At 73.1% G+C, this 56,554-nt stretch carries 53 protein-coding genes and 1 riboswitch (2 of these 54 only partly in view); of the genes, 20 read left to right on the forward strand and 33 right to left on the reverse strand.

Going from position 1 to position 56,554, the window contains the following annotated elements:
* From mraY to rsmH, 6 genes are all read right to left on the reverse strand, one after another.
* On the reverse strand, positions 1–682 hold the 5' portion of the coding sequence (gene mraY / locus ACZ6A9_RS05935) for a phospho-N-acetylmuramoyl-pentapeptide-transferase (protein ID WP_190095678.1). Its footprint begins 392 nt before the window's first position; only the first 682 of its 1,074 coding nucleotides appear in the window; its start codon is at positions 680–682; the stop codon falls past the left edge of the window.
* Positions 679–2,094, reverse strand: coding sequence for a UDP-N-acetylmuramoyl-tripeptide--D-alanyl-D-alanine ligase (locus ACZ6A9_RS05940; RefSeq protein ID WP_228968294.1), 1,416 nt, complete (start codon positions 2,092–2,094; stop codon positions 679–681). The genes mraY and ACZ6A9_RS05940 overlap by 4 nt, the downstream gene beginning before the upstream one ends.
* A 4-nt stretch (positions 2,095–2,098) precedes the next feature.
* The gene (locus tag ACZ6A9_RS05945; RefSeq protein ID WP_468980649.1) at positions 2,099–3,619 is read right to left on the reverse strand and encodes a UDP-N-acetylmuramoyl-L-alanyl-D-glutamate--2,6-diaminopimelate ligase; all 1,521 of its coding nucleotides are present in this window, start codon (positions 3,617–3,619) and stop codon (positions 2,099–2,101) included.
* A 170-nt stretch (positions 3,620–3,789) separates the two neighbouring features.
* The gene (locus tag ACZ6A9_RS05950) at positions 3,790–5,751 is read right to left on the reverse strand and encodes a penicillin-binding transpeptidase domain-containing protein (protein ID WP_468979127.1); all 1,962 of its coding nucleotides are present in this window, start codon (positions 5,749–5,751) and stop codon (positions 3,790–3,792) included.
* A gap of 5 nt (positions 5,752–5,756) precedes the next feature.
* Positions 5,757–6,272, reverse strand: a complete 516-nt coding sequence (gene ftsL, locus ACZ6A9_RS05955) for a cell division protein FtsL (protein WP_468979130.1) — start codon at positions 6,270–6,272, stop codon at positions 5,757–5,759.
* A 71-nt stretch (positions 6,273–6,343) separates the two neighbouring features.
* On the reverse strand, positions 6,344–7,300 hold the full coding sequence (gene rsmH / locus ACZ6A9_RS05960) for a 16S rRNA (cytosine(1402)-N(4))-methyltransferase RsmH (RefSeq protein ID WP_468979132.1): 957 nt from the start codon (positions 7,298–7,300) through the stop codon (positions 6,344–6,346).
* Between the two features lie 422 nt (positions 7,301–7,722).
* Between rsmH and ACZ6A9_RS05965 the strand changes: the two genes are divergently transcribed.
* The 4 genes from ACZ6A9_RS05965 (at position 7,723) to ACZ6A9_RS05980 (ending at position 13,311) form a co-directional block, all read left to right on the forward strand.
* Entirely contained in the window at positions 7,723–8,265 is a 543-nt protein-coding gene (locus ACZ6A9_RS05965; protein WP_468979135.1) for a beta-class carbonic anhydrase, read from the forward strand.
* 260 nt (positions 8,266–8,525) lie between these two features.
* Positions 8,526–9,563 carry an AAA family ATPase gene (locus ACZ6A9_RS05970; RefSeq protein WP_468979138.1) on the forward strand — a complete coding sequence of 346 codons (1,038 nt, stop codon included), beginning with the start codon at positions 8,526–8,528 and terminating at the stop codon, positions 9,561–9,563.
* Positions 9,563–10,924 carry a DUF58 domain-containing protein gene (locus ACZ6A9_RS05975; RefSeq protein WP_468979141.1) on the forward strand — a complete coding sequence of 454 codons (1,362 nt, stop codon included), beginning with the start codon at positions 9,563–9,565 and terminating at the stop codon, positions 10,922–10,924. Before ACZ6A9_RS05970 ends, ACZ6A9_RS05975 begins: the two co-directional genes overlap by 1 nt.
* 47 nt (positions 10,925–10,971) lie before the next feature.
* Entirely contained in the window at positions 10,972–13,311 is a 2,340-nt protein-coding gene (locus ACZ6A9_RS05980; protein ID WP_468980654.1) for a transglutaminase TgpA family protein, read from the forward strand.
* 280 nt (positions 13,312–13,591) lie between these two features.
* Here ACZ6A9_RS05980 and ACZ6A9_RS05985 read toward each other — a convergent pair whose 3' ends face one another.
* The 3 genes from ACZ6A9_RS05985 to ACZ6A9_RS05995 all read right to left on the reverse strand — a co-directional run bounded on the left by ACZ6A9_RS05985 (position 13,592) and on the right by ACZ6A9_RS05995 (position 15,840).
* Positions 13,592–13,993 (reverse strand): DUF3040 domain-containing protein, encoded by a 402-nt coding sequence (locus tag ACZ6A9_RS05985; protein ID WP_468979145.1) that lies wholly within the window; start codon positions 13,991–13,993, stop codon positions 13,592–13,594.
* Positions 13,994–14,281: 288 nt separating this feature from the next.
* Entirely contained in the window at positions 14,282–15,052 is a 771-nt protein-coding gene (locus ACZ6A9_RS05990) for a methyltransferase (RefSeq protein ID WP_468979151.1), read from the reverse strand.
* 194 nt (positions 15,053–15,246) lie between these two features.
* The gene (locus ACZ6A9_RS05995; RefSeq protein WP_468979159.1) at positions 15,247–15,840 is read right to left on the reverse strand and encodes an SAV_6107 family HEPN domain-containing protein; all 594 of its coding nucleotides are present in this window, start codon (positions 15,838–15,840) and stop codon (positions 15,247–15,249) included.
* Between the two features lie 182 nt (positions 15,841–16,022).
* On the opposite strand from ACZ6A9_RS05995, the gene ACZ6A9_RS06000 reads away from it, so the two are divergent.
* From ACZ6A9_RS06000 to ACZ6A9_RS06015, 4 genes are all read left to right on the forward strand, one after another.
* Complete coding sequence (locus tag ACZ6A9_RS06000) at positions 16,023–16,775, forward strand: ATP-binding cassette domain-containing protein (protein WP_468979165.1); 753 nt, start codon at positions 16,023–16,025, stop codon at positions 16,773–16,775.
* Positions 16,747–18,831 (forward strand): YhgE/Pip family protein, encoded by a 2,085-nt coding sequence (locus tag ACZ6A9_RS06005; protein WP_468979170.1) that lies wholly within the window; start codon positions 16,747–16,749, stop codon positions 18,829–18,831. The genes ACZ6A9_RS06000 and ACZ6A9_RS06005 overlap by 29 nt, the downstream gene beginning before the upstream one ends.
* Before the next feature lie 35 nt (positions 18,832–18,866).
* The gene (locus tag ACZ6A9_RS06010) at positions 18,867–19,496 is read left to right on the forward strand and encodes a TetR/AcrR family transcriptional regulator (protein ID WP_468979175.1); all 630 of its coding nucleotides are present in this window, start codon (positions 18,867–18,869) and stop codon (positions 19,494–19,496) included.
* Between the two features lie 424 nt (positions 19,497–19,920).
* Complete coding sequence (locus tag ACZ6A9_RS06015; RefSeq protein ID WP_468979178.1) at positions 19,921–21,435, forward strand: phytoene desaturase family protein; 1,515 nt, start codon at positions 19,921–19,923, stop codon at positions 21,433–21,435.
* A gap of 7 nt (positions 21,436–21,442) precedes the next feature.
* On the opposite strand, the gene ACZ6A9_RS06020 is transcribed toward ACZ6A9_RS06015, so the two are convergent.
* From ACZ6A9_RS06020 to ACZ6A9_RS06045, 6 genes are all read right to left on the reverse strand, one after another.
* On the reverse strand, positions 21,443–22,384 hold the full coding sequence (locus ACZ6A9_RS06020; protein ID WP_468979184.1) for an SCO2102 family sporulation regulator: 942 nt from the start codon (positions 22,382–22,384) through the stop codon (positions 21,443–21,445).
* A 56-nt stretch (positions 22,385–22,440) separates the two neighbouring features.
* Positions 22,441–23,364: a methylenetetrahydrofolate reductase [NAD(P)H] gene (gene metF, locus ACZ6A9_RS06025; protein WP_468979189.1), complete on the reverse strand. Its 924-nt coding sequence runs from the start codon at positions 23,362–23,364 to the stop codon at positions 22,441–22,443.
* A 107-nt stretch (positions 23,365–23,471) separates the two neighbouring features.
* The gene (gene thiE, locus ACZ6A9_RS06030) at positions 23,472–24,134 is read right to left on the reverse strand and encodes a thiamine phosphate synthase (protein WP_468979192.1); all 663 of its coding nucleotides are present in this window, start codon (positions 24,132–24,134) and stop codon (positions 23,472–23,474) included.
* Between the two features lie 224 nt (positions 24,135–24,358).
* Positions 24,359–24,724, reverse strand: coding sequence for an Rv2175c family DNA-binding protein (locus tag ACZ6A9_RS06035; protein ID WP_468979197.1), 366 nt, complete (start codon positions 24,722–24,724; stop codon positions 24,359–24,361).
* Positions 24,725–24,814: 90 nt separating this feature from the next.
* Positions 24,815–26,056: an NAD(P)/FAD-dependent oxidoreductase gene (locus tag ACZ6A9_RS06040; RefSeq protein WP_468979202.1), complete on the reverse strand. Its 1,242-nt coding sequence runs from the start codon at positions 26,054–26,056 to the stop codon at positions 24,815–24,817.
* 9 nt (positions 26,057–26,065) lie between these two features.
* Positions 26,066–26,428, reverse strand: coding sequence for an avidin-fold protein (locus ACZ6A9_RS06045; RefSeq protein ID WP_468979207.1), 363 nt, complete (start codon positions 26,426–26,428; stop codon positions 26,066–26,068).
* A 50-nt stretch (positions 26,429–26,478) separates the two neighbouring features.
* Positions 26,479–26,590, forward strand: a riboswitch (TPP riboswitch).
* Between ACZ6A9_RS06045 and thiO the strand changes: the two genes are divergently transcribed.
* From thiO to ACZ6A9_RS06070, 5 genes are all read left to right on the forward strand, one after another.
* Complete coding sequence (gene thiO / locus ACZ6A9_RS06050; RefSeq protein WP_468979211.1) at positions 26,588–27,754, forward strand: glycine oxidase ThiO; 1,167 nt, start codon at positions 26,588–26,590, stop codon at positions 27,752–27,754. (Overlaps the previous riboswitch by 3 nt.)
* Positions 27,751–27,951, forward strand: coding sequence for a sulfur carrier protein ThiS (gene thiS / locus ACZ6A9_RS06055; RefSeq protein WP_468979215.1), 201 nt, complete (start codon positions 27,751–27,753; stop codon positions 27,949–27,951). Before thiO ends, thiS begins: the two co-directional genes overlap by 4 nt.
* Before the next feature lie 2 nt (positions 27,952–27,953).
* A complete protein-coding gene (locus tag ACZ6A9_RS06060) occupies positions 27,954–28,748 on the forward strand; it encodes a thiazole synthase (protein WP_468979218.1) in 795 nt (264 codons plus the stop codon).
* Between the two features lie 154 nt (positions 28,749–28,902).
* Complete coding sequence (gene pknB, locus ACZ6A9_RS06065) at positions 28,903–30,822, forward strand: Stk1 family PASTA domain-containing Ser/Thr kinase (protein ID WP_468979221.1); 1,920 nt, start codon at positions 28,903–28,905, stop codon at positions 30,820–30,822.
* Positions 30,823–30,869: 47 nt separating this feature from the next.
* Positions 30,870–31,748 carry a deoxyribonuclease IV gene (locus ACZ6A9_RS06070; RefSeq protein WP_468979225.1) on the forward strand — a complete coding sequence of 293 codons (879 nt, stop codon included), beginning with the start codon at positions 30,870–30,872 and terminating at the stop codon, positions 31,746–31,748.
* Positions 31,749–31,761: 13 nt separating this feature from the next.
* Here the strand turns inward: ACZ6A9_RS06070 and ACZ6A9_RS06075 are convergent, their stop codons facing one another.
* A complete protein-coding gene (locus tag ACZ6A9_RS06075) occupies positions 31,762–32,409 on the reverse strand; it encodes a sulfite oxidase-like oxidoreductase (protein ID WP_468979229.1) in 648 nt (215 codons plus the stop codon).
* 182 nt (positions 32,410–32,591) lie between these two features.
* Between ACZ6A9_RS06075 and bfr the strand changes: the two genes are divergently transcribed.
* Positions 32,592–33,110: a bacterioferritin gene (bfr, locus tag ACZ6A9_RS06080; protein WP_468979231.1), complete on the forward strand. Its 519-nt coding sequence runs from the start codon at positions 32,592–32,594 to the stop codon at positions 33,108–33,110.
* A 23-nt stretch (positions 33,111–33,133) separates the two neighbouring features.
* On the opposite strand, the gene ACZ6A9_RS06085 is transcribed toward bfr, so the two are convergent.
* Positions 33,134–33,361, reverse strand: a complete 228-nt coding sequence (locus ACZ6A9_RS06085) for a (2Fe-2S)-binding protein (RefSeq protein ID WP_468979234.1) — start codon at positions 33,359–33,361, stop codon at positions 33,134–33,136.
* A gap of 163 nt (positions 33,362–33,524) precedes the next feature.
* Complete coding sequence (locus ACZ6A9_RS06090) at positions 33,525–34,877, reverse strand: class II 3-deoxy-7-phosphoheptulonate synthase (RefSeq protein ID WP_468979236.1); 1,353 nt, start codon at positions 34,875–34,877, stop codon at positions 33,525–33,527.
* A gap of 96 nt (positions 34,878–34,973) precedes the next feature.
* Between ACZ6A9_RS06090 and ACZ6A9_RS06095 the strand changes: the two genes are divergently transcribed.
* Entirely contained in the window at positions 34,974–35,030 is a 57-nt protein-coding gene (locus tag ACZ6A9_RS06095) for a trp operon leader peptide (RefSeq protein WP_125510426.1), read from the forward strand.
* 123 nt (positions 35,031–35,153) lie between these two features.
* The gene (locus ACZ6A9_RS06100) at positions 35,154–37,058 is read left to right on the forward strand and encodes an anthranilate synthase family protein (protein WP_468980662.1); all 1,905 of its coding nucleotides are present in this window, start codon (positions 35,154–35,156) and stop codon (positions 37,056–37,058) included.
* On the opposite strand, the gene ACZ6A9_RS06105 is transcribed toward ACZ6A9_RS06100, so the two are convergent.
* The 4 genes from ACZ6A9_RS06105 to ACZ6A9_RS06120 all read right to left on the reverse strand — a co-directional run bounded on the left by ACZ6A9_RS06105 (position 37,010) and on the right by ACZ6A9_RS06120 (position 40,878).
* Positions 37,010–38,005: a 2-hydroxyacid dehydrogenase gene (locus tag ACZ6A9_RS06105; RefSeq protein WP_468980665.1), complete on the reverse strand. Its 996-nt coding sequence runs from the start codon at positions 38,003–38,005 to the stop codon at positions 37,010–37,012. The genes ACZ6A9_RS06100 and ACZ6A9_RS06105 overlap by 49 nt on opposite strands.
* Positions 38,006–38,114: 109 nt before the next feature.
* Positions 38,115–38,807: a response regulator gene (locus ACZ6A9_RS06110; RefSeq protein ID WP_468979238.1), complete on the reverse strand. Its 693-nt coding sequence runs from the start codon at positions 38,805–38,807 to the stop codon at positions 38,115–38,117.
* Positions 38,804–40,048, reverse strand: coding sequence for a MacS family sensor histidine kinase (gene macS, locus ACZ6A9_RS06115; RefSeq protein ID WP_468979241.1), 1,245 nt, complete (start codon positions 40,046–40,048; stop codon positions 38,804–38,806). Before macS ends, ACZ6A9_RS06110 begins: the two co-directional genes overlap by 4 nt.
* Before the next feature lie 26 nt (positions 40,049–40,074).
* A complete protein-coding gene (locus ACZ6A9_RS06120) occupies positions 40,075–40,878 on the reverse strand; it encodes a lysophospholipid acyltransferase family protein (RefSeq protein ID WP_468980670.1) in 804 nt (267 codons plus the stop codon).
* A gap of 229 nt (positions 40,879–41,107) precedes the next feature.
* Between ACZ6A9_RS06120 and ACZ6A9_RS06125 the strand changes: the two genes are divergently transcribed.
* Together ACZ6A9_RS06125 and ACZ6A9_RS06130 are read left to right on the forward strand one after the other, a co-directional pair.
* On the forward strand, positions 41,108–41,905 hold the full coding sequence (locus tag ACZ6A9_RS06125; protein WP_468979244.1) for an alpha/beta hydrolase: 798 nt from the start codon (positions 41,108–41,110) through the stop codon (positions 41,903–41,905).
* On the forward strand, positions 41,898–42,491 hold the full coding sequence (locus tag ACZ6A9_RS06130) for a hypothetical protein (protein WP_468979247.1): 594 nt from the start codon (positions 41,898–41,900) through the stop codon (positions 42,489–42,491). Before ACZ6A9_RS06125 ends, ACZ6A9_RS06130 begins: the two co-directional genes overlap by 8 nt.
* A 13-nt stretch (positions 42,492–42,504) precedes the next feature.
* On the opposite strand, the gene ACZ6A9_RS06135 is transcribed toward ACZ6A9_RS06130, so the two are convergent.
* From ACZ6A9_RS06135 to ACZ6A9_RS06165, 7 genes are all read right to left on the reverse strand, one after another.
* Positions 42,505–43,260 (reverse strand): endonuclease/exonuclease/phosphatase family protein, encoded by a 756-nt coding sequence (locus ACZ6A9_RS06135; protein ID WP_468979251.1) that lies wholly within the window; start codon positions 43,258–43,260, stop codon positions 42,505–42,507.
* A 531-nt stretch (positions 43,261–43,791) separates the two neighbouring features.
* A complete protein-coding gene (locus ACZ6A9_RS06140; RefSeq protein ID WP_468979255.1) occupies positions 43,792–44,202 on the reverse strand; it encodes a plasmid mobilization protein in 411 nt (136 codons plus the stop codon).
* A 109-nt stretch (positions 44,203–44,311) separates the two neighbouring features.
* Positions 44,312–45,265, reverse strand: a complete 954-nt coding sequence (locus tag ACZ6A9_RS06145) for an ROK family glucokinase (RefSeq protein WP_468979259.1) — start codon at positions 45,263–45,265, stop codon at positions 44,312–44,314.
* Positions 45,266–45,391: 126 nt separating this feature from the next.
* The gene (locus tag ACZ6A9_RS06150) at positions 45,392–45,916 is read right to left on the reverse strand and encodes a DUF5304 domain-containing protein (protein ID WP_468979262.1); all 525 of its coding nucleotides are present in this window, start codon (positions 45,914–45,916) and stop codon (positions 45,392–45,394) included.
* A gap of 58 nt (positions 45,917–45,974) precedes the next feature.
* Positions 45,975–47,147, reverse strand: coding sequence for an ArsA family ATPase (locus tag ACZ6A9_RS06155; protein ID WP_468979269.1), 1,173 nt, complete (start codon positions 47,145–47,147; stop codon positions 45,975–45,977).
* A gap of 119 nt (positions 47,148–47,266) precedes the next feature.
* Complete coding sequence (locus ACZ6A9_RS06160; RefSeq protein ID WP_468979274.1) at positions 47,267–47,710, reverse strand: SRPBCC family protein; 444 nt, start codon at positions 47,708–47,710, stop codon at positions 47,267–47,269.
* A gap of 139 nt (positions 47,711–47,849) precedes the next feature.
* Positions 47,850–48,647 carry a metallophosphoesterase family protein gene (locus ACZ6A9_RS06165; protein WP_468979279.1) on the reverse strand — a complete coding sequence of 266 codons (798 nt, stop codon included), beginning with the start codon at positions 48,645–48,647 and terminating at the stop codon, positions 47,850–47,852.
* A gap of 296 nt (positions 48,648–48,943) precedes the next feature.
* Between ACZ6A9_RS06165 and ACZ6A9_RS06170 the strand changes: the two genes are divergently transcribed.
* Entirely contained in the window at positions 48,944–50,740 is a 1,797-nt protein-coding gene (locus tag ACZ6A9_RS06170) for an AMP-dependent synthetase/ligase (protein ID WP_468979286.1), read from the forward strand.
* A 123-nt stretch (positions 50,741–50,863) separates the two neighbouring features.
* On the opposite strand, the gene ACZ6A9_RS06175 is transcribed toward ACZ6A9_RS06170, so the two are convergent.
* Positions 50,864–52,006: a glycosyltransferase family 4 protein gene (locus ACZ6A9_RS06175; protein ID WP_468979291.1), complete on the reverse strand. Its 1,143-nt coding sequence runs from the start codon at positions 52,004–52,006 to the stop codon at positions 50,864–50,866.
* A 121-nt stretch (positions 52,007–52,127) separates the two neighbouring features.
* Between ACZ6A9_RS06175 and ACZ6A9_RS06180 the strand changes: the two genes are divergently transcribed.
* On the forward strand, positions 52,128–53,363 hold the full coding sequence (locus ACZ6A9_RS06180; protein WP_468979297.1) for a glycosyltransferase 87 family protein: 1,236 nt from the start codon (positions 52,128–52,130) through the stop codon (positions 53,361–53,363).
* 251 nt (positions 53,364–53,614) lie between these two features.
* Here the strand turns inward: ACZ6A9_RS06180 and ACZ6A9_RS06185 are convergent, their stop codons facing one another.
* From ACZ6A9_RS06185 to ACZ6A9_RS06195, 3 genes are all read right to left on the reverse strand, one after another.
* A complete protein-coding gene (locus tag ACZ6A9_RS06185) occupies positions 53,615–54,805 on the reverse strand; it encodes a hypothetical protein (RefSeq protein WP_468979301.1) in 1,191 nt (396 codons plus the stop codon).
* Positions 54,806–54,838: 33 nt separating this feature from the next.
* Entirely contained in the window at positions 54,839–55,855 is a 1,017-nt protein-coding gene (locus ACZ6A9_RS06190) for a C40 family peptidase (RefSeq protein ID WP_468979307.1), read from the reverse strand.
* Positions 55,856–56,052: 197 nt separating this feature from the next.
* A protein-coding gene (locus ACZ6A9_RS06195; protein ID WP_468979312.1) for a C40 family peptidase crosses the window boundary here: on the reverse strand, positions 56,053–56,554 show its 3' end. It continues 539 nt past the right edge of the window; only the last 502 of its 1,041 coding nucleotides appear in the window; its start codon lies beyond the right edge, outside the window; the stop codon is at positions 56,053–56,055.

Genomic DNA, 56,554 nt, shown 5'->3' on the forward strand with positions numbered 1-56,554 from the left:
GATCGCGCACCTCGTAGCAGGCACCCGGGTTGGTCAGCGTGTCGCCGTTGGCGCAGGACTCCTGGAACTGCCAGACGCCGATGAAGGTGTAGGCGCCGAAGACCAGGACGGAGGCGCCGGTCGCCAGGCCGTCCAGACCGTCGGTCAGGTTCACGCCGTTGGACATGGCGAGGATCATGAACAGCGCCCAGACGACGAACAGCACCGGGCCGATGGTCCAGCCGAAGTCGGTGATGAACGACAGCTTGGTGGACGCCGGCGTCTGGCCGCGGGAGTCCGCGAACTGCAGGGAGAGCACCGCGAAGGCGATGCCGACGATCAGCTGGCCGGCCATCTTCGCCTTGGCCCGCAGACCCAGCGAACGCCGCTTGACGATCTTGATGTAGTCGTCCAGGAAGCCGACCATGCCCATGCCGACCATGAGGCCGAGCACCAGCAGTCCCGAGAAGGTCGGGGGTTTGCCGGTGATCACCTTGGACAGGAAGTAGGCGGCGAGCGTCGCCAGGATGAAGGCGATGCCGCCCATCGTCGGCGTACCGCGCTTGCTGGCGTGCTCGCGCGGGCCGTCGTCGCGGATGTACTGCCCGTACCCCTTGCGGGCGAGCAGCTTGATCAGCAGCGGGGTGCCGATCAGGGTGAGGAAGAGACCAATGACTCCCGCGAACAGGATCTGATTCATCATCGGGCCGCGACCTCACCCTCGGCACCGGTCTCGAGCAGCGCCTGCGCCACCCTCTCGAGCCCGACCGAACGGGACGCCTTCACGAGTACGACATCCCCCGGGCGCAATTGGCTGCGCAACAGGTCGACCGCCGCCTGTGCGTCGGACACGTGCACCGACTCCTCACCCCACGAACCCTCGTTATATGCGCCCAGTTGCAGCCAGGCGGCTTCCCTGCCCCCGACCGCGACGAGCTTGCTGACGTTGAGCCGGACGGCGAGCCGTCCGACCGCGTCGTGCTCGGCGAGCGCCTCGTCCCCGAGCTCGGCCATCTTGCCGAGCACCGCCCACGTCCTGCGTCCCTTGCCCATGGCCGCCAGCGCGCGCAGCGCTGCCTTCATGGACTCGGGGTTCGCGTTGTAGGCGTCGTTGACGACCGTCACGCCGTCCGGGCGCTCGGTGACCTCCATCCGCCAGCGGGAGAGGGAGCCCGCCTCGGAGAGCGCACGGGCGATCTCGTCAGCGGACATGCCCAACTCGTGGGCGACGGCGGCCGCGGCGAGCGCGTTCGACACGTGATGCTCACCGTACAGGCGCATGGTCACATCGGATGCACCGGAGGGTGTGTGAAGCCTGAAGGAGGGCTGTCCGCTGTCCGTGAGTCGCACGTTCTCAGCCCGAACGTCCGCTTCGCCGGACTCCCCGAAGAGGATCACCTTTGCCTTCGTGCGGGAGGCCATGGCCCGGACGAAGGGGTCGTCCGCGTTGAGGATCGCGGCGCCCCCCTCCTCGGCCGGGGGCAGGGACTCCACCAACTCGCCCTTGGCCTGGGCGATCTGCTCCCGGCCGCCGAACTCGCCGATGTGGGCGGAGCCGACGTTCAGGACCAGGCCGACCTTCGGCGGGGTCAGACCGGTGAGGTAGCGGATGTGGCCGATTCCCCGCGCTCCCATCTCCAGCACGAGGAACTTCGTCTCCTCGGTGGCGGTGAGCGCGGTCAGCGGCAGCCCGATCTCGTTGTTCAGGGAGCCGGGGGTGAAGACGGTCGGCGCGCTGCTGCCCAGCACCTGCGCGATGAGGTCCTTGGTACTGGTCTTGCCGGCCGAGCCGGTGAGCGCGACGAGGGTGGCGCCGAGCCGGCCGACGACGTGCCGGGCGAGGGCGCCGAGCGCCGCCTGGACGTCCTCGACGACGATCGCGGGCACACCGACGGGCCGGGAGGCCAGCACCGCGGCCGCGCCCGCCTCGACGACCGCGGCCGCGTAGTCGTGTCCGTCCACGCGCTCGCCGACGAAGGCGACGAACAGGCTGCCGGGACCCGCCTCCCGCGAGTCCCGGACCACCGGCCCGGTGACCTGGACGGACGGGTCCGGTATGTCGTGCGTCTGCCCGCCGACGACTTCTGCGATCTCGGCGAGGGAGAGGGCGATCACAAGTTCATCCCTGGGTCTTCTTGATGGCTTCGCGCAGCACCTGGCGGTCGTCGAAGGGACGCACCACCCCGGCGATGTCCTGGCCCTGCTCGTGGCCCTTGCCCGCGACCAGCACGGTGTCGCCGGGCCGCGCCCGGGCCACGGCGGCGGCGATCGCGGCGGCCCGGTCCTCGAAGACCGCCACCTCACCGCGCTCGTGGGCGGGCACCGAGGCGGCGCCCTGGAGCATGGAGGCGAGGATCGCGAGGGGGTCCTCGGAGCGGGGGTTGTCGGAGGTCAGTACGGCGGTGTCGGCGAGCCGGGCGGCGGCCGCGCCCATCGGCTCCCGTTTGGTGACGTCGCGGTCGCCGCCGCAGCCGAGCACGATGTGCACCCGGCCCTCGGTGACCTTGCGCAGGGCGCGCAGCACCGATTCCACGGCGTCGGTCTTGTGGGCGTAGTCGACCACCGCGAGGTAGGGCTGTCCGGCGTCCACGCGCTCCAGCCGGCCCGGCACCCCCGGTACGGCGGCGACGCCGTCGGCGGCGGCCTGCGGGTCGAGTCCGGCGGCGGCGAGGGCGGCGATCGCGGCCAGGGTGTTGGCCACGTTGAAGGGACCCGGCAGCGGGGAGCGGGCGGTGATCCGCTCGCCCTCCGGGCCGACCACGGTGAACGTCGAGTCCAGCGGGCCGACCTCGACGTCCTCGGCGCGCCAGTCCGCGTCGGGGTGGCCCTCGGCGGAGTAGGTGACGACCGGGACACCGGCCTCCTTGACGAGGCGGCGGCCGTACTCGTCGTCCACGTTGACCACGCCGAGGCGGCTGCGGGCGGGCGTGAACAGCTGCGCCTTGGCCTGGAAGTAGTCCTCCATCCCGGAGTGGAACTCCATGTGCTCCGGGCTGAGGTTGGTGAAGACGGCGATGTCGAAGACGCAGCCGTCGACGCGGCCGAGGACCAGGGCGTGGCTGGAGACCTCCATGGCGACCGCGTCGGTGCCGCGTTCGCGCATGACGGCGAACAGTGCCTGGAGGTCGGTGGCCTCCGGGGTGGTGCGCTCGGACTTGATGCGCTCGTCGCCGATGCGCATCTCCACGGTGCCGATGAGTCCCGTGCTGCGGACGGTCCTCAGGCCTCCCTCGACCAGGTAGGCGGTGGTGGTCTTGCCGGAGGTGCCGGTGATGCCCAGCTGGAGCAGGTCGCGCCCCGGGTGCCCGTAGATGGTGGCGGCCAGTTCGCCCATCCGGGCCCGCGGGTCGTCGACCACCAGGGCCGGCAGTCCCGCGGCGGCGACGCGCTCGGCACCGGCCGGGTCGGTCAGCACGGCGACCGCGCCGAGGCCGGCGGCCTGGGTGACGAAGTCGGCGCCGTGGGCGCGGGCGCCCGGGAGGGCGGCGTACAGGTCGCCGGGGCGGACGGCGCGCGAGTCATGGGTGATGCCCGTGACCTCGGCTGCCCGCTCCGGGGCGGCGGCGCCCAGCTGACCGGCGAGTTCCGCGAGGGGTGTGGCGGAGACCCGGTCCGGGCGGGGCGGCCCCGGATATGTCACGGGGTGACCCTTCTGGGCGATGTGGGACTGATCAGCGTGTGGCACGGCGGTGAGCGTACCGGGCGCGGCCGCGGAGGGGCCAAGCGAGGTGGGAGGGGTGTGCTGGTTCCCCGGCTCGGGGGTGATCGTTGTCACGAGGTGGTTCCTGGTGGCTCGGTGCTCGGTACGGGTCAGGGTTTGAAGGTGACCGGGAGGGCGGCGGGGGCCGCGCCGGTGGGGGGCACCTGGAGGGTCTTCAGGGCGAACTCCATGACCTTCTTGTACACGGGTCCGCAGATCTGGCCGCCGAAGTAGCTGCCCTCGGTGGCGTTCTGGATGACGCAGTAGACGGTGATCCTGGGCTTGTCGGCGGGCGCGAATCCGGCGAAGGACGAGGTGTAGCCGCGGTACTTTCCGGTGGCCGGATCCACGCGGTTCGCCGTACCCGTCTTCCCCGCCACCCGGTAGCCCGGGATGCGTGCCTTGGTGCCGGTGCCCTCCTCGTCGTCCACGACCGACTCCAGCATCCGGGCGAGCGTCTTCGCCGTCTTCTCGCTGACGACCCGGGTCTCCTTGGGCTTCGGGGCGGGGGTGAAGCGTCCGTCGGCTCCCTTGGAGCCGCGTACGAGCGTGGGTTCGATCCGGACGCCGCCGTTGGCGATGGTCGAGTAGATGGAGGCGGCCTGCATGGCGTTGATGGACACGCCCTGGCCGAAAGGAATCGTGTACTGCTGCGAGGTGGACCAGGTGTCCGGCGGGGCGAGGATGCCCTTGGTCTCGCCGGGGAAGCCGAGCCCGCTGTGGCTGCCGAGGCCGAACCTGCGCAGGTAGTCGTAGAGGACCTTGTTGGCCTCAGCCTGGGTCTTGCCGAGCTGGCCGGTGGCGAGGATGGTGCCGATGTTGCTGGACTTGGCGAGCACGCCGTTGAGCGTGAGGTACCAGGTCGGGTGGTCGATGTCGTCCTTGAAGAGCCGGTCGCCGCGGTGCAGCCGGTTGGGCACGACGACGTGGGTGCCGGGGGTGGCGGCGTTCTCCTCGAGGACGGCGGCCATGGAGAGGACCTTGGCCGTGGAGCCGGGCTCGAAGGCGTCCTGCACGGCCGCGTTACCGAGTGCCTCCGGTACGGCCTCGGAGAGGTCGTTGGGGTCAAAGCCGGGCGCGTTGGCCATGGCCAGGACCTCGCCGGTGCGGGTGTCCTGGACGATGACGTAGCCGCGGTCGGCCGCGGACTCCTCCACCTGCTCGCTGATGGCGTTCTGCGCGGCCCACTGGATGTCGCGGTGGATCGTCAGCTCGATGTCGCTGCCCGGCACGGCCGGGGTTTCCGTGGCGCCGCCCGCGGTCGGCACCAGACGGCCGCCGGACTGGGCGTAGCGGATCTTGCCGTCCTGGCCGGCCAGCCGCTTGTCCAGCTGGAGCTCGATGCCGCCGCCGCCCTCCCCCTCGGCGTTCACCCAGCCCAGTATCCCGGCGGCGAGCTCGTTGTTGGGGTACACCCGCTTGCTGGTGGGCACGGAGAAGACACCGGCCAGGACGTTGACGGTGGAGTTGTCGTGCTCCGCCTTCTTGACGAGGGCGCCCTTGAGTTCCTTGATCTGGTTCCAGACCTGAGGAGTCTGGCGGCCGGCCAGTTTGACGTAGCGCAGGGCCTCGTTCTCCGGGCGCAGCTTCTTGACCAGCGCCTCCTGGTCGGTGCCCAGGATCGGGGCGAGGAGGGCCGCGGCCTGCTCGGGGCCGTCGGTGATCTCCAGCTCGTCCGGGGCGAACATGGTGGGGTCGGCGGTGATGTCGTAGGCGTCCTCGCTGGTGGCGAGGGCCACGCCGTTGCGGTCGGTGATCTCGCCGCGTTCGGCGGCCAGAACCTGGCCGACGTAGCGGTTCTGTTCGGCCTTGCCGGCGTAGGTGCTCGCGTCGACCGCCTGCACCTGGAACAGCCTCACGACGAAGGCCAGCAGGACGAGGGTGAGGGCGACGCCGATCAGGCGCAGCCGGGGGCGCGGGCTGCCCAGGCGGATGACCTTGGGCGCCCCGGGCCGGGGTCCCGCGGGTCCCCGGGCCGGGCGGGCGCCGGGCCCGGGGCGCCGGACGGCTCCCGGGCGGGCGGGCCTGGCGGGCGCGGGCACCCGGCGGCGGGGCGGTTGCCTGTCGGACACGTCCGTCACCTGCCGGGGGTCGGGGTCGATGCGGAGGAGGGCGTGGGGGCGGCCGCCGACGGGCTCGGCACCGCGGTGGGCGGCGGGACCGTCGCGGTGGCCAGCGCCTCGGGGGCGAGGACCAGGGGGGCGCGGACGGCGGAGGCGGCGCTGGGCACGCCCCTGACCTTGCCGTCGGCGTCCAGGAAGGCGGGGTCACCGCCGGGCACCATGCCGAGTTCGCGGGCGCGGCGCTGGAGGGCGTCGGGGGCGGAGTAGGCGTCGATGTCCCGCTGCAGGGCCTGTTCCTCGTCGGTGAGGTCCTTGGTCTCCCGCTGGAGGTCGTCGAGTTGGAAGGCACCCTCGCTGAGCGCCGAGTTCAGCACCAGGAGGCCGATCAGACCACCGCCGAGGAGCAGGACGACGAGGAGGACGAAGGGGGTGCGGGCCGCCTGGGCGCGGCCGGTGGGCAGGAGCCGCGCGAGCCGGGCCGCCCGCCCCCTTAGCTCGGGCCGTCCCCGCGGTTCGGGTTTCCTGCTCACTCACGCTCCCCTGGGTTCGCTCGTCCCACCGTGTGCCCGGCGCGTCACCCGCCTCACGCGCCGTCCGTGCCTCAGCCGACGTCCTCGCGGATCCGCTCGGCGCCGCGCAGGCGCGCGGGTGCCGCGCGGCGGTTCTCCGCGATCTCCTCCTCGGTGGGAAGTTCGGCACCGCGCGTGAGCAGCTTGAGCCGGGGCTGGTACTGCTCGGGGACGACCGGCAGTCCGGGCGGGGCGGTGGTGGCGGCGCCGGCCGCGAAGACCTGCTTGACGAGGCGGTCCTCCAGCGAGTGGTACGCCAGCACGGCGATCCGCCCGCCGACGTCGAGGGCCTTCACGGCCGCCGGGATCGCCCGCTCCAGCACCGACAGCTCGCCGTTGACCTCGATCCGCAGGGCCTGGAAGGTGCGCTTGGCGGGGTTGCCGCCGGTGCGCTTGGCGGCCTGCGGCAGCGCGTCACGGATCAGCTCGACCAGGCGCGCGCTGGTGGTGAACGGCTCCTTCCCGCGCTCGCGCACGACGGCGGCCACGATCCGTTTGGCCTGCTTCTCCTCGCCGTAGGCGCGCAGGATGCGGACCAGCTCGCCGGGCGGATAGGTGTTGAGGACCTCGGCGGCGCTGACCCCGGTGGTCTGGTCCATGCGCATGTCGAGCGGGGCGTCCTGGGCGTAGGCGAAGCCGCGTCCGGCCTCGTCGAGCTGCATGGAGGAGACCCCGAGGTCGAACAGGACGCCCTGGACGCGCGGGATCCCGAGGCGGTCGAGCACGTCGGGGAGCTCGTCGTAGACGGCGTGCACCAGGGTGGCCCGCTCGCCGAAGGGGGCGAGCCGTTCGCCGGACAGGCGCAGGGCTTCCCTGTCGCGGTCCAGGGCGACGAGCCGGGCCTCGGGGAACCGCTGGAGCAGGGCCTCGCTGTGGCCGCCGAGGCCGAGGGTGCAGTCGACCACCACCGATCCGGGCCGCTCCAGGGCGGGCGCCAACAGGTCCAGGCACCGCTGGAGCATCACCGGGACGTGTCGACTGTGACTCAAGGGGCCCTCTCAGATCCGGCGCGGCGTCACGCACCGCCGGGTCCCCGCCCTCCCCCGGTGGGAAGGGGCGGCCGGCGCCGGAAGGCGCGTCGGCCGAGCGGCGGCGGGAGGAGGCCGAGCCGTACGCATGCTCCACGCACGCGGGGAGATCCCCTGGTCGTGGCCGGGGCCTCCGGGGGACATCGGTGCGGCGGGCAGTCTCGTCTCCCGCCGGGCGTCACTTTAGTCCACGCCCCCGCCCGGTCAATCAACCGGCCTGCGCGTCGCGGACCGCGCGACGGGGCAGGAGACGCAGCGGGCGGATCACCCGTGGGAAGGGAGTCACACCACTCCTGTGGATTACCTCACAACAAGGATCTCTGAGGTTCTTTGTCCCGTCTCACAACGGGCCCGGCACCCTGCTGACCATTACCGTCATGAGTATGACGACTTCCGCATCGGTTCCCGCAGGCTCCGCGAACGCCGCCCCCGGCTCGGTCACCGACCGCCTGGTCGAGGCCAACGAGCAGTACGCGGCCGCCTTCACCGACCCCGGCATGGACGCCCGTCCGGTACTGCACGTGGCCGTGGTCGCCTGCATGGACGCACGCCTGGACCTCCACGACGCGCTGGGCCTCTCGCTCGGCGACTGCCACACCATCCGCAACGCGGGCGGCGTCGTCACCGACGACGTGATCCGTTCGCTGACCATCAGCCAGCGGGCGCTCGGCACCCGCAGCGTCGTCCTCATCCACCACACCAACTGCGGTCTGGAATCCCTCACCGAGGAGTTCCGGCACGACCTGGAGATGGAGGTGGGCCAGCGCCCCGCCTGGGCCGTGGAGGCCTTCCGGGACGTCGACCAGGACGTGCGCCAGTCGATGCAGCGGGTGCGCACCTCCCCGTTCCTGCTGCACACCGACGACGTGCGGGGATTCGTCTTCGACGTGAAGTCGGGGCTGCTGCGCGAGGTCGACCCCGCCTGACCTGGCCGCCCGCCCCGGAGCGGACATGAGTTCCGGAGCCGTTGCCGGTCGTAAGACCTGACATACCGCTGTCAGTTGTCCACAGGCGAGTGACACGAATCGGTAACGGCGGCAAGAATGCGGGAGGGGTGTCACGGGGAACTTTTCCCGCGTGGTGTCCGTGATTCGGGGTGGGCCGCTCCGCACAGCATGGCATCGGCCCGGACATTTGGGGTGACCCCGCTCCTTGCGGAGCGTGGGGAAAGGCCGAGGAGGGCCGGGTGACGACCTATGACGATCGAGCGAGCCTCACTGATCTGACCGCCGTGGTGGAGCGCGTGCGGAGTTCGGTGGAAGGCGTGATCGAGGGAAAGCCCGAGGTCGTACGGCTCTCGCTGACCGTGCTGCTCGCCGAGGGACATCTGCTCATCGAGGATGTCCCGGGGGTCGGCAAGACGATGCTGGCCAAGGCGCTGGCGCGGTCGATCGACTGTTCGGTGCGGCGGATCCAGTTCACGCCGGACCTGCTGCCCTCGGACATCACGGGTGTGTCCATCTGGGACCAGCAGCGCCGTGACTTCGAGTTCAAGCCGGGAGCCATCTTCGCGCAGGTGGTGATCGGCGACGAGATCAACCGCGCGTCGCCGAAGACGCAGTCCGCGCTGCTGGAGTCGATGGAGGAGCGCCAGGTCACCATCGACGGCACGACCTACGAGCTGCCCAGCCCGTTCATGGTCGTGGCGACGCAGAACCCGGTCGAGATGGAGGGCACCTACCCGCTGCCGGAGGCCCAGCGCGACCGCTTCATGGCGCGTGTCTCGGTCGGGTACCCGAGCGCGGAGGCCGAGTTGCAGATGCTGGACGTGCACGGCGGTCTCTCCCCGCTGGAGGACCTCCAGCCGGTGGCGCACGCGCACGAGATCGTGAAGCTGGTCGAGGCGGTGCGCGACGTGCACGTGTCCGAGGCGGTCCGGCGGTACACGGTGGACCTGGTCGCCGCCACGCGCACGCACCCCGACCTCAGACTCGGCGCCTCGCCGCGCGCGACGCTGCACCTGCTGCGCGCGGCGAAGGCGTCGGCGGCCCTCAGCGGCCGGGAGTACGCGCTGCCGGACGACGTGCAGGCGCTCGCCGTCGCCGTGCTCGCCCACCGGCTGCTGCCCACCGCGCAGGCCCAGCTCAACCGCCGTACCTCCGAGCAGGTGGTCCAGGAGATCCTGCAGCGCACGCCGGTGCCGGCGGCGGCCGGCCGGCAGAGCGGGTTCGGTCCGGGCCGCGGTGGCCCGGACTACGGCCAGCAGCCGCCCCGGAGGCTGTGATGACCGACCCCGGTGCGGTCCACGCCGAGGGCGACAGGGGCGACCGGAGCGGCATCAGGACCGCCCTGGCGGGGCTCACCACCCGCGGGCGGTCCTTCCTGGCCGCCGGCGTGGCCGCCGCGGTCTGCGCGTACGTGCTCGGGCAGAGCGATCTGCTGCGGGTCGGACTGCTGCTGGCGGTCCTGCCGCTGGTGTGCGCGGGGGTGCTGTACCGCACCCGCTACCGGGTCGCCGGCAGCCGCCGGCTCTCCCCGGGGCGGGTGCCCGCCGGCTCCGAGTCACGGGTGCACCTGCGGATGGACAACGTCTCCCGGCTGCCCACGGGCCTGCTGATGCTCCAGGACCGGGTGCCCTACGTGCTCGGCCCGCGTCCGCGGTTCGTGCTGGACCGGGTGGAGGCGGGCGGTCGCCGCGAGGTGTCCTACCGGGTCCGCTCCGACCTGCGCGGCCGCTACCCGCTGGGGCCGCTGCAGCTGCGGCTGTCCGACCCGTTCGGGATGTGCGAGCTGACCCGGTCCTTCTCCACGTACGACACGCTGACGGTGATCCCGCGCGTGGAGCCGCTGCCGCCGGTGCGGCTGAGCGGCGAGGCGAAGGGGTACGGCGACGGGCGGCAGCGTTCGCTGGCCCTGGCCGGCGAGGACGACGTGATCCCGCGCGGCTACCGCTACGGCGACGATCTGCGCCGGGTGCACTGGCGCTCCACCGCCCGCTACGGCGAGCTGATGGTGCGCCGCGAGGAGCAGCCGCAGCGCGCCCGGTGCACGGTGCTGCTGGACACCCGGGCCGTGGCCTACGAGGGCGCGGGACCGGACTCGGCGTTCGAGTGGGCGGTGTCCGGCGCGGCCTCGGTGCTGGTGCACATGCTGGAGCGGGGCTTCTCGGTACGGCTGCTGACCGACACCGGCACGTCGGTGCCGGGTGAGGGGTCCGACGGTTTCGCCGGGGCCGGCCAGGAGTCGGCGGACGCGGCCGGGCTGATGATGGACACCCTCGCCGTGGTGGACCACTCCGACGAGGACGGGCTGTCGCGCGCCTACGACGTGCTGCGCGGTGGCGGCGAGGGGCTGCTGGTGGCCTTCCTCGGCGACCTCGACGAGGAGCAGGCTGCGGTGCTGGCCCGGATGCGGCACCGCAGCGGCGGCGCCCTGGCGTTCGTACTGGACAGCGGGACCTGGCTGCGGGAACCGGCTGACGTGCCCGGCCCGTTGGACGGGGGCGAGGAGCGGCTGCGGATGCTGCGCGAGGCGGGCTGGACCGCCCTGGGGGTGCCGCGGGGTGCCTCCCTGGACGGGCTGTGGCGGCAGGCGGACCGGGAGCGGTCGGGCCTGGCCGCGACGAGCGGTGGGGAGGGACCGTGATCAGCGGGCGGGCGAGGCTGGCCATCTGTGCGTGGGCGGCCACACTCATGGCGGCGTGCGCCCTGCTGCCGCTGGTCGACTCGGCGACCTGGATCATCCAGTCGGCGCTGCTGCTGGGCGTGCAGTCGGGTGTGGGCGCGGCGGCCCGGCGCATACCGCTGGCACGCCCGGTGACGGTGGCGGCGCAGGTCCTCGTGACGCTGGTGCTGCTGACCCTGTTCTTCGCGCGTGAGCACGCCTTCGCCGGGCTGATACCCGGGCCGGACGCCTTCCGCTTCTTCGCCGAGCTGCTGGAGCAGGGCGGCGACGACGTCAACCGGTTCGCCATCCCGGCACCGCTGTCCGACGGCATCCGGCTGATGCTGGTGGGCGGGGTCCTGGTGATCGGCCTGCTGGTGGACACCCTCGCGGTGACCTTCCGCAGCGCGGCCCCGGCCGGGCTTCCGCTGCTCGCCCTGTACTCGGTCGCCGCGGGACTGTCCGACAACGGCATCGACTGGTTGTGGTTCCTGCTGGCGGCGGCCGGATACCTGATGCTGCTGCTCGCCGAGGGGCGTGAGCGGCTCGCCCAGTGGGGCCGGGTGTTCAGCGGCACGGCACGCGGCCCGCGCCAGGACCAGCCGGGTGCGGTCGCCCCGGTGCGCACCGGACGGCGGATCGGGGTGCTCGCGGTCGGCGTCGCCCTGGTGGTGCCGCTGGGCCTGCCCGCGATGAACGGCGGCCTGCTGGATCCCGCCGGTTCGGGCGTCGGCTCGGGCGGCGGCGGGGGCGGCACGATCTCCGCGGTGAACCCCCTGGTGTCCCTGCGCGACTCGCTGAACGTGGACGAGGACCGCCAGGTGCTGTCGGTGCGCTCCGAGATGGCGGACGTGTCGGACCTGTACCTGCGGATCGTGTCCCTGGACGACTTCGACGGCACCACGTGGAAGCCGTCGAAGCGCTCCATCACGACGGTGCCCGACAACCGCTTCCCCACCCCGCCGGGCCTCGGCCCCGACATCGGGCGCACCGAGGTCGGCACGACGATCTCGACCGCCGACTGGTACGGCCAGAGCTGGCTGCCGATGCCGTATCCGCCGAGCGGAGTGAGCATCCGCGGCAAGTGGCGCTACGAGCCGGTCGGCATGACCCTGGTCGGCGACCACGGCCAGGACACCCGTGGTCTGTCGTACGAGGTGCGCAGTCTCGACGTGCGGCCCACCGCGGAGCAGCTGGCCGCAGCGCCGGAGCCGTCGCCCGACGTGAGGCGCGAGTACACCGAGCTGCCGGACTCGCTGCCGGCCGTGGTGTCGCGGACGGCCCGTGACGTCACCGCGGGCGCGGACAGCGCTTACGACCAGGCGGTCAAGCTGCAGGAGTACTTCACGCTGAACGGCGGGTTCGAGTACGACACCCAGGTCGACGTCGGCAGCGGCTCGCGGGCCATCGCCCGCTTCCTGCGGGACAAGAAGGGGTTCTGTGTGCACTACTCCTTCGCGATGGCGTCGATGGCCCGCTCGCTGGGCATACCGGCGCGGGTCGCGGTGGGCTTCGCGCCCGGCACCCCGCAGGCGGACGGCACGGTCTCGGTCGGGCTGAGGGACGCGCACGCCTGGCCGGAGCTGTACTTCGAGGGTGTGGGCTGGACCCGCTTCGAGCCGACCCCGACCCGGGGCTCGACGCCGCCGTACACCGTGCCGGAGGCCGCGGACAGTTCGGTGCCCGATCCGGCCCGGCCGTCCCAGGCCGCGCCGGAGGAGTCGTCGGCGGCGCCCTCGCAGAGCGAGAGCTGCTCGCCGGAGCGCAGGCGGCTGGACAGGTGCGGAGTTGAGTCGTCGCAGGTGGCGCTGCCCTCGGGCGGCGACGGCCCCAAGTGGTACGCGCTGCTGCTGTGGGCGCTGGCCGGCCTCGCCGTTCTGGCGCTGCCGCTGTCGCCGGTGCTGTGGCGGCTGCGCACCCGGGCGGTGCGGCTCGGCGGGCACGGCCGGTCGGAGGCGGACGCGGCGCCGTACGTGCTGGCCCTGTGGGACGAGCTGACGGACACGGCGTGGGACTACGGCATCGCGCCGGACGAGTCGCTGACCCCGCGCGGCGCGGCCGCCCGGATCGTGCGGCTGGGCCGTCTCGACCAGGGCGCGGCCACCGCGGTGCACCGGGTCGCCGACGCGGTGGAGCAGGTTCTGTACGCGCCGCGCCCGCGGCCGGTGGCGGGTCTGGCGGACGAGGTGCGCCGGGTGATCGCGGGGCTGCGTGACACGGCCGGGCGACGGGAGCGGCTGCGCGCGGCGGTGGCGCCGCGGTCGGTGGTCCGGGTCGTCTGGGCGGTGTCGGCCCGGTGGGCGGACCTCCGCGCCCGGCTGCTGTCCCTCCGGCCGACGTGGCGCCGCCCGTCCCGTCAGCAGGGCTGAGTGTCCTGCGGGCCCGGGGGCTTTCCCTCGGGCCCGTGGGCCTCGTCGCTCGCTGCTCCGTGACGTTGTGGGGCAGTGGTGCCGCCGGGGTGGGCGAGGCCTCCCTCGTGCTGGAGCGCGGGCACCCGGCCGGCGGGGGGGCGCCACCTTCGGGTGGCCATCGACGGCCGTGTGGGGAAGCCCGGCTGCGCGGGCCGCTCGTACGACGACATGGTTCAGGGGTGACCACCTAGCAGGTGGTCACCCCTGAACCATGTCGTCGATGCGCCAGAAGGCGGACCTAGCGCCCGCCCTGCTCGTCCCGGCGTCGCTGCCACCGATCCTCGATGCGGTTCATCATGGAGCGACGCTGTCTTCCCTGACGCCCCGCCTGCGGGGCGGCACCGGTAGCGGCGCCCTGCTCGCCCGGCTTGGGGGCCTTGCGCCAGCCGGTCACCGCGAGTACCGCGCAGCCCAGCATGACGAGGAATCCCACGACACTGAGCCAGACCTGCTGGGCGACCATACCGGCCATGAGGAGCGCAATACCCACGAGGAAGCCCGCGACCGCCTGGTAGACCCGTCGCCGGGTGTACGTGCGCAGTCCGCTTCCCTCGAGCGCCGTCGCGAACTTGGGATCTTCGGCGTACAGCGCTCGCTCCATTTGCTCGAGCATGCGCTGCTCGTGCTCCGAGAGCGGCACGGAGTCCTCCTCATCGTGCAGTCGCCGGGGCGACCCGGGGGGTCCCTTCAGGATAGGCAGGGAATCGCCCCCGTGAAACCCGCCCCTCTGCGCCAATTGGCCAACCGGTACCCACCATCACGTCCCGGCCCGCTGAGGCTTCTCATTCCCCGGCGGCCGACCCGTCATGCCGGGCGGTCTCCCTCGATCATACGGCGCCCAGCCGCCATTCGGGGGGCCTGTGGCGCACTCCATGCACAGCGGGGCAGCCGGACGCGTCGCTGATCAGCGGCGCACCTCGGCAGCGGCTCAGGCCCCCGGGGCCCCGTGCGTCTCACCGAGCACATGGAGCTGGGTGGCCACGGAGTGGAACGCGGCGAGCTCGGCCGCCGCGGCCTCCAGCTTCAGCAGGGCGTCCAGGGCGCCCGGCTCCGTGTCCACGAGCACGCCGGGGACGAGGTCGGCGAAGACCCGTACGCCGTGCACGGCGCCGATCCGCAGGCCCGTGCCCTCCACCAGCGCGGTGAGCTGTTCGACGGTGAAGCGGCGCGGCACGGGGTCGCCGGCGCCCCATCGGCCGTTCGGGTCGTCGAGCGCCTGCCGGGCCTCCGTGAAGTGACCGGCGAGGGCGCGGGCGAGCACCGCACCGCCTAGGCCCGCGGCGAGGAGGCTGAGGACACCCTCGGGACGCAGCGCGGCCACCGCGTTGCGCACGCCCTCGGCGGGGTCGTCGACGTACTCCAGCACGCCGTGGCAGAGCACGGCGTCGTAGCCGCCGCGCTCGGCCACGTCGAAGAGGCCGTGGGTGTCGCCCTGGACGCCCCGTACCCGGTCGGCGACACCGTCCTCGGCCGCGCGGCGCTCCAGGGCGAACAGGGCGTTCGGGCTGGGGTCCACGACGGTCACCCGGTGGCCTAGGCGGGCGAGGGGGACGGCGAAGTTGCCGCTGCCGCCGCCGGTGTCGAGGATGTCGAGCGCCTGTCGTCCTGTCGACTCGACCCGGCGTTCCAGGGCGTCCTGGAGGACCTCCCAGACCACGGCGGTACGGAGAGCGGCGCGGGGTCGCATCGGGTCCGACACGGTAGTGACTCCTCGGCGGGGCCCCGCCGGGGTGTGCGGCGGGGCGGTCGGGCTGGGGTGCTGTGCTGTCCACCCTATGGCCTGCGGCGCGAGCGCCGGTCACCCGGCCGGAGCCCGCTCCGGGCCCGGCCGGGTGACCGTCCCCGGGCTCGTGGTGACGCGTCCCTTCCGCCCGTCCGGTCCCGTCACGGGGACTACGCTCCCAGGCCTCCTTCGCGCCCCGCGGCGGAGCCGCCTGCCGGCGGGGCCCCGCGCCTGTGGGGAGCCTCGCTGCCGCTGTCGGCCCGTGGCGGGGGCAGGACCGGCTGGAGGACCAGCATGCGTTCGACCAGGCGGAGGAACATCGTCACGTCACGTATCAGGTCGTCGGCGTCGCGGGCGCTCGCCGCGCCGCGGATGCCCGCCTCGGCCCGGGCCCGGCGCCCGGCGCCGGAGGCGAACAGGGCGCTCCACTCGGTGAGCTCGGGCGCTATCTCGGGGAGCACGTCCCAGGCGCTGCGGATCCTGGCCCGGCCCCTCGGCGACGTCTCGGGCCGGCCGCGCGCGGCGAGCACGGCGGCGGCGGTGCGCAGGGCGGCCAGGTGGGCTGTCGCGTAGCGCTCGTTCGGCGTTTCGAGGACGGTGGTCTCGTCGAGGCCGGCACGGGCCTGGGCGAGCAGGTCGAGGGCGGCGGGCGGGGCGGTGGCGCGGCGCAGCACCGGGTGGACGTCGCTCGCGGGGCCGTTCAGTGAGGGGGCAGGGCCGGATGCGCGGCGCCGACGGGCGGCGGCTGCGGACGAGTGGGCCATGACGAACCTCCTGTCGTCTTCGTGACGGCGCGCCCCGAGACGGGGTGCCGTATGTGCACATCGTGAGGTATGCCACTGACAATCCGTTCTGACCTGCGCTTTTGCCTCGCTCGGACGTTCGGGCTAGTTTTTGCACTGACCAGTCAGTTTAATGAGGTAGCCCGTTCGACAGAGGGGGGACTGTGGACGACGGATTCGCCGTCACGGCCCACGACTTCGGCCTGAAGGGCCCGAGAGGCTGGGCGTTCCGCGGTGTCTCGGCCGAGGCGGAGCCCGGATCGCTGATCGCGGTGGAGGGGCCGTCCGGTTCGGGCCGCACGTGTCTGCTGCTGGCGCTCACCGGGCGGATGCGGCCCACGGAGGGATCGGCCACCGTCGGCGGCCTGCACCTGCCCAGGCGGATGGCCGCCGTACGCCGCCGCAGCGCCCTCGCGCACGTCGCCGGGGTGAGCGACCTCGACCCGGCGTTCACCGTCGGCGAGCACCTGCGGGAACAGGCGCTGCTGCAACGCCGGTTCGGTGCCTCGTGGACCGCGATCCTGCCGCGTTCGCGCGGTGGGCACGCCCGGGAGGAGAAGGAGCGCGTGGACACCGCCCTGGCCACGGCCGGCCTGGACCCCGCGGCCCTGCCCAAGGGCCCGCGGACGGCCGTACGGGACCTGGAGCGGACGGAGATGCTGCGGCTCTCGCTCGCGCTGGCGCTGCTGGGGCGCCCCCGGCTGCTCGGGGTGGACGACACGGACCTGAAGCTCTCCCCCGCCGAACGGGAGGAGATCTGGGCCCTGTTGAGGTCCGTCGCCGACACCGGCACCACCGTGCTGGCCGTGTGCAGCGAGGCACCGGCCGACGCGGTCGTCGTCCGTACCGTGGCCGGCCCGCACGACGAGGAGAAGGAGGCGGCAGCCGATGCGCTCGCCGAGACTGGCCGCCCTTGAGCTCCGGCGCTTCGGCCGGGGCACCCTGCCGCGCGCCGCGCTGGTCGCCCTGCTGGTGCTGCCGTTGCTGTACGGCGCCCTGTACCTGTGGTCGTTCTGGGATCCGTACGGACGTCTGGACCGGATCCCGGTGGCACTCGTGAACGAGGACGAGGGGGCGAGTGCCGACGGCCGGCGGATCACCGCGGGCGACGACATCGCCCAGGGCCTGCGCGAGCGCGGCACCTTCGACTGGCACGAGGTGAGCGCGCGGGAGGCCCGGCGCGGGGTCGAGGACGGCACCTACTACCTGTCACTGACCGTGCCGGCCGACTTCAGCCGCCGCATCGCCTCCAGTTCGGGCGACTCCCCCGAGACCGGCGCCCTGCGGGTGCGGACGAACGACGCCAACAACTACATCGTCGGGCAGATCTCCCGGACGGTCTTCGGTGAGGTGCGCAGTGCCGCGTCCGCCAGGACCTCCCGCTCGTTCCTGGACAGGATCTTCGTGTCGTTCTCCGGCATCCACGGCGAGACCGTGAAGGCGGCGAAGGGCGCCGACGAGCTGAACGGCGGCATCGGGAAGGCGGAGAAGGGCTCCCAGGACCTCGCCGACGGCCTCAGCGACGCCCGCAAGGGCAGCGGCAAGCTCTCCAAGGGCCTGAAGGACCTCCACGACGGCGCGGACGACGTGGCGGCGGGCTCCAGGAAGGTCGCGGACGGGACGCGCAAGCTCGCCGACAAGGTCAACGCGGTCGACGCCGAGGTGGGACCGCTGCTGAAGGACAACGAGAAGGCCATCGGCGCCACCGCGCGGTTCGTCGCCGACTCGGCCGGCCGGCTCCGCGACGACCTCGACGCGCTGAAGGACCGGGCGCCGGCCGCCGCGAAGGAAGCCCGCGCGGCCTCCACCGCCGTGGACGGCGTCCACACAACGCGCTGCGAGGACGCCGTCCTGCCCGATCCCGCCTGCCCGGATCTGAAGAAGGCCAGGGACGCGGCGGCCACGGCGGCGGACGTCGCCGAGGAGGTCGGCTCGCTGGTCACCGGCCACCGCGCGGACTGGAAGAAGCTCGACGGGCAGCTCGCCGGCCTGGAGAAGCAGGCCGGCGAGCTCGCCGAGCGCGCCCCGCACCTCTCCGAGGACCTCGAGGACGCCGTCGAGCGCATCAACAAGCTGAACACCGGGGCCGGCAAGGTCGCGGCCGGGGCGAAGAAGCTCACCAAGGGGCTCGGCACCGCCGGGACCGGCGCCGAGAAGCTGGACAAGGGCGTCGGTGAGCTGAAGACCGGCGCGGACGACCTCGAGGACGGCCTGTACAAGCTCGTCGACGGCTCCGGCGAACTGGCCGGCGGCCTGCACGACGGCGCGGGGAAGATCCCCGACTACGACGAGCGGGACCGTGACCGGCGCACCGAGGTGATGGCCGACCCGGTACGGCTGGTCTCCAGCGACGCGCACAAGGCGCCCGACTACGGCACCGGTTTCGCCCCGTACTTCATCCCGCTGTCGCTGTGGGTGGGCGCGATGGTGGCGTACATGCTGATCGCGCCGATGAACCGGCGTGCGCTCGCGGCGGGCGCCTCGGCCTGGCGGATCGCGCTGGCGGGCTGGCTGCCCGTGGTGGCCATCGGGGTGCTGCAGACGGTGGCCCTGATGTCGGTGCTGCACTGGGCGCTCGGGCTGCAGATGGCGCGGGCGGCCGGAACGGTCGGCTTCCTGTTCCTGGTGACGGCGTGCTTCGCGGCGATCGTGCAGTGGCTGAACGCGCGCTTCGGCGCGGCCGGCCGCATCCTCGTCCTCGCCCTGCTGATGCTCCAGCTGACCTCGGCGGGCGGCACGTATCCCGTCCAGACGAGTCCGCCGTTCTTCAACGCGCTGCACCCGTTCCTGCCGATGAGCTACGTCGTCGAGGCGCTGCGGCGGCTGATCACGGGCGGTGGCCTCGGGCCGGTGTGGGGGGCCTGCGCCGTGCTGGCGGGCTTCACCGCGGGCGCCCTCGCGCTGACCGCGCTGTCGGCCCGTCGCCGCCAGGTGTGGACCCTCGACCGGCTGCACCCGGAGCTGAGCCTGTGAACGGGCGGACCGGCGCTCCTGTGACAATCAGGGCCATGGAAAGCAGCAGCACCACGCCGGGCGGCAGTGCCCGCCGCGAGGCCACCCGGCAGAAGCTCTACGAGGCGGCCGTCACCCTCATCGCCGAGCAGGGCTTCTCGGCCACCACCGTGGACGAGATCGCCGAACGGGCGGGCGTCGCGAAGGGCACCGTCTACTACAACTTCGCGAGCAAGTCGGTCCTCTTCGAGGAGCTGCTGCGGCACGGGGTCGGTCTGCTGACCGCCTCGCTGCGCCGGGCGGCGGAGACGACGGCCGCGGAGGGCGGCAGCAGGGTCGACGCGCTGGACGCGATGATCCGCGCGGGGCTGGTCTTCATCGACCGCTACCCGGCCTTCACCCAGCTGTACGTGGCCGAGCTGTGGCGCACCAACCGGGCCTGGAACTCCACCCTGCTGGTGGTGCGGCAGCAGGCCGTGGCGGTGGTCGAGGGGGTGCTGCACGAGGGCGTGGCGAACGGCGAGTTCAGCGAGGAGATCGACGTCCCGCTGACGGCGGCGGCGCTGGTGGGCATGGTGCTGGTGGCGGCGCTGGACTGGAAGTCGTTCCAGCCCGGGCGTTCCCTGGACGATGTGCACGCGGCGCTGTCCCGGCTGCTGCAGGGGCGGGTCAGCGGACGCCGCTGAGCCCGCCGCACGCGGGAGGGCGCCGGTCCCCCGGTGGCCGCGTCCCCCGCGGGCCACCGGCCGGACCGGCGCCTTCCCTTGCTCCCCCGTGCGTTCCCCCGTGAACCCCCGTTGCGGTCACCCCCGGGTTCCCCCGTGCCTCGCTCCCGCCGACGACGCCGGCGGAAGGAGCGGATCGCGGGCCCGGTCCCCGCTCCGGCGCCCCGTGCCGCCGGTTCCGGGGGCCGTGCCCCTCTCCGTGGTCCCCACTCTCTCGTCTCCGCGGGCCGGCCCCCATCCGCGTGCGTACTCAACCGGGCGGCTAGGTACGGGTACTCACCTGTGCGCACCCGGCCCCACGCCTCACCGACGCCCGCTGGTCACGCGGGCGGGGGCGCGGGTACTCGGGGAGGGGCCCCGGTGGGCTGCGGATAAAGTCCCAGGCATGGCACGGATTGCGGTGATCGGCGCCGGGATGGGCGCGATGGCGGCCGCCGCCCGGCTGGCCGTCGCGGGCCACCGGGTGACGGTGTACGAGCGGACGCGGACGTACGGCGGCGCGCTGCGGCGGGTGGAGCGGGACGGGTTCTCCTTCGACACCGGGCCGGGGGTGCTGCCCCTGCCCGCCGTCTACCGCGACCTGTTCCTGAAGACGGGCAGGGAGCCGCTGGAGAGTTGCGTCGAGCTCGTCCAGGTCGACCCGTCGGCGCACCACGTGTTCGCGGACGGGACGCGCGTGTCGCTGCCGAACGCCTCCCGCGCGGGTGTCGTCTCCGCGCTGGCGGAGACGCTCGGCCCGGACGCCGCCCGGCGCTGGGGCGACTTCCTGGTGCGGGCCCGGGAGGCCTGGGACCGTTCGCGCCGGCCGCTGCTGGAGGAGCCGCTGTGGCCCAACTGGCAGGTGCTGGCCGAGCGCGAGCCGTATCCGGCGGTTCCCCACAAGAGGCTGCTGCGCACCCGCAGGGCGGGCACGCTCGCCGAGGTCGGCGCGTGGGAGCTGCGCGATCCCCGGCTGGCCGCCCTGCTGGAGAGCCACGCCCTGGCGTTCGGGCTCGATCCCCGCGAGGCCCCGGCGAGCGCCGCGGTGCTGCCGTACATGGAGCACGCCTTCGGCATCTGGTACGTGCGCGGCGGTATGCGGGAGCTGGCGCGTGCGGTGTACGAGCGGTGCCGGTCGCGCGGGGTCGAGTTCGTCTTCGGCGCCGAGGCCCTGCGGATCGTGGAGAAGGACGGCCGGGCGGCGGGGGTGGGGCTGCGCGACGGGACGGTGGCCGGGGCGGACGTGGTGGTCGCGGGCGTGGACCACCACCGCCTGGAGCTGATGACCGGGCACCGGCTGTACGGCGAGGGTGACGTGCGGCCCGACGTCGCCGGGCGGTGGTCGCGCCCGGGACGGTTCAGCGTGCTGCTGGCCCTGCGCGGGGGGCGCGAGGCGGGTGCGCCGCACCGCACGGTCGTGCACACCACCGACCGCTCCGGCGAGCTGGACTTCCTCACCGGCGGCGCCGGCCTGCCGGCACGGCCCACGGTGAGCGTGCTGCGGCCGGACGACCCCGCCCGGCGCCCCGACGGGGAGCACGAGTCCGTGGTGGTGTCCGCCGTGGTTCCCTCGGACGAGGAGTGGGGTGCGGGCGACATCGACCGGCGGTTCGCCGACCTGGTCGTCGAGGCCGCCGCGCAGGCCGTTCCCGGTCTGCGCGAGCGGGTCCTGTGGCGTGAGGTGCGGACGCCCGGCGACGGCGACGAGGAGACCGGCGCCGCGCTCGGGGGCATCCCCGCCCCGGCACTCGCGGCGGGCGGCGGCCGGTTCCTGCATCCGGCGAACGTCACCCCGCTGCCGGGGCTGTACCGCGTCGGCGGCTGGTCGCATCCCGGCGGCGGACTGCCGCACGCCGGGATGTCGGGGGCGCTCGTCGCGGGACTGATCGTGGAGGGGCCCGACTTCCGCGGCTCCCAGTGAGGCCGCGTCAGAAGCGGTACTGCTCGTCGTACCCGTTGCCGTTGCCGTGCGTCCGGCCGTCGCCCTGGTACGGGTACTGCTGCTGCTCCGGCGGCAGTTCACCGCCGTAGGGGTCGTCGGTGCTGCGCTGCTGCGGGACCCACAGCCCGCCGGCCGGGGTCTCGCCGCCGTAGCCCGCCGCGTACGGGTCCTGGTCGTAGCCCTGCTGCTGGGCGTACTGCTGCGGGTCGGCGTAGCCGGTGTCGTAGGAGGCGTTGCCGTACGTCGTGTTGCCGATGTACGGGTCGGAGTAGGCGCCGTACTGCTGGCCGGTGGTGTCGTAGCCCTGCTGCTGGCCGTAACCGGAGTAGTCGTAGGCGTAGTTGTTCTGGTCGGCTCCCTGGGCGGTCGCCGCGTACTGGTCCTGGGACGGGGCCGCGTACCCGGTGTCGCCGCCGTAGACGCCGTAGGAGCCGGTGTCGTCGGGCATGGGCTGCGGTTCGTAGACGGCGGTGGTCTCCGCGGCCGCCATCCGGTCGGAGCGGGCGGCGGGAGTGAACACGTCGTCGCGGTCGTGGTCGTCGTCCGCCCCGTAGCCGGTGCGGTCGCGGTGGCCGTCGGCCCCGTCGCCGTCGTGGGACGCCTCCAGGTCGGAGACCTCCAGGGTCGGCTCCTGCCGCCCGCGTCCGCGGCCGCCCTTGGCGGCGGCCAGCGCCGGCGCGTTGACCGCCCAGCCGGCCGCGAACCCGCGGCGGAACGACAGCGTGACGTAGGTCTGGCCGACCGCGAACGCGGCGGCGCCCAGTCCGATGACGATCACGGACGGGATCAGCACGCCGAGTACGACGCCGAGGAAACCGGCGAAGGCGAGCAGACGCCAGCGCAGCCGCGCCTTGTACTGCAGCAGCACCTCACCGAGCAACCACAGCGCGACGATGCCGAACGCGATGTAGAGGACCGCCCAGCCCATGTACGCCCCTCTCCCAGTGGTCGTTACGCAGTGTGTCGTATGTGCGTGCGACCGGTCTAGGCCCGCGGTGGGTGGTGCAGGCCCAGGTTCTCGTAGATTTCCAGCGTCGCCGTGGAGTTGTTCAGCGTGATGAAGTGCAGTCCCGGCACTCCTTCGGCCAGCAGCCGCGCGCAGAACTCCGTGGCGAAGTCGATACCGATGGAGCGTACCGCCGCCGGATCGTCCTTGGCTGCGAGGATCCGCTCTTTGAGGTCGTCGGGGAACTCGGCATTACTGAGCTTTGGCAACCTCTCCAACATCTTCACGCTGGTCACCGGCATGACCTCGGGGATCACGGGGGTGTCGCAGCCCGCGGCGTGGACTCGGTCACGCAGCCGCAGATAGGACTCGGGACGGAAGAACATCTGGGTGATCGCGTAGTCGGCGCCGGCCCGGCACTTGTCGACGAAGTGGGCGACGTCGGTGTCCCAGTCGGCCGAGCGCGGGTGCATCTCCGGGAAGGCGGCGACGCCGACGCAGAAGTCGCCCGACTCCTTGATGAGCCGGACGAGATCGGCGGCGTAGGTGAGGCCCTGCGGGTGCGGCACCCACTCCCCCATGGGGTCGCCGGGCGGGTCGCCGCGCACCGCGAGCATGTTGCGGATCCCGGCGTCGGCGTACTGGCCGATGATGTTGCGCAGTTCGGCGACGGAGTGGTCGACCGCGGTGAGGTGGGCGACCGGGGTGAGGGTGGTGTCGGCGGCGATCTGCTCGGTCTCCCTGACCGTCCCCGCGCGGGTGGAACCGCCCGCGCCGTAGGTGACGGAGACGAAGTCCGGGGCGACCGCCTCGACCCTGCGCAGCGCGCTCCACAGGTTCCGCTCGCCCTTGGGGGTTTTCGGCGCCGAGAACTCGAAGGAGTACGTGGTCTTGCCTGCGGCGAGCATGTCCCGCACGGTGCGTGCGCGGTCAGTCCTGGTGGATGCTGTTCCGAGGGCCATACCGGCAGGTTAGCCAGGACGCGGCGGTCCCCCCACCACAACCGGAAGATTTGTCTTACTTGTCGACTTGTCGTCCATACTTTGGACAGTTCTGAGACGCGCGGTGGTCATCCGGCGTCCGGAGCCGCCTGCCGCAGCCGCCCGGCGAACCGGGCCGCCGCCGCTCCCGGGTCGTCGGCGTCGGTGATCGCCCGGACCACGACGATCCGCCGGGCGCCCGCCTCCAGGACCTCGTCGAGGTTGCCCAGGTCGATGCCGCCGATGGCGAACCAGGGACGGTCGGTGCCCAGGGCGGCGGTGTACCGGACGAGGTCCAGGCCGGGGGCGTGCCGGCCGGGCTTGGTGGGGGTGGGCCAGCAGGGGCCGGTGCAGAAGTAGTCCACGCCGGGCTGGACGGCGGCCGCGGCGGCCTCGGACTCGGTGTGGGTGGAGCGGCCGATCAGGACGTCCTCGCCCAGAACGGCGCGGGCGGCGGGGACGGGGAGGTCGCCCTGGCCGAGGTGGAGGACGTCGGCGCCGGCGGCGTGGGCGACGTCCGCGCGGTCGTTGACCGCGAGCAGCTTGCCGTGCCGGGCGCAGGCGTCGGCGAGGACGGACAGGTGCTCGAGTTCCTCGGCGGCCTCCATGCCCTTGTCCCGCAGCTGCACGATGTCGACCCCGCCGGCCAGCACCGCGTCCAGGAACTCGGGGAGGTCCCCCTGCCGCTTGCGCGCGTCGGTGCACAGGTAGACCCGGGCATCGGCGAGCCGGCCGCGTCGGGTGTCGGTCATTCGGGTGTCCCCCCAGGATGTCTCGGGCGTCGGACCGGGCGGGCCCGACGCGTCGCCGTCGGGCCTCCGGTGGAGTGCGGGCGGGGCAGGGGCACGGGCGGGCCGCCCGGCGGGCCGTCAGAGTGGCCCGCCGGGTACGGCCGGTGGCCGGCGCGCACCGGATTCCGCCGGTGCCTGTGGGCGCGTCCCACCGGGCCCGTGCGGGATCGCCGGTCGGTTGCGGATCAGACCGCGAGTGCCTGGGCCCGGCGCTTCACCTCCGTGCCGCGGTTCTCGCTCAGCGCCTGCGCGGGGGTGCCGGGCAGGGTCGGGTCGGGGGTGAAGAGCCACTCCAGCATCTCTTCGACCGTGAAGCCGTCGTCCCGCAGGAGCGTCAGGGTCCCGGTCAGGCCCTTGACCACCTTGTCCCCGTCGACGAAGGCGGCGGGCACGTGCAGTGCGCGGTTCTCACCCCGGCGTACGGCGATGAGCTGGCCCTCCCTGACCAGCTGCCGGACGCGCGTCACCTCGACGCCGAACTGCTCGGCGATGTCGGGGAGAGTGAGCCAGGCGGGGACGAGAGCATCGATCTTTGCGTCAATCTCGGTCACGGGACAAGCCTGCCACCTGCCACTGACAGTCGGAAGTCAGCCCCCCTCCACCTGGACGGACGCGTCGGCCGGACACACCGCCCCGGGGGATCACGCCGTCGCGGACTTCAGCGGACGCGCCGGGTCCGCCAGCAGCTCCGCGTCCATCGCCGTGCCCGCCTCGATCAGCCGGCGCCCCTGCGCCAGGTCCCGGGGCCGCCCCACCGCGAGCAGCGCGACCAGACGGGACGCCCGCAGCCAGCAGACGCTCCACGCCGCCCCGGCCGGGTCCCCGCGCCACACGGTGCGGTCGGCGTCCGCGTGGTGTCCCGCGTACTGGACGAACCGCCCGAACTGCTCGGACCAGAAGTACGGCACCGGATCGTACACCGCCGGTTCCCCGCCGGCCGGCCCGCCGAGGATGTTCGCGGCGACCGTGCGCGGCCCCTGGAGGGCGTTGTCCCAGTGGTGGACCAGCAGACGCCCGCCGTAGCGCCCGGACGGGAAGGACGCGCAGTCGCCGACCGCGTACACGTCCGGCACGGAGGTCGTCAGACGGCGGTCGGCGACGACCTCGCCCCGCTCCCCGAGTGCGACTCCGGAGCCCGCGAGCCAGGCCGTGGCGGGGCGGGCCCCGATGCCGACGACCACGGCGCCCGCGGGCAGCCGGGTGCCGTCGTCGAGGACCACGGCGTCCGCCTCCACGCGCTCCACCCGCGCGCGGGTGCGCAGCGTGACACCGGCCTCGGCGTACCAGGCGGTCATCGGGGCGGTCACCTCGGCGGGCAGTGCCCCGGCCAGGGGCCGCTCCGCGGCCTCGACGACGGTGACCGCGCAGCCCGCCTCCCGGGCCGCCGTGGCGAACTCCGCGCCGATCCAGCCGGCGCCCACCACCACGATGTCGTGCTGCCGCGCGAGCACCGGCCGCAGCCGTTCGGCGTCGTCCACGGTGCGCAGCAGATGCACGCCGGGGACGCCCTCGGCGCCGGGCAGCCGCACCGGTTCCGCTCCGGTGGCGATCACCAGCGCGTCGTACGGGACGGGCCCGGCCTCGGTGTCCAGTTCGTGGTCGTCGGGGCGCAGGCCCAGCACCTCGCAGCCGAGCCGCAGTTCGATGCCGAGTTCCTCGAAGTCGAGGTCGAAGGCGGAGTCCTCGGCCTTGCCGAGCAGCACCGCCTTGGACAACGGCGGCCGGTCGTAGGGCTGGTGGGGTTCCGCGCCGATCAGCGTCACGGCGCCCGTGAACCCCTGCTCGCGCAGCGCGGCCGCGGTCTGCACGCCGGCCATGCCCGCGCCCGCCACCACCACCCGCCGCGGTGCGGACCGTCCCGGTTCCTGCGTCTGCTCGCTCACCCGGTCACCTTAGACACCTGGCACGCCGCCGGTTCCCTCGATCTGCTCCACCACGCTCGTCCCGCTGCCGGACCGGGACTCCCACTCCCACTCCTCCTCCAGCCGCGCCCGCCCGTCGGGCAGGTCCACCACCGTCGAGACGCAGTGCCCCGAGGACGTCGTGCCGTCCCGCCTGAGCTGCACGTACCGGAAGTCCAGCCGGTCCCCCGCGCGGGTGCCCACCAGATGCCCGCGCACCACGTCGCCGCCCGCGTACTCGGCCCAGACCTCACCGTCCCGCTCGTGGTAGTGGAACCGGGTGCGGGTGCCGACCTGGCCGGGGGCCTGGTCGGCGACCGGGGCGAGGACGAGTCCGTCGAGCGATCGGGCCACGTGGGGGCTCCCTTACGAGCGTGCTGTTCCGAGGGCTAGGGTGGCCAACGTAGAACACTCGCGGGAGCCCGGACGCACCGGGCTGAGAGGGAGGCTGGCGGCCTCCGACCGTACGAACCTGATCCGGGTCATGCCGGCGAAGGGAGGGGCAGGACGCCCATGTCGCCCACGGGTACCCCCGACGTCCTCGTCGTCGGGGGCGGAATCATCGGTCTGGTGACCGCCTGGCGGGCCGCGCAGCGCGGGCTCGCCACGGCGGTGGTGGACCCCGAGCCGGGCGGCGGTGCCGCCCAGGTGGCCGCCGGGATGCTGGCCGCGGTCACGGAACTGCACTACGGCGAGGAGACCCTGCTGGGTCTGAACCTCGCCTCCGCCCGGCGCTACCCCGGCTTCGCCGCCGAGCTGACCGAGCTCACCGGTCACGACCTCGGCTACCGCCGCTGCGGCACGCTCGCGGTGGCCCTGGACGCCGACGACCGCGCCCACCTGCGCGAACTGCACGCCCTGCAACAGCGCTCGGGCCTGGAGTCGCAGTGGCTGTCCGGGCGGGAGTGCCGGCGCCTGGAACCGATGCTCGCGCCCGGGGTGCGCGGCGGACTGCGGGTGGACGGCGACCACCAGATCGACCCGCGGCGGCTGGCGGCCGCCCTGGTGACCGCGTGCGGGCGGTCCGGCGTGACCGTGCACCGCGCCCGGGCCGAACGGCTTCTCGTCTCGGGCGGCCGCGCGAGAGGCGTCGTCACCGCCGACGGCACCGAACGGGGCGCCGGGCGGGTGGTGCTCGCCGCGGGCAGCCTCAGCGGGCGGCTGGAGGGCGTCCCCGCGGACGTGCTGCCGCCCGTGCGGCCCGTGAAGGGGCAGGTGGTGCGGCTGACGATGCCCGACCGGACGGGTCCCTTCCTCAGCCGGACCGTGCGCGCCGTGGTGCGCGGCAGTCACGTCTACCTGGTGCCGCGCGAGAGCGGCGAGCTGGTGATCGGCGCGACCAGCGAGGAGATGGGCTGGGACACCACCGTGACCGCGGGCGGCGTGTACGAGCTGCTGCGCGACGCCCACGAGCTGGTCCCCGGCATCACCGAGCTGCCGCTGACCGAGACCCGGGCCGGACTGCGCCCCGGCTCCCCCGACAACGCGCCGCTGCTCGGCCCGACCGGGCTGGAGGGGCTGCTGCTGGCCACCGGCCACCACCGCAACGGCGTCCTGCTGACGCCGGTCACTGGCGACGCCCTGGCGGACGTCCTCACCACCGGTGAACTGCCCCCGGAAGCCCGCCCGTTCACCCCCCTGCGCTTCGGCGCCGGCGTCCTCACGGAGCAGCCCGCATGAACATCTCCGTCAACGGGGAGCCCCGGCAGTTCGCGCCCGGCACGGCTCTCGACCTCGTCGTGAGGTCCCTCACCGCGGCGCCCTCCGGGGTGGCCGCCGCCCTCAACGAAACCGTCGTCCCGCGCGCGCAGTGGCCCACCACCCCCCTCGCGGAGGGGGACCGGGTCGAGGTCCTCACCGCCGTCCAAGGAGGCTGACCATGGCCGACGATCCGTTCGTCCTCGGCGCTACGTCCTTCACGTCCCGCCTGATCATGGGTACCGGAGGGGCGCCGAGCCTCGACGTGCTGGAGCGGGCGCTGGTGGCGTCCGGGACGGAGCTGACGACCGTCGCGATGCGGCGGGTGGACGCCTCGGTGCACGGGTCCGTGCTGTCGGTGCTGGAGAGGCTGGGCATCCGGGTGCTGCCCAACACGGCGGGGTGCTTCACCGCCGGGGAGGCCGTGCTGACCGCGCGGCTCGCGCGCGAGGCGCTCGGCACGGACCTGGTGAAACTGGAGGTCATCGCCGACGAGCGGACGCTGCTGCCGGACCCGGTGGAGCTGCTGGACGCGGCGGAGACGCTGGTGGACGACGGGTTCACGGTGCTGCCGTACACCAACGACGATCCGGTGCTGGCGCGGAAGCTGGAGGACGTGGGGTGCGCGGCGGTGATGCCGCTGGGGTCGCCGATCGGGTCGGGGCTGGGCATCCGCAATCCGCACAACTTCGAGCTGATCGTGGAGCGGGCGGGGGTGCCGGTGATCCTCGACGCGGGGGCGGGAACGGCGTCCGACGCCGCGCTCGCGATGGAACTGGGGTGCGCGGGGGTGATGCTGGCGTCGGCGGTGACGCGGGCGCAGGAGCCCGTGCTGATGGCCGGCGCGATGCGGGGGGCGGTGGAGGCGGGGCGTCTGGCGCGGCGCGCCGGGAGGATCCCCCGGCGGTGGTTCGCCACGGCGTCCTCTCCCGCGGAGGGCATGGCCGTACTGGATCCGGAGCGGCCCGCCTTCTAGGCGCTGCTCGCCGGTGCCGGGCGGGCGTGGGCTTCGCCCGGCGGGGTCGCCGGGTGCCTCCCCCGCTCGCGGTTCCCCCCGGTGCGCGTCACAGGTCCGCTGCAACGGGGACGGACCGGGCGGGGGTGTCGGCGGGGCCTCGTAGACTCGCTGCGTGGACACGACCCTTCAGGACCCTCTGGTCGGGCAGGTGCTCGACGGCCGCTACCGCGTCGACGCGCGGATCGCGGTCGGCGGGATGGCCACGGTCTACCGGGCCGTGGACACCCGCCTCGACCGCATCCTCGCGCTCAAGGTGATGCACCCCTCCCTCGCCGCCGACGCCTCCTTCGTCGAGCGGTTCATCCGCGAGGCCAAGTCCGTCGCCCGGCTGGCCCACCCGAACGTGGTGCAGGTCTTCGACCAGGGCGCCGAGGGGGCGTACGTCTACCTGGCGATGGAGTACATCGCCGGCTGCACCCTGCGCGACGTGCTGCGCGAGCGCGGGGCGCTCCAGCCGCGGGCCGCGCTGGACATCCTGGAGCCGGTGCTGGCCGCGCTCGGTGCCGCACACCGGGCCGGATTCGTGCACCGGGACATGAAGCCGGAGAACGTGCTGATCGGGGACGACGGCCGGGTCAAGGTCGCCGACTTCGGACTGGTCCGCGCGGTGGACTCGGTGACGAACACCACGGGCACCGTGCTGGGCACGGTCTCCTACCTGGCCCCGGAGCAGATAGAGGACGGCGTCGCCGACCCCCGGGTGGACGTCTACGCCTGCGGCATCCTGCTGTACGAGATGCTCACCGGGGAGAAGCCGCACGACGGCGACTCCCCCGCGATCGTGCTCTACAAGCACCTGCACGACGACGTTCCGCCGCCGTCGTCCGCCGTCGCCGGGATGGCCTACGAGCTGGACGAGCTGGTCGCGTCGGCGACCGCCCGCAACCCCGAGGTGCGTCCGTACGACGCGGTGGCGCTGCTCGCGCTGGCCCGCGGGGCACGCGGCCGGCTCAGTGACGCGCAGCTCGACGCGGTGCCGCCGCAGGCGCTGTCCTCGGAGCACGACAACGCGGACGACCGCACGAGCGTCATCCCGCGCGCGCCCGTCATGCCCCGCCCGCTGCCCGTCGACGAGGACGAGGGCCCGGTGCGGCACACCAGCCGCCTCCAGTCCCCACCGCCGCTGCCGCCCCGGCGCCGGGCGGCGCTGCCGCGCGGCCCGATGGCGGTCGTGGTGGCCGTGCTGCTGGTCCTCGGGCTCGGCGCGGGCGTCTGGTACATCAACTCGGGCCAGTTCACCAAGGTCCCGCCGCTGCTGACCAAGACCGAGCAGGAGGCCCGGGACCGGCTGGCGGACGCGGGTCTGGACGTCGGGAGCGTGGAGGAGGCGTACAGCGACACGGTGGAGCGGGGCAAGGTGATCGCCACCGATCCGAAGGCCGGCGCCCGCATCCGCGGCAACGACTCGGTGTCGCTGACCGTCTCCAGGGGCCCGCGGACCGTGCGGGTGCCCGACCTCGACGGCTACCCGCTCGACAAGGCGCGCTCGCTGCTGGAGGACGAGGGCCTGAAGCCCGGCATGACGACCGAGGAGTTCAGCGGGAGCGTGGCCGCGGGTTCCGTGATCTCGACGGAGCCGGGCAAGGGCACCAAGGTCCGCGCGGACTCCGCGGTGGCGCTGACGGTGAGCAAGGGCCGCCCGGTGGACGTGCCCGACGTCGCCGGTGACGAGCCGGCGGACGCGCGCGCCGAGCTGGAGGAGGCCGGTCTGAAGGTGAAGGTCGCCGAGGAGCGGGTCAACTCCGAGCACGACGCCGGTGAGGTGGCCCGGCAGAGCCCGGCCCCCGGCCGGCAGGCCGCCGAGGGCGACACGGTGACGCTGACGCTGTCCAAGGGTCCCGAGATGATCGAGGTGCCGGACGTGGTCGGCGACAGCGTGGACGACGCCAGGGTGCGGCTGGAGGGCGCCGGTTTCCGGGTGAAGGAGGAGCGCGGACTGCTCGGCCTGTTCGGTGACACCGTCAAGGACCAGTCCGTGGACGGCGGGGACACCGCGCCCAAGGGGTCGACGATCACCATCGAGATCCGCTGACGGGAGGGACGCACGGGCGGCCCGCCCGCCCGTGTCACCCTTGACGGGTGAAGAGTCACCCGTCCGGCCCTGCCCGCAACCCGATCGGCGGCCACGTCCCCGTGGCCGGCGGCCTGCATTCCGTCGGCCTGTCCTACGCCCGTGAGCTGCGCGCCGAGACCGTGCAGGTGTTCGTCGCCAACCCGCGCGGCTGGGCCACCCCGGCCGGAAACCCCCGGCAGGACGAGGCGTTCCGCGCGGCCTGCGCCGCCGCGTCGATCCCGGCGTACGTGCACGCCCCGTACCTGATCAACTTCGGTTCCCACACCGAGGCGACCGTGGAGCGGTCGGTGGAGTCGCTGCGGCACTCCCTGCGGCGGGCCCGGGCGATCGGCGCGCTCGGCGTGGTCGTGCACACGGGCAGCGCGACCGGCGGCCGGGAGCGGGCGGTGGCGCTGAAGCAGGTACGGGAGCACATGCTGCCGCTGCTCGACGAACTCACCCACGACGACGACCCGTACCTGCTGCTGGAGTCCACCGCCGGCCAGGGCTCCTCCCTGTGCGCGCGCATCTGGGACTTCGGGCCGTACTTCGAGGCGCTGGACGCCCATCCCAAGCTCGGTGTCTGCCTGGACACCTGCCACGTCTTCGCGGCCGGACACGACCTGACCGGGCCGGACGGCATGCACCTCACGCTGGATCTGCTGGTGGGCACGGTCGGCGAGGGGCGGCTGAAGCTGATCCACGCCAACGACTCGATGGACGTGGCCGGCGCGCACAAGGACCGGCACGCCAACATCGGGGCGGGACACATCGGTGAGGATCCGTTCCGGGCGCTGATGACGCATCCGGCGACCGAGGGCGTGCCGCTGGTCATCGAGACGCCCGGCGGCAAGGAGGGGCACGCCGCGGACGTGGAGCGGCTGAAGAAGCTCCGGGACGCCTGAGCGCGGCGGCGGATCAGAGTTCGGGGCCCTCCCCGGGCTCCTCCTGGTAGGAGTAGCGCTGCTCCCGCCACGGATCGCCGACGTTGTGGTAGCCGCGCTCCTCCCAGAAGCCCCGGCGGTCGGCGGTCATGTACTCCACGCCGCGGACCCATTTGGGTCCCTTCCAGGCGTACAGATGGGGGACGATCAGCCGCAGCGGGAACCCGTGCTCGGCGGTCAGCAGCTCGCCGTCCTTGTGGGTGGCGAAGAGGGACCGCGCGGACGTGAAGTCCTCGAGCCGCAGGTTGGAGCTGAATCCGTACTCCGCCCACACCATCACATGGGTGACGTCGGGCGCGGGCGGGGCGATGTCCACGACGGTGCGCGCCGGGACGCCGCCCCACTCGGCGCCGACCATGCTGAACTTGGTGACGCAGTGCAGGTCGGCCACGACGGTGGTGTACGGCAGCGCGGTGAACTCCTCGTGGTTCCAGCAGTGCTTCCCACCGTCGGCGGTCGCGCCGAAGACCCGGAACTCCCAGCGTTCGGGCCGGAACTTGGGGACCGGTCCGTAGTGGGTGACCGGCCAGCCCTTCTGCAGCCGCTGCCCCGGCGGGAGCTCGGGATGTACCGCTCCCTCTGCTGCGCGCTCCCCCGATTCGCGTTCCGCCGGCTGACCCATGTCTCCATCCTGACAGACCGGGGGCGATGCCCCTGAACCGGGCCCGACAGGTTCGGGCAATCGGGTGCGAAACGGACTGAGTATGTACGTACTTACTAAGTCATCACTTACTGGACGATTCTCCGCGCCGGTGCAATCATGCGCCCCAACCTGCCAGTTCCCGCGCGGAAGGAGCCCATGCGATGCAGGGCGACCCCGAGGTCATCGAATTCCTGAACGAGCAGCTGACCGCCGAGCTCACGGCGATCAACCAGTACTTCCTGCATTCGAAGCTGCAGGACCACAAGGGCTGGACGAAGCTGGCCCGGTACACGCGTGCCGAGTCCTTCGACGAGATGCGGCACGCGGAGGTGCTCACCGACCGCATCCTGCTGCTCGACGGCCTGCCGAACTACCAGCGGCTGTTCCACGTCCGGGTGGGGCAGACCGTCACCGAGATGTTCCAGGCCGACCGGGAGGTCGAGCTCGAGGCGATCGACCGGCTGCGCCGCGGGGTGGAGGTCATGCGCAACAAGAACGACATCACCTCGGCCAACATCTTCGAGGCGATCCTGGCCGACGAGGAGCATCACATCGACTACCTGGACACCCAGCTGGACCTCATCGAGAAGCTGGGCGAGTCGCTCTACCTGTCCACGGTCGTCGAGCAGTCCCAGCCCGACGCGTCGGGCCCGGGCACGGGCGGCTTCTCGACGCACTGACCGCCGGGGCGTGACCGCCGGGTCTAAGCGGCTTCCGGGAGCTCCGCGGCGAGCGGCTGCCCGCCCTGGCCGACCAGCTGCCGGCGCGGGCAGGAGCCGCGGCCGAGCAGCGCCTGGATGCGGCGCACACAGCCGCCGCAGTCGGTGCCGGCCTTGCAGGCGGAGGCGATCTGCCGGGGCGTGCACGCCCCGGCCTCCGCGTGGCTCCTCACCTGTTCCTCGGTCACGCCGAAGCAGCTGCAGACGAACACGCGGGTCACCTCCCGACGGAGCACTGGGTCGAGCCGAACCGACCCTGGATCGGTGAGGCTAACCTAACCTTACCTGGCGCTCCCGGGGCGCAAAAGAGGGGTGGGACGCGATCGCATGTGATGCGCGCCCCACCCCTTCCCGCCGGGTCTCCGGCGGGTCCCGCTACTGGTCGCGGTACATCTCCGCGACGAGGAACGCCAGGTCCAGGGACTGGCTGCGGTTGAGCCGGGGGTCGCAGGCCGTCTCGTAGCGCTGGTGCAGATCGTCGACGAAGATCTCGTCGCCGCCGCCCACGCACTCGGTGACATCGTCACCCGTCAGCTCCACGTGGATGCCGCCCGGGTGGGTGCCCAGCTCCTTGTGGACCTCGAAGAAGCCCTTCACCTCGTCGAGCACGTCGTCGAAGCGGCGGGTCTTGTGGCCGGAGGCCGCCTCGAAGGTGTTGCCGTGCATCGGGTCGGTCACCCAGGCCACGGCAGCACCGGACGCGGTGACCTTCTCGACCAGCTCGGGCAGCTTGTCGCGGATCTTGTCCGCGCCCATCCGCACGATGAACGTCAGCCGGCCCGGCTCACGCTCGGGGTCGAGACGGTCGATGTACTGCAGCGCCTCCTCGGCCGTCGTGCTCGGGCCGAGCTTGATGCCGATCGGGTTGCGGATCCGGGAGGCGAACTCGATGTGCGCGTGGTCCAGCTGCCGGGTGCGCTCGCCGATCCACACCATGTGCCCGGAGACGTCGTACAGCTGACCGGTGCGGGAGTCCACCCGGGTCAGCGCGGACTCGTAGTCGAGCAGCAGCGCCTCGTGCGAGGAGAAGAACTCGACGGTCTTGAACTCCTCCGGCTCCGCGCCGCAGGCCTGCATGAAGTTCAGCGCCTGGTCGATCTCGCGGGCCAGCTGCTCGTAGCGCTGGCCGGAGGGGGACGACTTCACGAAGTCCTGGTTCCAGGCGTGCACCTGACGCAGGTCGGCGTAACCGCCGGTGGTGAAGGCACGCACCAGGTTCAGCGTGGAGGCCGACGCGTGGTACATCCGCTTCAGCCGCTCGGGGTCCGGGATCCGGGCCTCTTCGGTGAAGGCGAACCCGTTGACGGAGTCGCCCCGGTACGTGGGCAGCGTCACCCCGTCGCGGGTCTCGGTCGGCTTGGAGCGCGGCTTGGAGTACTGGCCGGCGATCCGCCCGACCTTCACCACGGGCACGGACGCCGCGTAGGTGAGCACGGCGCCCATCTGCAGGAGCGTCTTGAGCTTGTTGCGGATGTGGTCGGCGGACACGGCGTCGAAGGCCTCGGCGCAGTCGCCGCCCTGGAGGAGGAACGCCTCTCCCTTGGCGACGGACGCCATCCGGGCGCGCAGCTGGTCGCACTCGCCCGCGAAGACGAGCGGCGGATACGACTCGAGGTCCGCGATCACTGCGCGCAGAGCCTCGGTGTCGGGGTACTCGGGCTGCTGCGCCGCGGGCAGGTCTCGCCAGGTGTTGCCAGCGCTCGCGCTGGTCTTAGCGTTCACGGTCACGCAACCCACATTACGGGGTCGGATCGGTCGTCCAGCCCGACGCCCAACAAATGAGACAGGGGCCGCACGACCCGGGGATGCGCTAGGGTCGGGGCCATGTTCGCGCACTCGACCCGCACCTGGTGGTGGACCGCTCTCCCGGCGGCCCACTGACTGCGCGTACGCACAGACTTCGCGAAGGCCGCCCGAGGGGCGGCCTTCGGTGTTTTCCGGGTCGTTCCTCCGACGCTCATGACGGCTCTGCTCATGACCGAGACGAAACGAGGAACGTCCACCATGGACCTGGCACGGCTTCCCCACGACGACCGCCCCTTCGCGCTGCTGCGCCGCCGCACTCCCGGTCACGACCACGAGGTGGTCGAGCTGCTGGTCGGCCCGGTGGACACCCGTGAGCACCTGGCCGACCTCCCCGAGGAGGGCCTGGCGCTGGTCCCCTTCCGGCAGATCCGCGAGCGCGGCTTCGACGTGCGCGACGACGGCACCCCGCTGCTGGTGCTGACCCCCGAGGAGCGCCACGCGTTCCCTCTCGCCGAGGCCCTCGACCGGCTCCCCGCCCATGACGTCCGCGTCGAGGGCGGCGGCTTCGACGTCGGCGACGAGGAGTACGCGCGGATCGTCGGCCGGGTCCTCGACGAGGAGATCGGCGGGGGCGAGGGCGCCAACTTCGTGATCCGCCGGACGTACGAGGGTGAGATCCCCGGGTTCGGGCGGGCCGACGCGCTGGCGCTGTTCCGGCGCCTCCTGGAGGGCGAGCGGGGCGCGTACTGGACGTTCGTCGTCCACACCGGGGACCGGACGCTGGTCGGGGCCAGCCCGGAGGTGCACGTCAGGGCGTCCGGCGGGACGGTCGTGATGAACCCGATCAGCGGCACCTACCGCTACCCGGCCGGCGGGCCCACCCCTGAGCACCTGCTCGGTTTCCTCGCCGACGGCAAGGAGATCGAGGAGCTGTCCATGGTCGTCGACGAGGAGCTCAAGATGATGTGCACCGTCGGCGACATGGGCGGCGTGGTGGTCGGCCCCCGGCTGAAGGAGATGGCGCACCTCGCGCACACCGAGTACGAGCTGCGCGGCCGGTCCTCGCTGGACGTGCGCGAGGTGCTGCGGGAGACCCTGTTCGCGGCGACCGTCACCGGGTCGCCGGTGCAGAACGCCTGCCGGGTGATCGAACGGCACGAGGTCGGCGGGCGCGGCTACTACGCGGGCGCGCTGGCGCTGATCGGCCGGAACTCGGGGGGTGGCGGGCGGGAGGGAGCCGGCGGCGCCCAGACGCTGGACTCCCCCATCCTCATCCGGACCGCCGACATCGACGCGGCCGGGCGGCTGCGGGTGCCGGTCGGGGCCACGCTGGTGCGCGGCTCGGACCCGGCGTCCGAGGTGGCGGAGACGCACGCCAAGGCGGCCGGGGTGCTGGCGGCTCTGGGGGTGCGTCCCGGGCGTCCGCGCGAGGAGGCGGCACGGCCGCGGCTGGCCGATGATCCGCGGGTACGGGCCGCGCTGGACGGGCGCCGGTCCTCGCTGGCGCCGTTCTGGCTGCGGATGCAGGAGCGGTCGGGGGAGCTCTGCGGACACGCCCTGGTCGTCGACGGGGAGGACACCTTCACCGCGATGCTGGCCCATGTGCTGCGCGCCACCGGTCTGGAGGTGACCGTGCGCCGGTACGACGAGCCGGGTCTGCGGGAGACGGTGCTGGCGCACGAGGGCCCGCTGGTGCTGGGTCCCGGTCCGGGCGACCCGTCCGACACGGCCGACCCGAAGATGCGCTTCCTCGGCGCGCTGACCGCCGACGTCATCCGGGACAACCGCCACGGCGTCCTGGGCGTCTGCCTCGGACACGAGCTGATCGCGGCCGAGCTGGGCCTGGAGATCGTACGCAAGGACGTCCCGTACCAGGGGGCGCAGACGGAGATCGACCTGTTCGGGCGGCCGGAGACGGTCGGCTTCTACAACAGCTTCGTGGCGCACTGCGACGACGACACCGCGCGGGAGCTGGCCGCGCACGGCGTCGAGGTGAGCCGCACGGCCGGCGGTGAGGTGCACGCGCTGCGGGGCCCCGGCTTCGCCGGGCTGCAGTTCCACCCCGAGTCGGTGCTGACGCTGAACGGCGCGGCGGTGGTGCGGGAGCTGATGGGTCAGCTGCGGGGCACCAGCACGTTCTCGGAGCGGCGGCCCGCCGTGTAGTCGAGGACGTTGCGCACGGTGGTCTCGACGATCTGTCCGACGGCGTCCTCGGTGTAGTACGCCTGGTGGGAGGTCATCAGCACGTTGGGGAAGGTGACGAGGCGGGCGAGGGTGTCGTCGTCGACGGCCTCGAGGGACTTGTCGAGGAAGAACAGTCCCGCCTCCGCCTCGTACACGTCCAGGCCGACGCCGGTGAAGCGGCCCGCGCGCAGCTCGGCGACGAGGGCCGCGGTGTCGATGAGGCCGCCCCGGCTGGAGTTCACCAGGATCGCGTCGTCCCGCATCGCCTTCAGGGCGTCGGCGTCGATGAGGTGGTGGGTGGCGGGCAGCAGCGGGACGTGCAGGCTGACCAGGTCGGACTCGGCGAGGAGCTGCTCCTTGGGGACGTAGGTCATGCCGAGGTCCCGGCAGGCGGGGTTCTCGGCGACGTCCCAGCCGAGCAGCCGCATGCCGAAGCCGTGGGCGATCCGGGCGAACGCCTCGCCGATCTTTCCGGTGCCGATGACACCGGCGGTGCGGCCGTGCAGGTCGCGGCCCATCAGGCCGTCGAGCCGGAAGTCGAAGTCACGGGTGCGGGTGGAGGCGCGGACGATCCGGCGGTTGACGGCCATGGCGAGGGTCCAGGCGAACTCGGCGACCGAGTACGGCGAGTAGTACGAGACCCGGGCGACCGTCAGGCCGAGCCGCTCGGCGACCTCCAGGTCGACGTTGTTGAAGCCGGTCGAGCGCTGGGCGACCATCCGGGTGCCGCCGGCCGCGAGGTCGGAGAGCACCTCGGCGCCGAGGTCGCAGTTGACGCTGGTGGAGATGATCTCGTGGCCGGCGGCGATGGGGGCGGTGTCCGTGTTGAGGAAGACGTCCAGCCCGCGCACCGGGTGGTGGCCTTCGAAAGCCCGCTCGACCAGGGGCTTCTCGTCCGCCTGCACACCGAACGCCAGGATCTCCACGGGTTTCCTCCGGATGTCGTGCTGGTCCATTGCCGTACCGGCGCATAGTACGGGCGCTCCTCGCCCGTCCGGGGCGGGAACGGGCGGGCGAGCGGCGGGCGTGGGCGCTCTACTCGTCGTCGAGGCCGCGCTCGATGGCGTAGCGGACGAGCTCGACGCGGTTGTGCAGCTGGAGTTTGCCGAGGGTGTTCTGCACGTGGTTCTGCACGGTGCGGTGGGAGATGACGAGCCGTTCGGCGATCTGCTTGTAGCTGAGGCCCTTGGCGACCAGGCGCAGCACCTCGGTCTCGCGGTCGGTCAGCCGGGGGGCCTTGTTCTCGCCGTCGGAGGGAGCGGCGCCGGCCGGTTCGGAGGCGAGGCGGCGGTACTCGCCGAGGACCAGTCCGGCGAGCCCGGGGGTGAACACGGGGTCGCCGACGGCGGTGCGGCGCACGGCGTCCTGAAGCTCCCCGGTGGAGGCCGACTTCAGCAGGTAGCCGGTGGCGCCGGACTTCACCGCCTCCAGGACGTCGGCGTGCTCGCCGCTGGCCGAGAGCACCAGGACGCGGGCGGCGGGGTTCGCGGCGACGACCTCCTTGCAGACCTGGACGCCGGGTTTGCCGGGCAGGTTCAGGTCCAGGACGAGGACGTCGGGTGTGGCGGCCTTGGCCCGGCGGACCGCCTGGTCGCCGTCGCCGGCGGTGGCGACGACCTCGAATCCGGACTCGGAGAGGTCACGGGCGACGGCGTCGCGCCACATGGGGTGGTCGTCGACCACCATGACCTTGATCGGATCGGCCGGCTTCCCGGTGGTGTCCGTCATCGCTGCTCCGCCTTCCCCCGCGGGTCGTGTCCGTACTCCGTCTGCTTGGGCACCTTCAGTTCGACCTCCGTGCCCTGCCCCGGCACCGAGATCAGCTCGGCGCTGCCGCCGAGGTCGCGCAGCCGTCCGCGGATGGACAGGGCCACTCCGAGGCGTCCCTCCCCCTCGGCCTGGACGAGCCGTCCCTCGGGGATGCCGGGTCCGTCGTCGCGGACGGTGACGATCACCTCGTCCGGTTCGTCCTCGACGAGGATCCAGGCGCGGGCGCGTTCCCCGGCGTGCCGGCGCACGTTGTCCAGGGCGGCTCCGACGGCGGCGGCCACCTCCCGCGCGGCGGCCGGCGCGAGCGGCACCGGCGCTCCGGGTTCGGCGAGACTGACCAGGGCTCCTGCGTAGGGGGCGAGCAGGGGGCGCAGGTCGACCGGGCCGTCGTCGGCGGTGGTGTCCTCGTCCTCGTCCACGGCCCGTACGACGGCGCCCCGGGCGGTGTCCCGCGGGGAGCGGGACACGGGGACGAGGCCGCCGGAGACGAGGGTGCGCAGGGCCACCTCCTGCTCGCCGGCCATCCGCCCCAGCTCCGCGGCCTCGCCGCCGATCACCGCGCCGCGCCGCTGCACCATCGCCAGCACCTGGAGCACGCTGTCGTGGATGTCCCGGGCGAGCCGCTCGCGCTCGCGGGTCGCGGCCTCGATCTCCAGGGCGCGGGCGAGGGTGCGCTCGGAGGCGCGGGCCACCTCGACGACGTAGCCGATGGCGATGGAGGCGACCCAGACGAGGATCACGTTGTGCACGGTGTCGCGGGCGGGGGCGCCGCGTTCGATCAGGTTGGCGACGGCGACGAGGGTGGAGGCGAGGGCCGCCCAGCGCCAGCCGCCCTTGATGGCGAAGGCGAGGACCGAGCCCGCGGTCCAGATCGACGGCAGGGTCGGGCCGCCCGCGTGGACGCGCTCGGCGGCGTCGGCGACGGGGGTGAGCAGGATGCCGGTGAGCGCGAGGGTCAGGTCGGCGGTGAGGAAACGCCTGGTGCAGGCGGCCGCGCTCGCGACCCTGGGCAGGGTGGCGAGGGTCCACACCACGAGTACGGCGAAGAAGCCGGCGGCGAGCCAGGGGCGGGCGAACTCCTCGTGGGCGGCGGCGAACAGCCCGACCGCGTAGATCATGGCGAGGACCCGGTAGCCGGCCAGGGCACGCCACAGCGGCTGCTCGACCGACATGCGTACGACTCTCTCGCGCTTGGCCATGTCCCCCATGCCCCCGTCCGGCCCGGTTAGGGCCCGGACCCTCTCTCGGTCCGCTCCCGGTCGGCCTGCTCCATCGCGGCCCTCAGTTTCTCGGCCTGTTCCTTCTCCGCGCGGGCGAGGGCGGCCTTCGCGGCCTTCTCCGCTTCCTTCTCGGCCTTGGCCGCCTCCGTGAGCTGCCGCTTCATGGCGGTGGCGTACATGTCGACGTATTCCTGGCCGGAGAGCTTCATGATCTCGTACATGACCTCGTCGGTCACCGCGCGGAGGATGAAACGGTCGTGCTCCATGCCCTGGTAGCGGGTGAAGTCCAGCGGCCTGCCGATCCGGATGCCGGGCCGCATCAGCTTCGGCCTGACCTGCCCGGGGGGCTGGATCTTCTCCGTGTCGATCATGGCGACCGGGATCACGGGCGCGCCGGTGGCCAGCGCCACGCGGGCGAGACCGCCCGGCTTGCCGCGGTAGAGGCGGCCGTCGGGCGAGCGGGTGCCCTCGGGGTAGATCCCGAACAGCTCGCCGCGCTCCAGCACCTCTATGCCGCTCCTGATCGCGGCCTCACCGGCGCCGCGCGCCCCGGAGCGGTCCACGGGGAGCTGGCCCACGCCCTTGAAGAAGGCGGCCGTCATCCGGCCCTTCACCCCTGGTGTGGTGAAGTACTCGGCCTTGGCGATGAAGGTGACCTTGCGGTCCAGGACCGCGGGGAGGAAGAAGGAGTCCGAGAACGACAGGTGGTTGCTGGCCAGAATGGCCGGGCCCTCGGCGGGGATGTTCTCCAGGCCTTCCACCCAGGGCCTGAAGGCGAGCTTCAGCGGCCCTCCGATGGCGACCTTCATCGTGCCGTACAACAACCGAGTGCCTCCCGTGCGTGTTGGTCAGACCATATCCCGGGGAGCCGCCGAAGGGCCCGACGGCCCTGGTCGGTGTCAGTGCGGTCGCGTACGGTGAAGGTCCTGCAATCCGTGTGCCGCCCGTGCCCGGCCGTCGTGACGCGCCGGCACGTCCCCTCGACTCCCAGCGATCCCGACTCACCGACTCACCGACTCACCGAACAGGAGGCCGCAGGTGTCGCTCCTGCCCGGCGCCGAGCCGTTCCGCCACGAGGGCGGGGAGACCGCCGTTCTCCTCTGCCACGGCTTCACCGGTTCGCCGCAGTCGCTGCGCCCCTGGGCGGAGTATCTCGCCGAGCGCGGCCTCACCGTCTCGCTGCCGCTGCTGCCCGGGCACGGCACCCGCTGGCAGGATCTCGGGGTCACCGGCTGGCAGGACTGGTACGCCCAGGTGGACCGCGAACTGCGGCTGCTGAGCGACCGCTCCGAGCGGCTCTTCGTGGCCGGGCTGTCGATGGGCGGCGCGCTCGCGCTGCGGCTGGCGGCGCGGCACGGTGACGCGGTCAGCGGCGTGATGGTCGTCAACCCGGCGAACAAGGTGCACGGAGTGGCCGCGCACGCCCTTCCGGTGCTGCGTCACCTCGTCCCGGCGACGAAGGGCATCGCGAGTGACATCGCGAAGCCGCTGACCAGGGAACTCGGCTACGAGAAGGTGCCGCTGCACGCGGCGCACTCCCTGCGGAACTTCTTCCGGCTCGTCGACGGCGAACTGCCCGGGGTCACCCAGCCGCTGCTGCTGATGCGCAGCCCGCAGGACCATGTGGTGCCGCCCGCGGACTCGGCGCGGATCCTCGGCCGGGTGTCGTCGGCGGACGTGACGGAGATCCTGCTGGAACAGAGCTACCACGTGGCGACGTTGGACCATGACGCGGAGCGGATCTTCCGGGAGAGCGCCGCGTTCATCGGCCGACTGGCGCCCGGCGCCGTCAAGGAGCCCGGTCTCGGCAAGGAAGGGACGACCACAGGTGGCTGAGCACGACTCGGACCGTGAGGGCCGCGAGCCGGAGGAGAAGGGCGTCCCCTTCGACGAGAGAGCCGCGTGGGAGGCGATCGTCGCCGGGTACGGCGAGGAGCCGCCGGACCCGCCGGGCGCCAAGCCGTTCAAGTCCGTCGAGGACCTGGCGCTGCTGGAGGCGGAGACCAACGAGGAGGACGGCGCGGGCGAGACCAAGGCACCGCCCAGGAAGGCCGAGGAGAAACCGGCCAAGCCGCTGGGCGGCTCCGTCTCCTTCGCGCCCGGCGTCGGGGGCGGCGGCCCGCGTGACTACAGCGTGGCCGAGCCCGCCGAGGAAGACCTCGACGAGAGCGACGAGGGGCACTTCGTCCCGCCGGAGCCGCCGCCGCTGCCGGAGACCGACGTGACCTCCCGGTTCGCCTGGCTCGGGGTGCTGGGCGGCCCGCTGCTCCTGCTGCTGGCGGTGCTCCTCGGCTGGGAGATGACCTGGTGGCTGACCACCCTGTGCATCGGCGGCTTCCTGGGCGGCTTCGCCACGCTGGTGATGCGGATGCGCACGGACGAGGACGACGAGGACGACCCGGGGCGCGGCGCGGTGGTCTGACCGCCGGCTTCGGCTAGGCGGCCGGGACCCGGAGCGCGGCCAGCACGGGCAGGTGGTCCGTGGCCGCGGTCAGGTCCCGCTCGCTCACCCCGGGCTGACCGAGCGGCACCCCGCACCCCAGTACCTCGACGCCCTTGCTGACGAAGAGGGCGTCGATGCGCCGGTGGGGTTCGTCGCGGACCCAGGTGTGCTCGCCGCCCCAGGGCGCGGCGGTCCAGCAGTCGGTCAGGGACTCGCCGAGCCGCCGGAAGGTCCGCCCGTCCGGCCCCTCGTTCAGGTCCCCGCCCGCCACCACATGCTCCACGCCCATCCCGGCGAGCCGGTCGAGCAGCATGCCCCCCTGGGCGTACCGCTCGCGCCGCTCCAGGGACAGGTGACAGCTCAGCACCCCGACCCGCGCCCCGCCGAACCGTACGACGGCGGTGGCGAGTCCGCGCCGGTGCTGTCCCGGGGTGAGCGGCAGCAGCACGTCCTCGGTCCGTTCGACGGTGGCCCGCAGCGAGCACAGGAGGGCGGGCCCTGCGGCGGTGGCGCCCCCGGAGAGCATCACCAGTCCGGACTCCGACGCCAGCCGGGCGAGTTTCTTCCGCCACCGGAAGAACCGGGGCGCCTCCTGAAGCAGCACCAGATCGGGCGCACAGGCACCGATCACCCGGGCCAGGGCGTCGGTGTCGTCCCGCAGGGAGCGGATGTTGTAGCTGAGCACCCGGACAACGGCCGAACCATCGGGCTCCGTCCGGGAGTCGGGCAGCAGCGGAGTCGTCGCCATGCGATCAAGATAGTCCGACGCACACGCTGACACGGGCCGGAGTTCACACGGCCGATGAAGTCACGCCGGGTGACTCCGCAGCTGACGCGCATACGCCCCGATCACGGCCGAGCAGGGTCCGGGGGTCAGAGCTTTTTTCATGCCGGTGACACCCGAGCCGAAGCTCGCACGGACTCCGGACCCAGGTCCCCATGCCGTCAGACGGCGACCACGTGCACATCCGTGGTGGCGAGGGCCGCCAGTCCGCGAGGTCCGGACCCGTCGCACAGGCCAGGCACCCGGGACGGCCCGCCTTCGTCTCACGCATGGGCGGTTCGGACGTACGGGCCCGGGGGACGGTGCAGTCCTTCAGTAGCCCGGACAGGGCGTGCACCAGCGCCGGCCGGGGGCGCCACACCTGGGCGAGAACCGGGCCGAGCACCAGCGCCCGATGCGGGAGCGTGCGGAGCCCTTCGTGGAGAGCCACCGCCTTCGCCTTGCGGTCGGCGAGGGCGATGAGCATGCCGGTGTCGTGGACCGGTACCCGTGCACTCACGCGGCGTGGCCCGGACGACGGCCGTTCCGGTCCCGGCCGTGGGCGAGAGCGAGGGCCTCCTCGACCTCCCGGCGTTCCTGCTCCGTCAGTTGTGCGGCCGCTTCCGGGGCGGGTTCGTCCGGCAATCCGTCCGCCGCCCGCTCCGCCCGGGAGATGAGCGCGTCCACCTCGGCGAACTGCTCCTCTATGGCATCGCTCTCGGCCATCTGCCGCGTCGCGGCGTGCACCAGGTACGCCGACACATCCATACCCGCCCGCTCCGCGTGCTGCCGGATGCGTTCGGCCTCGTCCTGCCCCAAGCTGATACTGATCCGCGCCTTGGCCACACGGGCATCGCAATACGCGTATGACGGCCGTGCCAGGCAGTCGGGCGGCGCAGGCTGGGCAACCTCACCGGCACCGGCCACCGCGTCATCACCGCGGAGGAGCGGTCGGCTGACCGTCGCGGGGTACGGCTGCGCCCGCCGTCCTCCGAGGGAGTCAGGCGGGCGCAGCCGTGCGTGTGGCGGAGAGGGGTTACATGATCGGGTCCGGTTCGCGGGCGAGGTCCGCCGCGCCCACCAGGCCGGCCTTGTTGCCGAGCTGGGCGCCGAGGACGTCGGCGACCGGGCGCCAGTTGCCGCCGACCAGCCAGCGCTTGTAGGACTTGCGGATCGGGCCGAGGACCAGTTCACCCTCGTCGGAGAGGCCGCCGCCGACGATGAAGGCGGAGGGGTCGAAGAGGGAGGCGAGGTCGGCGAGGCCGGCGCCGACCCAGCGGGCCAGCTCGCGGTAGGAGTCGACGGCCACCCGGTCGCCCTGGCGGGCGGCCATGGAGACGTGCTTGCCCTCGATGCCCTCGGGGGTGCCGTCGCCGAGGGAGAGCAGCGTCTCCGCGTTCTCGGGGGTGGCGTTGGCGCGCTGCTTGGCGTAGCGGACGAGGGCGCGGCCGGAGGCGTACTGCTCCCAGCAGCCCTGCGAGCCGCAGCCGCACAGCAGACCGTCCGGCACCATGCGGATGTGGCCGAACTCGGCGGCCACGCCGAAGTGGCCGCGGCGCAGCTTGTTGCCGATGATCACGCCGCCGCCGAGGCCGGTGCCGAGCGTGATGCAGATGACGTTGCGGTGGCCCTTGCCCGCGCCGAACTTGTACTCGCCCCAGGCGGCGGCGTTGGCGTCGTTCTCCACGACCACCGGGAGACCCGCACGGGCCTCGACCTTCTCCTTGAGCGGTTCGTTGCGCCAGTGGATGTTGGGGGCGAAGTAGACCTCGGAGCGCTGGCGGTTGACGTATCCGGCCGCACCGATGCCCACGCCGACGATGTCGTGTCCGGTGCGCGCTCCTTCCACCGCGGAGGCGATGGCGTCCACGATCTCCTCGGGCGTGCCCGGGGTCGGCACCTTGTGGATCGAGAGGATGTTGCCCTCCTCGTCGACCACGCCCGCCGCGATCTTGGTGCCGCCGATATCGACGCCGATGGTGAGTCCCATGAATCCCTCAGTTCCGGTCGAGCCCCGCTACCGCCAACGGTACCCGAGGCTCTGCCCGAGAAGTCCCGGTGTCCGTACGGTGGGCGACACGGCGGGCACCAAGGGTGGTGTGCCGGGGCCGTGGGGTCAGTCCAGGTCGATGTGCTCGCCGGTCCCGGTGCCGGGGTCGTCGCCCCGGTCACGGCGCTCCTCGGCGTCACGGGGGCGGGCGTCGCGGGCCGTCCAGCGGCGCTCCTGGTCCTGGACGGCGGAGCGGTAGGCCGCGAGGAGTTCGTTGCCCGCGGCGGCGAGGTGGTCGAAGACGTCCGGGTTGCGTTCGATGACGGGTTCGACGGCGGCCTTCGCCTGCTCGACGACCTGGCGGACGACCTGCTGCGCCGCGGGTCCGGCGACCGCGCCGAGGAGCGGCGACTGCAGGCCGGAGAGCTTGTCGGCGACGGCGTCGACGAGCTTCCTCAGTTCCTCGGCTGCGGAACCGGGGGGCGGTCCGTACTGGGCACGGCGGCGGGCCTTCTCCGCCTCGAGGTCCTCGGCTGCCGCGGTCGCCCAGGCGTCGGCGTGGGATTCGGCGGGGGCCTCCCGTACGTCGTCCGCCGGCTTGTCGACGCTCTCGTCCCCGGCGTCGTCGAACGGGGGGAGCTGTTCGCTCATGACGGACTCCTTGACTGCGGGTGGCCCTATCGACGGTACCCGAACGGCCGCCGTCACTTCAGCGGGTGCGCGGCCACAGCCCCGGATCCGGCCGGAAGCGGACGCGCAGTTCGTCCTCGCGCAGGGCGGCGCCGTCCACGGTGCAGCGGCGCAGCGCAGAGGGCAGCGGGACGGTGCGGCGGAACGGCCCCGCGGTGACGACCAGTTCGTCGCCGCGCCGTATGAGGTCGAGTTCCCCGCGGCGGGCGCCCGGGAGGGGGAGGTGCCAGACGAGGACGCCGTCGTCGGCGAGCCTGTCGGTGACCGGCCAGTCGGGGGCGCCGCGGCCCGTCCCGGCCCCGGGCACGGCGAGCGCGGCGAGGTCGTCGCCGCCGCGCGGGTCGCGTCCCAGGTGGGCGACCTGGTGGACGTCGTACGTCTCGCGCCACGCGTCCAGGGTCTTGCGCTGCTGGGCGACGGGTCCGGCGAGCCAGCTGTCGGCGTCGCCCTCCGGCAGGACGCGGGTGGCGATCAGCCAGTCGGTGCGCAGGCCGCGCAGGGCGAGGCCGAGACCGGCGGTGCGGACGGCGTCGGCGCCCGCGGGGCCCGGTTCGGCGACCAGCCGTACGGCGGTGCCGCGGTCGGCGAGGACGGCTTCGACGGCGGCGAGTTGGCGGTCCAGGCGGGCCGCCGCCTCGTACAGCCACTCCGCGGGCATCGGCACACCGGCGAGGCGGCCGAGCACGGGGCGCAGCGCGCGGGCGGCCTGACGCTCGGGCGGCAGGAGGCGGCGCAGGTGGCGGCGGAGTTCCTCGGGGAGGGCGAGGAGGGCGAGGGCGCGGGGGGCGGGCGGGAGGTCGACGACCAGGAGGTCGTACGTCTCGTCCTGGAGTGCGGCGTCGCGCAGGGCGCGCAGCACGGCGAGTTCCTCGGCGCCGGGGAGGGGGCCGGTCTCCTCGGGTTCCAGGCGGGAGGCGCCGAGGAGGTCCAGGGCTGGGGCGGCGCGGTCCTGGAGGGCGGCGAGATCCTCCCGGAAGCCGGTGTCGGGGTCGACGCGGCGGGCGGTGAGGCGGGGGGCGATCTCGGTGGGCGCGGATGCGACGGGGGTGCCGAGCACCGCGCCGAGGGTGTCCGTGCGGTCGGTGCCGAGCAGGAGGGTGCGGGTGCCCTCGCGGGCCGCGGTGAGCGCGGTGGCGGCAGCGGTGGTGGTGCGGCCGCTGCCGCCGGGGCCCGTGATCAGGAGGGTGCGCATGGGGGTGAACGCTAACCGACGCCGGGCGGGGACGGGTTCCGGCCGCCGGCGCCTGCCGGGTGACTGCCCGGGACGGTCCCCAGCGTGCCGGTCCGCTCCGGCCGGTCCGCTGTGCCGGTCTACTGCGGGCCGGATTCCACGCGCTTCTTCAGGCCCGCCAGCGCACGGTCGATGATGACCTTCTCCGCCTTGCGCTTGATCATGCCGAGCATGGGGATCTTCACGTCGACGGTCAGCCGGTAGGTGACCTCGGTGGTGCCGGGGCCGGCCGGGGTGAGGACGTAGGAGCCGTCGAGGGAGCGGAGCATCTGGGACTTCACCAGGGTCCAGGAGACCTCGTGGCCGCCGGTCCAGGTGTACGCCAGGGTCTGGTCGTCCTTGATGGCGCCCGCGTCCATGACGAGACGCACCTGCTCGGCGCGGCCCTGCTCGTCGGTCTTGAGGACCTCCGCCTCCTTCACCTCGCCCGTCCAGTCGGGATAGCGGTCGAAGTCGGCGATCACCGCCATGACGTCGGCCGGTGCCGCCTCGATCGTGATGCTCGAGCTGGTGTGTTCCGCCATCTCCGTGGCTCCTCCAGATGCGGGCCGGTAGTCGTCATGCCGTGCGCCGGTCGCCCGGCGCACGCGCGTGCAGCGGAAGGCTATCGTGCACCGCACCGGCGGAACTCATCCGACCTGGGACATCCGTGCCCTCGTGGCCTCACCACTCGAGCACCCAGGGCCGTCCGGTGCTCGCGAAGTGACCCACGTTGACGCATTCGGTGGCGCCGATCCGCATGCGCCGCACCAGCGGCTGGTGCACGTGCCCGAAGAGGGAGTAGCGGGGCCGGGTGCGGCGGATGGCGTCCAGCAGGGCGCGGCTGCCCCGTTCGAAGCGGCGGGCGACGGTGTCGTAGACCAGTTCCGGCACCTCCGGCGGGATGTGCGTGCACAGCACGTCGACCTCGCCGACGGCCTCGATCTTCGCCGCGTACTCCTCGTCGTCGATCTCGTACGGCGTGCGCATGGGAGTGCGCAGCCCGCCGCCGACGAAGCCGAAGGTCCAGCCGCCGATCTCCACCCGCTGGCCGTCCAGGACGGTCGTGCCCGGACCGGCGTACTGCGGCCACAGGGGCGGCACGTCGACGTTGCCGTAGGTGGCGTACGTCGGTGTGGGGAAGGCGGGGAAGAGCTCGGCGTACTGCTTGCGCACCGCCGTCTCGATCACCGCGGCCCGGTCCGCGCCGATGCCGGCCCAGAGCCGCCGCTGGAACTCGCGCGCCTCCTCGAAGCGGCGGGCGGTGCGCAGCTCCACGACGCGGTCGGTGTTCGCGGCGCCGAACAGGTCGGGGAAGATGCCGCGCGAGTGGTCGGCGTAGTCGAGGAAGAGCACCAGGTCGCCCAGGCAGATCAGGGCGTCGGCGCCCTCTCCGGCCCGGGCGAGGTCGCGGGCGTTGCCGTGCACGTCGCTGACCACGTGGAGGCGCGTGCGCCGGTTCCCGCCGGGTGTGGATGCCATGGCGATCAAGGGTAGACGCGTGCGGCGCGCCTGAACAATGTCGGGCCTACCTGCGGTTACTGGCTCGTCGGTCCGGAGGTGGACTACTGTGCGCGATGAAACACCAACCTGTGTGACGCAGCGAACATCTGGCGGGGACCCCCTGTCCCAGAGGCCATACCGACGGGTAACGTCCGGGCAGTCCAGTCGTGCTCGGGATTTCAACTAGTGAATTCGCGAGCACCAGCCCGAGCCTTGGACCGCACCGTCGCATCGCACAACGTCGTGGCGCCGGCGCCCTAAGAGGAGCAGCAGTCTTGCGCGAGTTCAGCCTTCCGGCTTTGTACGAGGTCCCCGCGGACGGCAACCTGGCCGACATCGTCCGCCGAAACGCCGCGCAGCACCCCGACGTCGCCGTCATCGCCCGCAAGGTCGGAGGTACGTGGCAGGACGTGACGTCCACCACCTTCCTCGCCGAGGTGCGGGCGGCCGCCAAGGGCATGATCGCCGCCGGTGTGCAGCCCGGCGACCGGGTCGCCCTGATGTCCCGCACCCGCTACGAGTGGACCCTGCTGGACTTCGCGATCTGGAGCGCCGGCGCGATCACCGTGCCGGTGTACGAGACCAGCTCGCCGGAGCAGGTGGCGTGGATCCTCAGCGACTCCGGTGTCACCGCCTGTGTCGTGGAGCTCGACGCCCACGCGGCGACCGTGGAGTCGGTACGCGACCGGCTGCCCGCGCTGAAGCACCTGTGGCAGATCGAGGCCGGCGGTCTGGACGAGCTGAACCGGCTCGGGCAGGGCGTCACCGACGAGACGGTCGAGGAGCGCAGCTCGGCCGCCAAGGCCGACGACCCGGCGACCATCGTCTACACCTCCGGCACCACCGGCCGGCCCAAGGGCTGTGTGCTGACCCACCGCAGCTTCTTCGCCGAGTGCGGCAACATCGTGGAGCGGCTGCGGCCGCTGTTCCGCACCGGCGAGTGCTCGGTGCTGCTGTTCCTGCCGCTCGCGCACGTCTTCGGGCGGATGGTGCAGATCGCGCCGATGGTGGCGCCGATCAAGCTGGGTTGCGTGCCGGACATCAAGAACCTCACCGACGAGCTGGCCTCGTTCCGGCCGACGCTGATCCTCGGTGTGCCGCGGGTCTTCGAGAAGGTCTACAACTCGGCGCGGGCCAAGGCCCAGGCCGACGGCAAGGGCAAGATCTTCGACAAGGCGGCGGACACCGCCATCGCCTACAGCCGGGCACTGGACACGCCGTCCGGCCCCTCGGTCGGCCTGAGGATCAAGCACAAGGTGTTCGACCGCCTGGTCTACGGCAAGCTGCGCGCGGTGCTGGGCGGGCGCGGCGAGTACGCCATCTCCGGCGGCGCCCCGCTGGGCGAGCGGCTCGGCCACTTCTTCCGCGGTATCGGCTTCAGCGTGCTGGAGGGCTACGGACTGACCGAGTCCTGCGCGGCCACCGCGTTCAACCCGTGGGACCGGCAGAAGATCGGCACGGTCGGGCAGCCGCTGCCCGGGTCGGTCATCCGGATAGCGGACGACGGTGAGGTGCTGCTGCACGGCGAGCACCTGTTCAAGGAGTACTGGAACAACCCGGCCGCGACCGCCGAGGCGCTGGCCGACGGCTGGTTCCACACCGGGGACATCGGCACCCTGGACGAGGACGGCTATCTGCGGATCACCGGCCGGAAGAAGGAAATACTGGTGACGGCGGGCGGCAAGAACGTCGCCCCGGCGGTCATCGAGGACCGGATCCGGGCGCACGCGCTGGTCGCCGAGTGCATGGTCGTGGGCGACGGGCGGCCGTTCGTGGGCGCGCTGGTCACCATCGACGAGGAGTTCCTGGACCGCTGGTGCGCCGAGCACGGCAAGCCGGCCGGCTCGACGGCGGCGTCGCTGAGCGAGGACGCGGATCTGCTGGCCGCGATCCAGACGGCGATCGACGACGGGAACTCCGCGGTGTCCAAGGCGGAGTCGGTACGGAAGTTCCGGGTGCTGCCGGCGCAGTTCACCGAGGAGTCGGGGCACTTGACTCCGTCGCTGAAGCTGAAGCGGAACGTCGTCGCCAAGGACTACGCGCACGAGATCGAGGCGATCTACGCCAAGTAGGGGGCGCGGTCCGGGGTGCCGCCCGGGCGCCGTTCGCGGGTGCGGGTCGTATGTGGCTGGTCGCGCAGTTCCCCGCGCCCCTGGGGCGGCCCGATCCGGACGGCGCTCCAGGGCGGAGCCTCGTCACAGGAGCGTCTTCAGCCGTTCGGCCAGTAGGTCCCAGCGCCATTTCTCCTCGACCCAGGCGCGTCCCCGCTCGCCCATGCGCCGGCGGAGCTCCTCGTCGGCGAGGAGGGTGGTGAGGCGGTCGGCCGTCTGGGCCGGCTCGCCGCCCCGGACGACCCATCCGGTCTCGCCGTCGAGGACCGCGTCGGGGGCGCCGCCGGAATCGCCCGCGACGACCGGCAGGCCGGTCGCGGACGCCTCCAGGTAGACGATGCCGAGGCCCTCGACGTCCAGGCCGCCGCGCCGGGTGCGGCAGGGCATGGCGAAGACGTCGCCGGCGCCGTAGTGCGCGGGGAGTTCGGACCAGGGGACGGAGCCGGTGAAGCGGACGGACGCGGCGACGCCGGTGTCCTGGGCGAGGCGGCGCAGGTCCTTCTCGTAGGGGCCGCCGCCGACGATCAGCAGCACGGCGTCCGGTTCGGCCGCCAGGACCGCGGGCATCGCCCGGATCAGCGTGTCCTGGCCCTTGCGCGGCACCAGCCGGGAGACGCACACGACCACCGGCCGGTCGGTCAGACCGAGGCGCGCCCGCACCTCGTCACCGCCCGAGCCGGGGTGGAAGGTCTTCTCGTCGACGCCCGGCGGCAGCTGCACCATCCGCGCCGCGGCCTGCGGGGTGAGCGCCGAGGCGATCCGGGAGCGCGTGTACTCACCGAGGTAGGTGATCGTGTCCGTGGACTCCCCTATCCGGCGCAGCAGCTGCCGTGCGGCGGGCAGCTGGGCCCAGCCGGCCTCGTGGCCGTGGGTGGTGGCCACGATCCGCTCGGCGCCCGCGCGGCGCAGCGCCGGTGCCATCAGGCCGAGCGGGGCCGCCGCCCCGAACCACACCGAGGTGCACCCGTGTTCGCGCAGCAGTCCGACCGCCCGCCGGGTGGCCGCCGGGGTGGGCAGCAGCATCGTCGTACGGTCGCGTACGACGGTGAAGGGCTGCTCCGCGTCGAAGGCGGCCGTCGCCCCGACACCCTCCCGGGAACGCTTCCAGGTGGAGGCGTAGACGACGAGCCGCTCGGGGTCGAGCCGCAGCGCCATGTTGTGCAGGAACGCCTGGATGCCGCCGGGCCGGGGCGGGAAGTCGTTGGTCACGATCAAGGTCTTGTGCATCGTGGCCGACCCTATCGAACGGCGTTCTGGCCGTCCGTCACGGCGGTGCTCTGTGGCACGTACACCAGTGTCCGGGACATCATGGCCCCTCACGACGGCGCACCCGACGGGCAGGAATCACGTGAAGACGACGGCCGCACCAGGCTCACTCGCAGGGCTCCTGGTCCTCTGGGCGCTGACGAGGACGGCACTGCTGCTGTGCGTGCTGAAGGTGATCGTCTTCCCGGGACCGGACGTCACCAGCGACGTGTCGGTGATCTACCAGGGCTGGTACGACGTCCTGAGCACCGGAACGTTCCCGCGGGACGACGTGACCTGGCAGTACCCGCCCGCGGCGGCGCTGGCGATCCTCTCCCCCGGTCTGCTGCCTTTCCTGGAGTACGCCACCGCGTTCTTCGTCCTGGCCCTCGCCGCCGACCTGGTCACGCTGGCGCTGCTGCTGTACGCGGGCCGCGGTCCCGGGCGGGCGCGGCGCGGGGCCTGGGTGTGGGTGGCGGGCGTGCCGCTGCTCGGGCCGACGGTGTACGCGCGCTACGACGTGATGGTGACGGCGGTGGCGGTGGCCGCGCTGCTGGCCGGGGTCCGGCACCCCCGGCTGATGGGGGCGCTGGCGGGGTTCGGGGCGTTGCTGAAGGTGTGGCCCGCGCTGCTGCTGCTCGCGGTGCGGCGGCGGGGCGCCTGGGTGTCGGCGGGGGTGACCGCCGTGGGGGTGGCCGGGCTGTTCGCGGTGCTGATGCCGGGGGCGTTCGCGTTCCTGACGTTCCAGAAGGACCGGGGGACGGAGGTGGAGTCGCTGGGGGCGCTGGTCTTCCATGTGGCCCGGCACCACGGGTGGGAGGGCGAGGTGCTGCTCAACTACGGGTCGGTGGAGTTCCTCGGTCCGTACGTGAATTGGGTGAGCACGGGGGCGCTGCTCCTGACGGCGGCGGCGTTGGTGTGGCTGGTGGTGTGGCGGGTGCTTGCGCGTCGCTGCGAGCCCCACACGGTCGCCGACGCGGCGTTCGTGGGGGTGCTGCTGTTCACGGTCACGAGCCGGGTGATCAGTCCGCAGTACATGGTGTGGCTGGTGGGGCTCGCGGCGGTCTGTCTGTGCTTCCGGGCGAGCCGGATGGGGGTGCCGGTGGGGCTGGTGCTGGTGGCCTGTCTGGTGACGGTGCTGGAGTTCCCGGTGTGGTTCGCTCATGTGGTGGCGAGTGACGCGCTGGGGGTGTCGTTGCTGGTGGTGCGCAACGGGCTGTTGGTGGCGGCGGCGGTGGTGGGGGGTCGCAGGTTGTGGTGCGCGACGGTTTTGGGGCGGCGGGCCGTCGCCACGGTGCCGGAGCAGGTGCGCGCGGCGGAGAGGTCGGTCGCGTCCTGACCGGGCGGTGACACGGGGTGCACCGGCGTCGGTGCCGGGCGGGGGGTGTCTGCGCAGCCCGGCGCTCGAGGGGTGCCGTCGCGCCCACCCGTGCCGCCCCAGCGGCACGACTGCCCGCGGAGGCGGAGAGCTGCCCGCGGAGGCGGAGAGCGGAGGGCCCCGGACGGCGGCACGGGTGCCCGCGGAGGCGGGAAGCGGAGGGCCCCGGACGGCGGCACGGCTGCCCGCGCAGGGCGGTAGGTGCTGGAGGGTCAGGGCAGGACCTTCTGGATGTAGTCGTGCCACTGGAGGGTGAAGGCTTCCGGGGTGGTGTCGAGGACCGTGTCCAGGGCGTGCTCGACCGCGCCCTCGCGGGTCTCGTGGGCGCCCACCGTGCGGTAGAACTCGCGGAGGCGTTCCTCACCCCAGTGCTCGGCGATCAGGCGGCAGGCCAGCCAGCCGCCCTCGTAGGCGCGGGCCAGGCCGTCCGCGTCGCCGGAGAAGCCGAAGTCCTCGTCCTCCGGCAGGGCTTCGGGAACGTCCCCCTGGCTCACCGCGTAGGCGAGCTCCGGGGCTGCCTCGGCGGGGGTGCGGTCGCTGCCGCGGTAGCCGACCCAGTCGGCGAACCCCTCGGACAGCCACAGCGGCGTCGCGGCGGAGGTGTGGGCGCGGGTGGCGACGTGGGTGGTCTCGTGGGTGAGGACGACCTGCCGGCCCGGGTCGCCGAGCAGTCCGAAGGCGTCCGGGTTGACGATGACCCGGTCCGCCGGAGCGCGCCCGTCCGTGCCGGTGGCTCCGGTGGTGACCGCAGCGATCCCCCGGTAGGAGGAGGCGGGCGAACCCAGCAGGCCCGCCATGCCCTCCAGGGACCGCGGGACCAGCACGACGACGCGCCGGGGCCATTCCGGGCCCCAGGCGTCGGACACGGCGGGCACCGCGCGGTCCGCCAGCGCCGCGTACTCACGCAGCTTGCCGGCGGGCTGCCCGACGCCCAGCACGAGGCTCCGCGCGCCCCGCACGGCCTGGGCCGCGCCCTGGTCCCACAGCTGTTCGCCGGACCTGCGGGCGGGGCGGTCGGAGTCGACGGACCAGCGGCCGTCCCGGTCCCGGCTCAGGGTCAGGGAACGGGCGGTGACGACAGGGGCCCGGTCGTGTCCCTCGACGCGGTAGCGCAGGTCGGCGGAGGCGGTGGCCGAGTCGCCGGTGCGGTTCAGGGCGGTGACCCGGTACGACCAGTCCGCCAGCGGGACCGCGCGCAGATTGTCGAACCCCGCACGGTCGCCGGTACCGGCGAAGGCGGCGGCGTCACGGTCCAGGACGGCCTCGGCACGCCGGTCGAGGAGTGACTGCACCTCCGCTCGGGCGGCGTCGACGGCCGGACCGCCACCGCACGCCACCAGGGAGACGAGCAGCAGACACAGCGCCACCACCGACGCCCCCGACACCCGCCTTCGATCAGCCATCTGTCCGAGGGTACGGGCGCGCGGCCGTCCCGGTCAGACCCTGGTGACCGACGAGACCGGCATCATTCCGACCGGGTCGTAGCGCACCGGGGCACCCGGGTAGGGCGCGTGGATCACCTGGCCGTTGCCCATGTACATCCCGACGTGGCTCGCGTCGGAGCGGTAGAGGACCAGGTCACCGGGGCGTGCCTCGGAGAGCGGCACCTGCCGGCCGGCGTACCGCTGGGCCTGCGAGGTGCGCGGCAGCGCGACCCCGGCCTGGGCGTACGACCACTGGGTGAGGCCGGAGCAGTCGAAGCCGGAGGGACCGTTGGCGCCCCACACGTAGGGCCTGCCGAGGGCGGAGCGGGCGGCGGCGACGGCCGCGGCCGCACGGCTGGAGGCCGCGGCGCCGCCGGGGCCGGGCAGGTCCGCGCGTGCGGAGCGGCCGGCCCGGTCCCAGGCGGCGCGTTCACCGGCCGGGAGGGAGTCGAGCAGGCGGCGGGCCTCGGCGAGCTTGCGTTCGACGGTCCGCTTGTGGACGGCGGCGGCCTTGCGGCTCCTGTCGAGCGCGCCGAGCTTCCCGGCCGCCTCCGCACGGTCCTGGGCGAGGGAGCGCAGGGCGCCCCGCAGATGTCTCAGCTCGCCGGCCTGGTGGACGGTGATCCGGTCGAGGACGGAGGCCTTCTCGAGGTAGTCCTCCGGGTCTTCGGAGAGCAGCAGGGCGAGGGCGGGTTCCAGGCCGCCGGAGCGGTACTGGGCACCGGCGAGCGATCCCAGCGACTCCCGCATGGTGTTGACCCGCTGCTGCTTGCGGGCGATCCCGTCCTGCACGGCGGAGATCTGACGGCGCAGGGCGTCGGCCCGTTCGTCGGCCGCGTTGTACGCCTCGGTCGCCCGCTCCGCCTCCTCGTAGAGGCGGTCCACGTCGGCCGCCCGGGTGTCGTCGGGCGGGGCCGCCGCGGCCGGGGCCGCGCCGAGGGCGGTGGCCGCCGCTGACAGCAGGCCGAGGGCGACGACGGCACTCCGGTCTGATCCGGAGGACGGTGCGGTACGGCGATGGGACCCCACGGGAAGCCGCGTTCCTTCCGCTGGCGGACAGGGAAACGCGGCAGACAGTAGCGTCGGCGACGGTGCGCGGACCAAGGGCCTGTGCCCGCACACACGGTGACGCCCCGCCTGTGACCTGCGTCGGAGGCGGGGCGTGGGGCCGGGCGGCGCCGGTGCGATTCCCTCCAACGGGCGCACGGGGGGCCGTCGGGGAGGTGCTAGACGCGGACGCCGAACATGAAGGGGCCGCCGATGGTGTTCATCGACTCGTAGCGCACGACGGTGCCGGTGCGCGGGGCGTGGATGATCTGGCCGTTGCCCGCGTAGAGGCCGACGTGGTGCAGGTCGTTGAAGAAGAACACGAGGTCGCCGACCTTGAGCTGGCTGGCCGAGTAGATCCTGGTGCCCGCTCCGGTCTGCGCCTCGGAGGTGCGCGGGATGCCGACGCCGGCCTGGGCGTACGCCCAGGAGGTGAGGCCGGAGCAGTCGAAGGAGGAGGGGCCGGTGGCGCCGTAGACGTACGGGGTGCCGAGCTTGCTCTGGGCGGCGGCGAAGGCGGCGGCGGCCCGTCCGGAACCGGCCGGGACGTTGACGGAGAGGGCGTCGCGCTCGCTGGTGCGGGTGGCGCGGTTCTGCTCCTCGGCGAGCTCGGCCTTCTGCTCGGCGGTGAGGGTGTTGAGCAGCTTCTGCGCGGAGGCGAGCTTGCCCTGGACTTCCTTC

Source organism: Streptomyces sp. NPDC041124 (assembly GCF_055592385.1).

Bases quoted from the DNA above. Each gene is read 5' to 3' on its own strand.
- ACZ6A9_RS05980 (WP_468980654.1), top strand. From the start codon at position 10,972: ATGGCGGCGTGCGCCCTGCTGCCGCTGGTCGACTCGGCGACCTGGATC.
- metF (WP_468979189.1), bottom strand. From the start codon at position 23,364: ATGGCCCTCGGAACAGCATCCACCAGGACTGACCGCGCACGCACCGTG.
- ACZ6A9_RS06175 (WP_468979291.1), bottom strand. From the start codon at position 52,006: ATGCACAAGACCTTGATCGTGACCAACGACTTCCCGCCCCGGCCCGGC.
- ACZ6A9_RS06120 (WP_468980670.1), bottom strand. From the start codon at position 40,878: ATGAAGGTCGCCATCGGAGGGCCGCTGAAGCTCGCCTTCAGGCCCTGG.
- ACZ6A9_RS06165 (WP_468979279.1), bottom strand. From the start codon at position 48,647: ATGGCATCCACACCCGGCGGGAACCGGCGCACGCGCCTCCACGTGGTC.
- ACZ6A9_RS06160 (WP_468979274.1), bottom strand. From the start codon at position 47,710: ATGGCGGAACACACCAGCTCGAGCATCACGATCGAGGCGGCACCGGCC.
- ACZ6A9_RS06020 (WP_468979184.1), bottom strand. From the start codon at position 22,384: ATGGGCTGGGCGGTCCTCTACATCGCGTTCGGCATCGTCGCGCTGTGG.
- macS (WP_468979241.1), bottom strand. From the start codon at position 40,048: ATGGCCAAGCGCGAGAGAGTCGTACGCATGTCGGTCGAGCAGCCGCTG.
- ACZ6A9_RS06060 (WP_468979218.1), top strand. From the start codon at position 27,954: ATGGCCGACGATCCGTTCGTCCTCGGCGCTACGTCCTTCACGTCCCGC.
- ACZ6A9_RS06150 (WP_468979262.1), bottom strand. From the start codon at position 45,916: ATGAGCGAACAGCTCCCCCCGTTCGACGACGCCGGGGACGAGAGCGTC.
- ACZ6A9_RS05995 (WP_468979159.1), bottom strand. From the start codon at position 15,840: ATGGCCCACTCGTCCGCAGCCGCCGCCCGTCGGCGCCGCGCATCCGGC.
- ACZ6A9_RS06155 (WP_468979269.1), bottom strand. From the start codon at position 47,147: ATGCGCACCCTCCTGATCACGGGCCCCGGCGGCAGCGGCCGCACCACC.
- ACZ6A9_RS05975 (WP_468979141.1), top strand. From the start codon at position 9,563: ATGACCGACCCCGGTGCGGTCCACGCCGAGGGCGACAGGGGCGACCGG.
- ACZ6A9_RS06185 (WP_468979301.1), bottom strand. From the start codon at position 54,805: ATGGCTGATCGAAGGCGGGTGTCGGGGGCGTCGGTGGTGGCGCTGTGT.
- thiS (WP_468979215.1), top strand. From the start codon at position 27,751: ATGAACATCTCCGTCAACGGGGAGCCCCGGCAGTTCGCGCCCGGCACG.
- ACZ6A9_RS06135 (WP_468979251.1), bottom strand. From the start codon at position 43,260: ATGGCGACGACTCCGCTGCTGCCCGACTCCCGGACGGAGCCCGATGGT.
- ACZ6A9_RS06110 (WP_468979238.1), bottom strand. From the start codon at position 38,807: ATGACGGACACCACCGGGAAGCCGGCCGATCCGATCAAGGTCATGGTG.
- ACZ6A9_RS06075 (WP_468979229.1), bottom strand. From the start codon at position 32,409: ATGGGTCAGCCGGCGGAACGCGAATCGGGGGAGCGCGCAGCAGAGGGA.
- thiO (WP_468979211.1), top strand. From the start codon at position 26,588: ATGTCGCCCACGGGTACCCCCGACGTCCTCGTCGTCGGGGGCGGAATC.
- ACZ6A9_RS06145 (WP_468979259.1), bottom strand. From the start codon at position 45,265: ATGGGACTCACCATCGGCGTCGATATCGGCGGCACCAAGATCGCGGCG.
- ACZ6A9_RS06100 (WP_468980662.1), top strand. From the start codon at position 35,154: ATGGACCTGGCACGGCTTCCCCACGACGACCGCCCCTTCGCGCTGCTG.
- ACZ6A9_RS06010 (WP_468979175.1), top strand. From the start codon at position 18,867: ATGGAAAGCAGCAGCACCACGCCGGGCGGCAGTGCCCGCCGCGAGGCC.
- bfr (WP_468979231.1), top strand. From the start codon at position 32,592: ATGCAGGGCGACCCCGAGGTCATCGAATTCCTGAACGAGCAGCTGACC.
- thiE (WP_468979192.1), bottom strand. From the start codon at position 24,134: ATGACCGACACCCGACGCGGCCGGCTCGCCGATGCCCGGGTCTACCTG.
- ACZ6A9_RS06015 (WP_468979178.1), top strand. From the start codon at position 19,921: ATGGCACGGATTGCGGTGATCGGCGCCGGGATGGGCGCGATGGCGGCC.
- ACZ6A9_RS05965 (WP_468979135.1), top strand. From the start codon at position 7,723: ATGACGACTTCCGCATCGGTTCCCGCAGGCTCCGCGAACGCCGCCCCC.
- ACZ6A9_RS06005 (WP_468979170.1), top strand. From the start codon at position 16,747: ATGCGCTCGCCGAGACTGGCCGCCCTTGAGCTCCGGCGCTTCGGCCGG.